Consider the following 57,671-nt stretch of genomic DNA (forward strand, 5'->3'; position numbering starts at 1 on the left):
AACAGTCGGGGATTACAAAGTTAATTACACCACATACGTTTAGACACTCGTTCGCGACTCATCTTTTGCAATCAGGAGCAGACATTCGCAAAGTACGCGGCTGCCTTTTTTAAGAATTCATTTTCCTCTTTCAGGTCGTGCAGCTCACGCTTAAGACGGCGTAACTCCTCGCTTTCATGTTTCGAGTAATCGACGCCTTGAACGGTATTAAATTGCTTGTCGGAAAGACGGTTGAATTGCCTGCGCCAGTTATAGATTTGCTGGGCGCTGATCCCCAGTTCTTCGGCGACTGATTTATTGGTATTACCCGGTAATTCCGCACGACGTACTGCTTCGCGACGGAATTCTTCGGTATAGGCCTGGGTTCTTTTCTTTTTAGTCATGAGACACCTCTTTTTCTAACTATAGAAGGTGTCTACTTTTTTTGGGTAAGTCCTACACATAACGCCCGCCACAAACGCGAGCAACTTGTTGTGAATCGAGCCGCGAAGCGGCGTTTTGATGGCGATTGTTATGTGCCACGCATATCGTTACCACAGTTATGACAGATATACTCAGACCATTCGATAAATAATGTTTTTTTAATATGCCCAATTTTTGGCGCGTACTGCCATGGTTTATTACAAGCTGGGCAAATAATTTCTGAAAGTTTGACCTCAATTATTGTTAGAGCAATGAAACCGAAGAAGAAACCAAATGCAATCAAATAAATGTTGTTCATCAGATTTAAAAACAGCAATAAACAGATTATCAATCTCATGTATAAAAGTCTGTCAAATTTACTCACGGTCTCTCCTTAGCACATTACAGTATCAAGTGATTAGTGTTGACACCGAGGGAGTCTACATAAGCCTATTAGTGCGAATTCCCGGTTAAGGAAGTTATCCACAACCTCACCATTGCCCACCAATAAACTTTTTTATTCAATAATAGCAATAAGTTATCAGGTGTTTTTCTTACGAGCAATTAAGAGATGGCTCATAAAATACGTGCCTTCACTTATTCTGGCCCTACTTGGCTCGCGATATAATTTATTTTCTCATTAAATATCATCAGATTATCTATTATCACCACATAACCGAGCCGGTTTTTTGTGTTACATAGTGTGCCAAACAACTCTAATTACAGGCATAAAAAGAGCAGCCGTCGGCTGCTCTTTTTATATTGCTAAGCTTAATTTTGCTGGAAGGGATACACTGAGCCAATAGAGAGTATCTGAGTCAGCTCATCAAGCGCCGTTTGGCTTTCAGTCATCAGGCTGGGGTCGGCCAAGTCCTTGTCTGAGACTCTGTCACGGTAGTGTTTTTTCACCCAGTCGGATAAAACGGCGTAAAGCCTGTCATCCAATAGACAGGAAGGGTTAACCGCCGCCAGCTCCTGCTGTGACAGTGCAACACGCAAACGCAGGCAAGCCGGTCCGCCGCCATTTTGCATGCTTTGCTTCAAGTCCAAATAGATCACCTCATTAATCGGGTTACTGGCCTTGCATAACAGTGACAGATAGCGCTCCACCCTGCCTATGGTCTGACACTCGCTTGGCGCAATAATGGCCATGCCCCCGCTTGGCAGGCTTACTAATTGGCTGTTAAATATATAGCTTTTAATCGCATCTTCCAGGGTCACGTCTGTTGTTTTCACTTCTATCAGGTGCAGAGGACGTGAACCTGAATATCCGTTGCGGATCTGCGCTATCACCGCCTGCTGCTGATAAAACGCCTGCTCGTGGAACAGAAACACATTTTCGTTGCCAATGGCTATGACATCGTTGTGAAACACTCCCTGATCGATAACGTCGGGGTTTTGCTGAATAAACAAGGTGCGCGCTGGGTCCAGCTGATGACTGCGTGCTATCGCTTCACTCGCCTGGCGGGTTTGTCTGGCGGGAAAGGCGGAGGGCCTAACATTGGAATTCATGTCTTCGCCATAGACAAACAAGGCAAGCCCACTGTGGCCGTAACTGTCGACCAGCCTGGTGTAGTTTGCCGCCCCCTCATCACCAAAGAGTGAGTGCTGGGGCAAGGGCGGATGATGCACAAAATGCGTATCATCATTAAAGGTGGCACGCAAAATTTGCCCCGTGGTTTTCGCCTCTATCGCCCGGTGCAGCTTATTATTAAGGTTGGCTGGCGTAAAGTGCACCTTGGCGTCTTGCGTATCACACCCGGGCGAGACGGTCGCAGCGTTGGCTGCCCACATGGATGATGCCGAATAGCAGGCCTTCAACAACATGGGCTCGGTTTTCGCTGCCTTGTCGATCACCGCCGCATCCGAGCCGCTGAAGCCCAAGGCTCTTAGCGTCGCTAAGTCAGGGCGGGCATTGGGCGCCAGCACTCCTTGGTACAGCCCCAGTTGTACTAAAGACCACATTTTTTCCAGACCCTGCAGCGCCGCTTGCCTGGGATTAGCGACCTTATTGGCATTGGATTTAGATGCAATATTACCGTACGACAAGCCTGCATAATTGTGGGTAGGCCCTACCAGGCCATCAAAATTAACCTCGTAATAACTCACTGCTGCCCCCTTTTGGTGCGTGATGCACTATCTTGGTTTTGATTGTTCCCGCGTTGTCGCCCGCTGTTTACCAGCCCATCCCCCCTACTCTCTTACACTAAGCGAGCAAAGCGAATCAGGTGTAAAACGTATCGGCGCGATAAAGAGTAGGCAATCAAGTCCTGTGCCAAGGTGCGCAAAAAGAACTAGGTTGGTTAGTTAGGCAGCTCTCCCCCAGGTTACCAAGTTCAACACCAGCTAACGGACTTTACCGGCAATCTGTTCAATGTCCTGCTTCAGTCCCCGGTATAGGCCGAACATAAACAACAGCTCCACCACCACAAACAACGGGCCTATGATTAAACCGATAAGGTCGTCGACGAACGCAGGTTTCTTGCCTTCAAAATAGTGACCGATAAATTGAAATAACCAGCCGAGCAGGAAGAGCCCAACACCCCAGCCCGGCCAGTGTGGCCAGGGTAAGGCGGCCAAAGGTGCCGCGCCCACCAGAGCAGCGGCCATCAGTACCGTCATGATTAACCCAAGGGACAGGGATAGAAACAAATAATAAACACAGCTAATGGCAACGGCTATGGTGGCGGGAGTAAGTGTGAGTTCGGGAGTGAGCGTAAAGCTTGGTCGCGATAACAACACCGCCAAGGCATACACTATCATCGGGATACCGATAAAATGAGTGTAAATATTGCGCTTATCCCTGTGATAGTGGGCGTAGTTAGCCAGTTGGCTGACAAGTGATTTCATCGTCTCTAACCTGCTTTACGTATATTTCTATAGGTAAAAACCAGCTTAGAGTAAAAAATCTAATCTGCCTACGCCTTTTCCGCCTGACCGCTACCCACCTGATCTTTATAGATAAAATAGCTTCTTATCAGCATAAAGATAAGTGTTGCGCCAATAAAGGCCGCCATCATATGATGTAAAACCAGGTGGCTGGCAATAAACATGGGCACATCTTCCCATGACTCAAGCGTGAAGAGTTTTATCAGCAACATGGCATAGGCTAAAAGATGCAGCCCAAGCGCGAGCTTGAGTATTTTCGCGGCGCGGCGGCGTAACCAGGGTTCCGGCTTGCCCAAACCTAAGCGCAGCAATAATAACCCCAACAGTGCCAGCACTATGGAAAGGCCACCCAACCCCAATAGTGACGTTTTTACCAATATCAGGGCGAGAATAATGTAAGGCCACATCAGTGATTTGCTCCTTGCAGTCGCTGATAAAGCCCGGAGGCACGACTAATGGGCTGATTAATGGCATGGAACAAGGTGCGCATATCGCAGATAAGCTCAATGTGCTGCTTAGCCCGGGTAATGCCGGTATACACCAGTTGGCGGTTAAGACGCTGTCCGCCGCGGCCCAAGGGCGGTAATACCATGGCGGTATGAGCAAATTCCGAGCCCTGCGACTTATGTATGGTCATGGCAAAGACCTTATCAAACCCGGGCAGGCGCCCCGGCTCTATGGCGCGGAGTGTACCGTCACTGCCGATGAACATGGCCTTCAGGGCACCGTCCTCGTCCGGTAAAACTATCCCTATATCGCCATTAAAGAGGCGTAACTGATAGTCGTTTTGGCTGATCATCAAGGGCATACCTAGATAAAAACGTTGCCTCAAATCGATTAACCCCTGCTGCGCAAGGCGCTGTTCGATACGTTGATTAAGCTGTTGCACGCCAAAGGGACCTTCGCGCAGCGCCGCCAGCAATTGATACTGAGCAAAAGCCTGATGCACGGCCTTGGCATTCATCCCCTCACCAGCCAAGTTTAAATAGGTACTGTATTGGGTTGCTGCGCGGTCGATAAGCTGGGAATAGAATCCCTCCTGCAAATCAAAATAGCTGATATCCTCGGCATCGCTTTGCAGCAGCTGCCTGGCGGTATTTTGTTCGGCGCGATTGACCGCATAGGCCAGACGGCCAATGCCACTGCCCTGGGCAAAGCGGTAACTGTGCTGCAAAAAGGCAATATTGTCGCGCAGCAGATAAGGGGTTTGCTGCTGGCTGTGGTACTGGTGCTCCCCACACAGGCCAGCCAATTGCTGCGCCCAAGGCGCGCTGTAATTGGGTAAGTGGCCAAGCTGACACTGGCAACAGAGATCCGCCATGATATTGCCACTGTCCACCGAGCTCAACTGGTCCTTATCGCCGAGCAAAATCAACCGGGTATGCGGCGCCAGGGCATCCACCAGCTTGGCCATCAAGCTGATGTCTATCATGGAGGCCTCGTCGACTACCACCAGATCAGCATGCACCGGGTTGGCGGGGTTATGACGAAACTGATTGGAGTATGGCAAGGTACCGAGCAAACGATGCAGGGTTTGCGCCTGCTCGGGAATAAGCGCCGCCACCTCCTGAGCTGCTTGCGGTAAGTCCAGCTTGGCTCCTTGTATGGACTCGCTTAAACGTGCCGCCGCCTTGCCTGTAGGTGCCACCAGCTCGATATGCAGCGGTGCCTCACGATACAGGGATTGCAAAATGGCCAATAGCCGGGTCACTGTAGTGGTTTTACCTGTACCCGGACCGCCGCTGATCACACAGAATTTGCGCGTGGCCGCAGTGGCACAGGCAACCTTTTGCCAGTTCGGGCTTTGCGCATCCTCGGCGCCAAAATACAACTGGATCAATTCCGCCAGACGGGCATTGTCCAAGGTGATGGGCGCTGTGGCCAACGCGCTAAAACGCTCGGCCAATATCGCCTCATACTCATCATACCGAGCCAGATACAGGGCGTTATCGCGAAGGCGCAGCGGCATCTGCTCACCAATGCAAGGCAACTGAGATAGCCCTAGCTCAATATCAAGCCCAAGTTCCAGCCCTGGCTCAAGACTGCGCAGGTCAAGGGCAAAGGGGTTACTGATATCAAGTGTGGTTAAATCCAGACAGCTATGCTGCTCATTCATGGCCTTAAGCAGCAATAAGAGCAGGTAGAAGCCCATTTCATTGCCGCCGTGCAGGGGCTCACCCAGCAGCAGCTTGGCCAGCTCAATATCCACGGTGCGCACCTTGTCGTGCGCTTGTAGTAACTCAATCACCGCGCTCTCCTTGGGCGAATAAGGCATCCAGTTGATTAATTTCATTGATGCTAAAGGCTTTGCTGTAGACCCCTTGCTGCTGCGGCATGGCGCGCATAAAGGTGTAGATCATGCCGCCCAAATGACGCTCGGGATCGTAATCCGGCAAGCGTTTTTGCAACAAGCGATGCAGCGCCACCATATAAATAGCGCCTTGCACATGGTAGCTGTGCGCATTCATGGCATGAGTGAGGGCATTTTGATCATAGTCCAAGGCGTTATCACCCAGGTAATTTGATTTATAATCAAGCACATAATAACGACCCTGATAACAGAAAATAAGGTCGATAAAGCCCTTTAAGACGCCCTTAACCCGCTCAAAGTCAAAATCGAAGTCATAGCCGAACAAGCTCAGCATAGCGTGGTTAAAGGCTTTTGGTTCGAGCTCAAGCAGAGGCAGATGAAACTCCATTTCCACCAGGCACTGCTTATCTTCCAGCGCCCCCAGACTTAAGCCTGTGTTATCGAGCGGACAGCGCACTATGTCCACCATCCAATGTTGCAATAATTCCAGCCAACTCTCGTCCAGAGCGTACTTGTGCAGGCTCTGCTCACATACCTGTTGCAGCTGGGCTAGCGCCGATTCCTCGCCCTTGGCGACCCCGGCGAAGGAAATTTGCTCTAGGATATCGTGCAAGCAACTGCCCGGCCCCGGGCCTTTGGGGAATTCATAGCTGCTAAGACTTGCTTCATCGGCGCTCCTGGACGGGTATAAATACTGCTCCATACGATGGTCTTCATCGTCGTCACCACCACCGGCGCCAAAACTTGGCGCTTCATGGCGTTTATAACTTAAGGCACTAAAGCTGGTCGCCCGCCAATGACGCTCTATACCCGCCGGTGGCGTAGCAAGGTGCAATTCAACGGCGTCACTGTGTGTCAGTGCTATATCAGACACGGGCACCTTATCTGTTAGCATCAGCGCCATATCCACATTCGTTGCAACCTTGTCGGCCAGTAAGGCATAGAAGTCCGACTGCGGCTCGGCCTCGCTAAATAGCAAATAGCCCAGGGCGCAGCTATGCATCTGCGAGCGCCCTCTCTGCCCTATGCCGTACATTCCTAAAGAACAGTGATAGATAGCGCGGGTTAGCGCTACATAAAGCAAGCGCAGGTCTTCGGCCAAACGCTCACGCTCGGCGGCCATCATGGCCTGATCGCTCTCAGTAAGATCCAAACGCAACTGGCCGTCGCTATGGTAATAAGCCAAGGCGGCGCTGCGATAACTCTGGGCAAAGGGCATAAAGACTATGGGGTATTGCAAACCTTTGGAGGCGTGCATAGTAACGATTTGCACCAACTGCGCATCGGTTTCCAGGCGCAATTGGGCGCTGTCGCCCTCACCATATTCGCTGCTCAGCTGCTGATGAAAATAGCTGAGCAAACGCGTGGTGCCATCAAGTTCAATTTGCTTATGTTGCAGGATTTCGCCGAGATGACGAAAATCCGTTAACGCCCGTTGTACATCCCAGCCCAGATCGTGCCAGCGCTGAGGAAGTTTATTTTGCCAAAGCAGCTGCTCCAGCATGGCCAAGGCACCATCGGCATACCAGCGGCGTCTTAGCTCGGCAAATTCATTTAAAAGCTCACCCCAACGCTGCTGATCATCGCCAAGGGCATAGATCTGTGCCGCCGAGAAATTATAAAAGGGGCCGCTCAACATACCGCGCAGCAAGCGCTCGTCGTAAGGCCCGTGCAGTACGCTTAACAAGCGATACAAATGCTGTGCCAATGGCTGCTTAAAGACGCTGTCACGAGCCAGATAAACACTGGCCACCCCGGCCTCAGCCAGAGCTTTTTTCATCAGCGCCGCTTCACGACGGTCACGCACTAAAATACAGAAATCGCCGGCACAGGGAGACGTCTCGCCCAGGGTTAAACGCCCCTGTTGTGCTTCACCCAGCAGATAATGGATGCGTTTGGCAAAACTCTCGGCCAATGCGCCCTGCCCCAGCTCCTTAGAGAGGATCTCAGTGCCACCGCCATGCCAGATAAACTCCATCGCCGCCAAGGGCTTGCCATCAAGGCATAACTGCTCTTTCTTGCCCTTGGCTTTGACATTGAAAAACGGTATTTGCTCGTTATAAATAAAGCTCTGCGGATGGCCGCTAAAGAGGTCGTTCACGCAGCCCACCAGTTGTGTGCTGGATCTGTGGTTGACCGCCAGGGTATACAGGCGCTGCTCATCAAGCTGTTGTTTGGCGTCTATATAGGTAAAGATATCGGCACCGCGAAAGCCATAAATGGCCTGTTTGGGGTCGCCTATCATGGTCAGACCGCTTATCGCCGAGCTTAAAGGGCGATACAGGGTATTAAAAATCCCGTATTGGACGGGGTCGGTGTCCTGAAACTCATCGATCATGGCCACCGGATATTGGCTGCGTATCTGCCGCGCCAACTCACCTTCGCTGTCATTACCTAGGGCCTGATAGAGGCCGCTCAGCAGGTCGTCCGGAGCCAAGAGTTGCTGGCGTTTTTTCGCCGTTTGCACATGGGTGCGCACATAATCCAGAGCGTAAACACACAATAGCTGGGCCAAAGACTGGCCAAAACCGGCGCTGAGCTCACTTAAGCGTTCAAACTCGCTCACCAGTTCATGGCTGAACTCCTTGCCATTTTTCTTATAAATGCTTGGGTCTTGCAGCGACTCGCTTGACCAAAGCGCAAACGACTTTTTGCCTTTATCCAGCTCAAGATCATCGCTGTGGGCAAAGGCCTGCAAAGCGGTAACATTGGCCTTGTGCTTAGGTTTAGCTGTCCCCTTGATATCGCTGGCGGCCAGGGCACTGAAGAAATCGCCGTTTCTAAGCGCCTGCTTAAACGGCTCCAGGGCCTCAAGGTATTGCGCTTGTTGCTGCCAAACCTGGGCTAATGCCTGCTGCGGGTCGTCAAAGCGCGGCTCTATGATCAGTTGCTCGCGATTGATCAGCGGGCTCAGGGTTTTTAGCAAGCTGTAAGGTGACTTATAATGGGCCAACACCGCCTGTACCTGCTGCGCCGATAAGGGGTAAACGAATTGCCGCCAAAAATCGAACACAGCCTGTTGCTGCAATTCACTTTCGTCCATAACGAAATGCAGGTTAAAGGCCATATTGGAGGCAAAGGCATGCTGTTTTAGCATGCGCTGGCAAAAGCCATGTATGGTGAAGATGGCACTGTCATCCAGAGACTTGGCCGCTGCATCCAGCAGGTTATAGGCCTGCTGTGGCTCTTTGACCTGAGCCAGCAATTGCTGCACCAGCTCATCGCTACTTGCTTTACCAAGCAGCACTTCCTTGGCCTCGGTGATGCGCGCCCGCACCCTGTCTTTAATTTCACTGGTGGCCGCCTCGGTAAAGGTCACCACCAGAATTTGCTCAACGCTTAAAGGCTCACCGTCACTGCCATCTGAGCGCTGGTACATGCCCAACAAGTAACGCAGGTATAAGCCGGTAATGGTGTAGGTTTTACCCGTACCGGCACTGGCCTCAATCAGTTGCTGGCCAATCAAGGGCAAGCTAAGGGGATCAAGAATCTGCATATTTTTGCTCCTCAGCCATCTCATCGATAGGGGCTAACAATTGCAGCGCCCAGTCGCAAAATTCCTGCTCGCATTGGTATAAATCTCGGTAGTCGGCACTGATATAAGGATCGGCACGCTCCGGCACGCCGATATAGGCGCCAACAAATTTTAAATTCGCCTTGCCGATTTCCCCCTGTTGCAACCATTCCCAGGCACTGATAGGGAAAAATGCCGGGCTGCGTGTTTGCGCCTCACGGTAAAGAGCCAACCAGGGTAACAAGAGTTGCTCGGCATGAGCCACAGTTAGCGGTTCAAAACGCACTTGCTCATCAAGGCCCATCACCAAAGTAGTAACTTCCTGGCCGCTTAATTGCGCCAGCAAATGATAAATAAAGCCCTTGATACGGTCCTTGGGTTTAATACTGGCGCTGCGATAAAACACCTGCTCATTGGCGTAAACATGACTTAGCCAGCCCTGAATTTGGTAGCCGCCGACGCTGACATCCACTTCCACCAGCTGTGGCTCTTGCCCACCGATGCGCATTTGCACCTGCTGCGCTAACGCAGTAATACGGGTTTTTAATTGCTCCAGGGTCACTTCAGCCATGATCCCTTGTGGTAACACGCCGCGTTGAATTAACTCGGCATCGTCTACCTCTTTATCATTGACGGCACACTCAAGCAGCTCATCGAGCAGCTGATAGCGAGCCAGAGGATCGACGGTAAAGTGCTCATTATCATCGCTGCCTTCATCTATGTCCTTGATGCGCACCGCCAGCACCTGCTGATAAAAAAACTGCTGGGCACGAGTGGCGCAGTGCAATAAGGCATCGAGCTCGATAATGGACTCAGGTGACGCTGCCAGTGGTTGTTGCTCGCCTTGCTCCGGCCCCTCTTCATAGGTCAAGGCCCAAACCGGATTAAAGCTCTGCCAGCGTCCTTGGCTTTGATAGTAGTCACTGTGAAATGGCTGCAAATGATGCACGGCGGTAAGGGCTGCACTCACGGCTTGGTCCTTATCCGGATAATAAAAACAGCGGTCGATATATTCGCATAGCTCGCTTAACAAGATAGAGGGCATGCGCTCACTGTTATCACGGCTGGAGCGGCCAATATAGCTAAGATATACGCTGTCACGGGCACTCAAGAGCGCCTCTAAAAACAGGTATCTGTCGTCCAGGCGACGCGAGCGGTCGCCCTTACGGCGTTTGCTAAAGGGCACCAGGTCAAAACCAATGGGCTGTACGTTACGGGGATAATCCGCATCATTTAAGCCAAGAATACAGACCTTTTTAAAGGGCACCGCCCGCATCGGCATCAGGGTACAGAAGTTCACCTGCCCCATTAAAAAGCGCTGACCCACGCCCTTGTCGTCTATACCCTGTTGCAGGAGGTTTACAAACACCCGCTGTGAGATGAGGCCAAGATAATCACCATTATGGTAATGCTTGTCGACGGCGTTAAAGAGCCTGTCCATGGTCGCTAAATCCACCGCACTGAGACTCGTACTGGCAAACATCTGCTCCAGCACCTGACGCATGGACGCCACTTTTTGCGCCAAGTCTGCATCCGGGCTAAGCAAGGCTTTGGCCGCCAAAAGCGCATTGATAAAGCTCAGCAACTTACTCAAGATATCGCTGTTCATCCCCTCAACCGCATCGGCGGGATACAAACCCAAATAGGGTTCGCTTCGGGTTGCCATACCGAGCAACAAACGCTGTAAGCCCAACTGCCAGGTGTTCAAAGCCAATGTCGGCAGGGCAAATTCACTTTTATGCTCACCGTCTATGCCCCACTTCACCCCGACCTGCTCAAGCCAGACATGGCATTGCTGCAATTCCGGCTCGGACAAGGCAAAACGCTCGCTGATGGCGCTAATTTGCAGCAGGTCCATTAATTCGCTGACGCCAAAGCGACTAAAAGGTAAATTTGCCAGCACTAAAATGGCATTGAGCAGCGGGCGCTCCTGGGCGATAGATAAGTCGGCGATGGCATAAGGAATATGGCGCGCGCCCTTGGCACCACCAAACACCGCCTCGATAAAGGGACTGTATTGGCCGACATCCGGCATCATGACAATAATGTCTTTGGGCGTTAGGCTTGGGTCTTTAGCGAATTCCCGCAGCAGGTAGTCGTGCAGGCATTCCACTTCCCGTAGCTGGGTATGGCAATTGGCCAGCTGCACCGAGGTGTCATCATCGCACACCGGCATCTTGCCTTCGTCGCTTACAAACCAGTGCGTATCTTCGGCCAGACTCTGACCCTTAAAGGCCAGTTCATAGACTTCTTGCTGAAGGCGGCCAAGCAAATGCGGCGCAAATTCATCGTCAAAGCCGTCCAGCCACTTGCCGTCGAGCTGTATTAGTTGCTCTAAATAATCCCGCCCCAGTTTGCCCCAGGACGCCAATAATGGATTACCGACAATATAATAATGCTCGCCCTTTTGCGCCGCATCCAATTCGGGTTTGACCTTATAGCGGCTGTTAACCTTGGCCAGGGTTTTCTCGTCAACCAGATCGCCCCAATAATGCTCGCTGGGGTTAAACAAGAAAACCAAGACCTGGGTATGGTGCGCCAGGGCGTTAAACACTTCTAACTGCGACTGAGCCAAGGCCGAGATGCCAAATAAACAGATGCGCGGTGGCAGTTGTACCTTATTGCTGGCGAGCGCCGCCAACAAGGCATCATGCATATTGGCGCGGTGATACGGGCTTTGCCCAAGCTCGGCCACCACAGCAACCAGGCTGCGCCATAAATCGGGCTGCCAGGGGGCATGGGAAATATCGACTTCATCCAGCTCATCCACGCCCTGCTCCCATATTTGCAGCCACTGGGGCCGGTACATCAAATAATGGTCAAAAACATCGGCGATTTTTTCGCACAGAGCAAAACGCTTGCTGCCATCGACATCATCTTCAAGATAGCTGGCCAGCGCCTGATACGGTTCCAGAGACAGCTTTTGCATTAATAACTCATAGAGCTTCCAGGCCATATTGGCCTTATTGAATGCGGACTCTTCAGGCACATCGGGCAGAACTTGCTGGTATAAGGACCAGATAAAGCTTGAAGGTAAGGGAAAGTCGACCTGAGCACAGACGCCCTGTTGCTTTGTCAGCTCAAGTTTGAGCCATTGAGACATACCCGGCGAGTGCACCAACACCAGCTCCCGAGCGAAAATATCATCGCTACTGGGGTTCGCTAACACCGCACATAACTGGGCGCTGAGAATCTCCATGCGATTAGACTGAATGATATGCAGCATGCGTAAAAGCTGTTAAATGATAAAGACCCAGTGTACGCAATTTTTCTTCTATACTCTAGGCTACTGTTACATAAGGTGAATTAGCCCATTGGTTTGCAAAAGCCGAGATTATGCAGTACCTTCAGACTTTCTCGGATGATATTTTCACAGGGTGTGAATATGCGTTTAATCGTCTCCAGTTTACTGTGTGCCGGTATCCTAGCCTGCGCAGTATTATTGTTTACCCAAGCCAACTCCAATCGCCCTCAACTGTCCCAATTACTGCTCCAAGCTCATACTCTCTCCCCGCAAATTCAAGGCCGTTTAGCCATAGGTGATACTGACCTGGCCAATATTAAAATTACCCGCACCTTATCCATAGGCCAGCAACACTTTGTCACTCAGGCGATCACAGACGAGCATGGCCAGTTCAGCTTTGCCGCCCATACTTCGGATGAGCCCCTGTTAGGGCGTTCACCCGACAGACTATGGCAGGATATCAGCGTGCAATATCAGGGCCAGCAATATGTGCTCTGGTACACCGCCATAGATCATGAAATGGATAATTTGATTGTTCAGGAAGCCCTGTCAAAGCTCGACTGCAACCTGCTTTGGGGAGAGGACGAATTCAGTATTCAGGACAGGCGTCGTATGGGCCTGCCGGTCAATGTCTATTCCATCTGCGATTTAGCACCGGAGCAGATACAAAAAAAGCCGCTCATATGAGCGGCTAAGTCAGGGTTGTCTAATCAGAATTCAAGCAACAAGCAGGTCATTACTTGCCGCCTAGAATAAGTAATTGATATTTCAGTTTAATGACAAAAGTCATAAAAATGTGACCTTAGTCATCACTGCATAAAACCAGTTACTTTACGTCGATTTGCCACACGCTTACCGAACCGGAAATTTCATTGCCTACCACCAAGAGCGGCATGCCGTTAGGGCTTTGCTCAGCACTGATAAAACGCATGCCTTCCGGTGCCAGGTCGCCGGTAATATCGGCGCCTTCGACCAGGCCGCGGTTGCTGGCATAGTTTTTAAATTTCACATCAAACGGATTGGTAATGTCATACACCATGATGCCACCCATACGCTCAAGGCCGACAAAGGCATAAGTGCGACCTTGCACCTGACCTAAAGCCAGAGCTTCAGGCTCGGCACCTTTGGCGTCGGAGCGGGTGTCCCCTTCGTTTTCATCTTCATTATTGTTAAAGGCACTGCCGTGAATCGCCGCGGTAATACGACCAACATCGTCACCAGAATCAAAGACCAGGCCGGTATTGGCATCCCAGATAGAGAAAGAGCGCGCACCATAGGCATACAGTTGCTCATAACGACCATCCTGATCCGCATCGCCACGTACCGTGCTCACAATAAGACGACCGATATCATCATCGTCGTTATTCACATAGGCAAAGTTATCCGCCAGGTCGAGGTCTTCTGCGCGCGACTCATCGATATAGGCCAAACAGCCATCATCTTCATCAAACTCTAAACCGCCTTCGGCCAAACAGCTGGCTTCATTGGCAGAGTCAAAGAAGTATTCACGACCATCGCCTTCGTTTGCCGAGACCACAAAATCCGCGCCCTGCCATTGGTAGGTGGCAATGGTATCCGGTTGATACATGCCGAATAGGCCTGGGTATTGTTGGAAGTTAATGCCGCCGTCTTTATCCGAGGCATCGATTAGCAAATTGCCCCAGTCCTTAAAACCCAGAGCACGTACTTCCAATGTCATATTTTCAAGGTCAACAACCGCAAGGGCGTTGTTTTCCTGCAATGACACATAAGCGGTTTTGCTGTCAGCGCTGATTGCCACATATTCCGGCTCAAGATCCATGGCTACTGTTGTATTGATCAACTGGCCCTTAATGGTACGGCCGGTTGGGTTGGCAAATACCACACCTTGGGCTGCAAGTTCCGCTTGTTGGTCATTGAATTGACTAAAACCTAGTAGGCTGGCCTCAATCGCGGGCTTACCCGATTCGATAGCAATAACGGCAATTGAACCTTCCGGATCAACACTGTAATCGCCCGCCGGCTCACCTTCATTGGCCACCACCACCTTGGTGCCATCCGGTGTAAAGGTCACCATATCCGGCAGGTAACCCACTTCAACATTGTGTAAGAACAGCGGCGCTTCACCGCTGATATCATAAAACGCTACCTGGCCTTTTACGCCTGTTTCAGCGGCCATGGCCACCGCCAGTAAGTCGTTGTTGGCGTCGATGGCGATACTGTTGGCATCGCCCGGTGTGTTAGCAGACACATCCAAGGTGGTTGTAATGTCAAGATTGGTGCTGCTGATCACCCCTTCGTTATCAGCCACTAAAGCAGCGGCATCGAAGTTATCGGCGGCAATAATTTCCACCGTGGCTTTATCGCCGGAGCTGTTAATAGCGTAAATTTGCTGGGTGCGGGCATGGAAAGCGACGATTTCCGCCGCCCCTTCCGGCGACTCGGCGTTAAGTACCGCGCGACCTACCAGTGTTAATTCCAGATCGCCACTGAGAGCCTGACCTGACTCGCCCTGCTCACCTTGAGGCCCTTGTGGTCCGGTTGCGCCCACGCTGCCGTCATCACCATCAAGTGAACAGCCCGCCAATACGCTGGCCAAAGTTAACGCTATTAATGTTTTTTTCATAACCCTGTCTCAATTGTTGTAAGAAATAGAAAGGGCTAAGTAAATAGTCGGAAGGTGACAATACAATGGCATGCTTATGAAAGGAGGATGACGATTTTATGGCAACGCCGGAATGCTCAGGCGTTGCCAGTGGGGATTAGACTAGCTCAGCGAGCATGTCTTCACTGTATGGGGTCAGCGCCTGCTGGCCCTTGACCTTGGCGATCAAATCCGGATTAGCGATAAAGGGGCGGCCTATGGCCAACAAGTCAAAGCGTTCATTGGCAATGGCCTCGGCCCCTTGCTCTGGGGTATAGCTACCAACGCCCACCAAGGTGCCTTTATAGCGTTTGCGTAAATACTCCGAAGCGCGACCACCGAGATAATCAAATTCCATAGCATCATCGAAAATACCCAGATGCAAAAACGCCAGCTCCCGTTGATTGAGCTCCTGCAACAAATAATCAAAGGTCTTGGTGTCTTCGCTGTCACCGGGCTCAAGCAGGAAGTAGGCACCCGGAGACAGACGTAAACCAACACGCTCACCGCCGATACGGGCGGTTATGGCATCAACCACCTCCAAGGCAAAGCGGGCACGATTTTCGGCGCTGCCGCCATAACGGTCGTCCCGCTGGTTAACGCTGTGATGCAAAAACTGGTCGATCAAATAGCCATTGGCACCATGGATCTCGACGCCGTCAAAGCCAGCGGCAATGGCATTTTCTGCCGCTTGAGCATAATCACCGATAATCTCAGCAATTTGCTCCTGGGTAGCGGCTTTCGGGGTCTGATAGCTAAGCTCACGCATTCTTGGTACCGTGCCTTCTATCCCGATGGCGCTGGCACTTAGCACCTCACCATCAAAAAAGTGAGGATGGGCAACGCGACCAACGTGCCATAACTGACAGAAAATTTTCCCGCCCTTGGCATGCACCTCATCGGTCACCTTACGCCACCCAGCGATTTGCGCCTCGCTAAAAATACCAGGTACATTGGGGTAGCCTTGGCCATCGGGGCGAATAATGGTGGCTTCGCTGATGATCAATCCCGCATCCGCTCGGCGTCCGTAATATTCGGCCATGGCCTGGGTGGGAATCAAGTCGTCATCGGCCATACAGCGCGTGAGCGGCGCCATCAAGACGCGATTGTTAAGCTTTAGTTCTGTGGATAAGGCATAGGGTTGTAACAATAAATCCGACATAATGACTCAATATTTATTTGAATGTTCAATCAAGATAAGGGCGCTTGAATGAACATTCAAGTATATCCAAAAAATAAATGATACTATCTTATGCATCTTAAAAATAAGGGACCTCTACGCCCATGCGCAGTGCCGAGTTCGACCGCTCCCATGTCTTAGAGCAAGCCATGCACACCTTTATGGAACATGGCTACGCCAAAGCGAGTATGCAGAAATTAACCCAGGCTACAGGTTTACACCCGGGCTCTATTTACTGCGCCTTTGGCAGTAAAAAGGGGCTGTTTATTGAGGCTGTCAGCTTTTATCATCAACAAAAATTGCAGGCCTTTGAGAGCCTGTTTAGCGAAGACCAGCCGGTACTTTCAAGCCTCAAAGAATTACTCGCCAATACGGTACAGGAGTGTGTACAGAACACCTGTGCCAAGGTCTGCTTGTTAACCCGCTCGCTCAATGAAATCGAAGGCCAGGATCCGGAGATCGCCCGACTAATCGCCACGAATTTACAACAAATTGAGCTCAGTCTTGGCGAGCAAATCGCCCGCGCCCAGCGCCAGGGTGAAGCCATCAGTGATGAGGAACCTTTAGCTTTAGCGCGCTTTATCACCATGGGGGTTTACGGTATGCGCACCTATGCCTTTACTAACGCCAATCAAAGCATTTTAGAGCAGATGGCCACGCAACTGCTCAGAGCCATTGAAAAACACTGACTTGATATCAGCGTGATGCGCCCTTATTGCTATACTAAGGGGTAAGCGCTTATCCAATAAGGCAAATTCTTGGTTAATTGCTTAATCACGCGCCGACCTTTATCGGCGCCCCACCCGATTTCTCTCTTAACGGTAATCGGAAGCCTCTTCACAGTGACGTTAATAACAACAGTAGAGGATGAAACGCATGATAAATTCTGCATTGGTTGCCGAAGGCGGTGGTCAAAAAGGTATTTTTACCGCCGGTGTGTTGGATGCATTTTTAGAGCAAAAGTTTACCCCCTTCGATTTAAAAGTTGGCGTTTCTGCCGGCGCCCAGAACCTTGCCGCCTATTGCGCCAGAGCCCAACAGTACGCCCACACGGCGATACAACTGACCACAGAGCAACAGTTTTTTCGCCCGGCACGGTTTTTTACCGGCGGCAATGTGATTGACCTGGATTGGTATTTTCATGAGGTGCAGCACAATGGCAAGGTGCGTTTTCCCACCACGCCCGCCAACCTGACGCCACAAAGCAACTTTTATGCGGTGGCCAGTCATTTTGACTCCTTCGCCCCCCATTATCTGCACACCTGGCACGATAATATGTTTTCGCACCTGAAGGCTTCTTGCGCCATCCCGTTTTTATATCGCCCCGGAGTTGAAGTTCAAGGGCAAGGGCTGATGGACGGCGGTGTCGCCGATCCCCTGCCTGTACGCTGGGCTCATGAACAAGGCGCGAAAACCATCTGGGTGATTCGAACGGTGGAAGCCCATAATGACGGTAAGATGCCCATACTGGAGCGTTTAAAGCCGATCATGAGCCGCATTAATCAGTCGCCGCGCATGTTTGCCATGTATCACCATTATCAACGCCGTTATGCGGAAGCGGTGGATTTTATGAATGCGCCGCCAGAGGGCGTTAACATAGTACAAATAGCGCCGACCCGGCCCTTGCACTCCATGGTGTTGGGCTCAGATCCGGCAACCTTGCAGGACGACTACCGTCTCGGTTTTGAACTGGGAATGGATGCGGTGCAGAAATGGCAAGATGCCAGTGCTTATGTGGTGTGAAATTTAAAACGGGCTCTCCACCCCACCCTAAGGCTGATCCTGATACAGGCTTTTGCCAAAGCGCTGCGACTTGGGCAAGTAGTGGTCGTTATAATCCAGTGAGTAGGCAATATGATGCGCCTTGCCCTTAAGCTCAGTGCGCGGCACTAAGCCATAATAACGGGAATCGGCACTGTTACGGCGGTTGTCCCCCATCATCAGGTAATGATCGGCGGGAATTTGCACGGGAGCAAAATGGCCGCTGGCGCCAGGACGGGTCTTATCTATACGGATAGCATGCACCACATCACCTAATTCCTCGGTAGCCAGCAGTTCGTCGGCGTTATCCATTGTGATGGCATAAGTTAGCGCCTCACCGTTGATCGTCAGCACCTCATTTTTCATGGCCAGAGTATCGCCAGGTAGACCCACCACCCGCTTGATCAAGAGCTCATCAGCGGCGGCTGATTGAAACACCACAATATCACCGCGCTCGGGCTCGCCTGTGCGCATCAGTGAATAGCTGGTGAAGGGAATACGTAAATCATAAGCCATCTTATTAACCGTGATTTGATCGCCAATTTCTATGGTTGGTAACATGGAGCCGCTGGGGACCCGATACCAGTCGGCAAAGGAGCTGCGCATGGTAAATAAACAGGCGAGAAAAAGGATCAGGCCCCAGTTATTTTTGAGGCTCTTATGCAATATCAAGGAAAGAGAAGAAATGGCTAGCGATGATTTATTGTTGGCTGCTTTTTTTAACATCAGACGCTCCGGGCGAATTGTGCTTTCATCCTTAGAGCGCCTTGTGTTGGAAAAGTTTAGCTGCAAATGTAACAACTTATATGGTCGCTACATTAGCCTTGGGATTGTTCCCCAGAAGATAAGTGCCGCGACACCCACCAGGTCGCCAGTTGCAGCATCAGGGCACAGGCCAAACAAGCCAGCAAACCGCTGACCTGATACAACCAACCGGACAGCAAGGTGCCAATTAAGCGACCGCTGGCATTGGCCATATAATAAAAGCCCACATCCAAGGATACGGCATCGCGGTCAGCCAGCTTCACAACCAGATAACTGTGCAGCGACGAGTTAATGGCAAACACGGCACCAAACAGCAATAAACCCAGCACTAAAACCCAGGTTTGAGCGTTGCTGCTATTGCCGATAAAGACCAAGGCCAGAAGCAAGAGCAAGGTCACCAGAGCCAGCAAACCACTGTAACGCTGCGCTTGCTTAAACACCGAATGACTGTTACTGCGGGTAAACCTGGGCGCCATGCTTTGCACCACACCATAGGCAATGATCCACAGCGCCATAAAGCCGCCCACCTGCTGATGCTGCCAGCCCAGTTGGCTGATAAAAAACACCGGCAAGGCCACCACAAACCACACATCCCGTGAGGCAAACAAAAACAAGCGCGCCAAAGACAAGCGGTTTAAGGCAGCGCTTTTAGAAAACACATCCTTAAACTTGGGTTTAAACTTGCTGCGTCCCAAGTCTTCACCCAGTAATACTGAGCTAAGCACAAAGCCCAAGGCTACCAGGGCGATTAACGCCCATACCGCGCCTTGAAACGACAGCAGGGATAACAATAAACCACCGAGAAAGTACCCTAAACCCTTAAGGGCATTTTTCGAGCCGGTAAGCAGTGCCACCCACTGGTATAAGCGGCCCTGCTGTTGCTCCTTAACCACCAGCTTGATGGCGCTTTTAGCACTCATTTTATTGAGATCCTTGGCGATGCCACTGAGCGCTTGCGCCGCCATCACCCAGGGCACGGTTAACAGGCTTTTATCCACCAAGAGCATGGCCAGGGCGCCGATTTGCAGCGCCATGCCCAGTTGCATGGTGCGATTAAGCCCGATGCGGGCGCCAAGCCAGCCGCCCACCAAGTTAGTGACGACACCAAAAAACTCATAAAACAAAAACAGCATGGCTATCGCCAAGGGCGTATAGCCAAGCTGATAAAAGTACAGCACCACCAACATACGTAGGGCGCCATCGCTTAGGGTAAAAGCCCAGTAATTGGCGGTGATCACCCCATACTGCTGCAGTGGCGTTGACTTCATCATGATGTGCCCTAATTAAAGATCCGCGGCTACTTTTGCGACCAGCTCGGCGCTACGATTGGCATAGCCCCACTCATTGTCATACCACAAGTACAATTTGGCCTGAGTGCCGTTCACCACCATGGTTGAAAGCGCATCGACTATGCTCGAGCGCGGGTCGGTGCGGTAGTCGATCGACACCAGCGGCTTTTCCTCATAACCCAAAATGCCTTTTAGCTCGCCCTCGGCGGCGGCCTTAAACCAGGCGTTGAGCTCCTGCTCCGTGGTTTCACGCTCCAGCTCGAACACGCAGTCCGTGATTGAGGCATTGGCAAGAGGCACACGAATGGCGTGACCATTAAGCTTGCCCTTAAGCTCGGGGAAGATATGAGTGATGGCGGTGGCCGAACCCGTGGTGGTCGGAATAAGGCTCATGCCACAGGCCCGGGCACGGCGCAGATCCTTATGCGGCGCATCCAAGATGGTTTGCGTATTGGTGATATCGTGCACCGTGGTCATGGAGCCGTGCTTAATGCCGATATTGTCTTGCAGCACCTTGACCACAGGCGCTAAACAGTTGGTAGTGCACGAAGCAGCCGTCACAAGATCATGCTCATCGCTCTTATAGAGATGATCGTTCACCCCCATGACGATATTGAGCACACCCTCTTCTTTAACCGGCGCAGTTACCACTACTTTTTTAACCCCTTGATCCAGGTATTGCTGCAACAGCGCACGGGTTTTCATTTTGCCTGAGGCCTCAATCACAATATCGCACCCTGACCAGTCAATCTCGGCAATCGTCTTTTGCTGTGAGCAACTTAGGGTTTGGCCGTTAACCAGCATGTGTCCCGCGCTGGCGGTTGGGGCGTGATGCCAACGACCGTGCACGGAATCAAATTCTAATAAGTGCGCCAAGGTGGCGGCATCGCCGCCTGGGTCGTTGATCTGTACAAACTCAAGCTCGGGCCAGTCGAAGGCGGCGCGCATGATCAGCCGCCCCATGCGACCAAAACCATTGATCCCTACTTTGATTGTCATCTGTATCTCCTTTGGGTGAAATTCACCCTAGTTGCAGCATGAAGCCTGGCGCTCGGGCCTGGCTCCCATATTGTCTAAACCGGTTAAGGCCGCAGCCAGAAGGTGCGGGTTCTCTGTTAATGTGGTTTCTAATACCTGACGCTGCCAGCTCGGCAACTGCTCGCTAATTCGGTAGTAGACCCATTGTTTATGCTTGCGCGTACACAAGAGTTGCGCCTCTTTCAATAGCGCTAAATGCCGGGATATTTTCGGCTGACTCAGTCCTAATGCACTGACCAGCTCGCACACACACAACTCCCCCTGATGTAAAATCAGCAGGCAAATAAGTAACCGAGTGTCATCGCTTAGTGCTTTAAAAAAGTTAACGGCCATCGTGTATATATGAAATTTCGTATATGGCGAATACTAGCCCAGCTTTTATATATACGCAATATCGTATATAGCTAATCTTTCCTAACGCCAAGGCATAAAAAAAGCCGCTCAAGGCGGCTTTGACATAACAACAATGGAATTATAAAAACTTGGCGAGGTTTTGCACTTGATCCAACATGCGGTTAGAAAAACCCCACTCGTTATCGTACCAGGCCATCACCTTAACCAGTTTGCCATCGACCCGGGTTTGCGTGGCATCGAATACCGATGAAGCCGGGTTATGGTTGAAATCGATAGACACCAGCGGCAGATCGTTATAGGCCAGCACCTCGGCCATGGCACCTTGGGAAGCGGCCTTCACCGCGGCATTAACTTCCTCGATACTGGTTTCGCGCTTGGCGATAAAGGTCAAATCAACCAAGGACACATTAATGGTCGGCACCCGCACCGCCATGCCATCGAGCTTACCGGCCAATTCCGGCAGCACTAACCCCACCGCCTTGGCAGCCCCGGTTTTGGTCGGGATCATCGACTGCGTCGCACTGCGCGCCCGATAGAGATCCGGGTGATAAACGTCTGACAAGTTTTGGTCATTGGTATAGGAGTGAATGGTGGTCATGCTGCCCTGCTCTATACCTATGGCATCGTTTAGGGCTTTAGCAACGGGAGCCAAACAGTTGGTGGTACAAGAGGCATTGGAAATAATGTTGCACTGAGCATTAAGCACCTCGTCGTTAACACCATGCACTACCGTGGCATCCATATCTGTGCCTGGCGCAGAGAGGATCACCTTCTTGGCCCCCGCTTCAATATGCTTGGCCGCCGCTTCGCGGGAAGTAAACAGGCCAGTACACTCTAAAACGATGTCAACGCCGAGCTGCGCCCAAGGCAGATTTGCCGGGTCGCGTTCCTGCAGCAGCTTGATCTCATCATGACCGACGATCATTACATCATCTTGCAGGCTGACTTTTTGCGAAAACTGCCCGTGTACCGAGTCAAATTGGGTCAAATGAGCGTTAACATTAGCCGGTGCCAAATCATTAATGGCAAGGATACTGATGTCTTTATTACGACCTGATTCATACAGTGCTCTAAGGGTGTTACGACCGATGCGACCATAACCATTGATAGCTACCTTAATCATCTTCACTCTCCCCGTTATTATTTAAGTTGGCTGGCTTGGCGCGCAAGTTCTTCTATCGCTTGCCAGTCCTTGTTTTCGATTAATTTTTTATCCAGCATCCAGGTACCGCCGACACAGACTACGTTATCCAAGGCCAGGTACTCAGGTGCGCTTTGTAGGCTGATACCGCCGGTGGGGCAAAATTTAATACCGGGTAAAGGGCCACCGATGGATTTCAGCATGGCCGGACCACCCGCGGCCGCCGCCGGGAAAAACTTTAAAAAGGAGAAGCCACGCTCGGCGAGCCTCATTACTTCGCTTGGTGTGGCCGCTCCGGGCAAGAAGGGAATATCGCTTTGGCTGGCCAAGGCCAGTAATTCATCGTTCACGCCCGGGCTGACCATAAAGTCGGCACCGGCGTTTACTGAGGCTGCAAAAGTGGCCTTATCGATCACTGTCCCCGTGCCCACATAAGCGTCGGGAACGGTTTCTTTCATAATTTTCACTGCCTCTGCCGCCACCGGGGTGCGCAGGGTAATTTCCAAGGCGCGCAAGCCGCCCTTGTACAGAGCCTGAGCCAAGGGAGCGGCGTCCTCAAGGCGCTCAATCACCACCACGGGAACCACGGGTGCCGATGCTAATATCTGTTCTATTGCCATGTTAAATCCTCATTCCCAGTGACATTATTCTTGTTCGTAGGCCGGTGCGAAGGCACTGGCTCCTAAATCAGCGCTGCTGACAATATTTCTAAATCCGGCAAACAATTCCCGGCCGGTGCCGTAGGTGGCGCCGCTGTGCACCAGTTCGATGTCACGGGCGGCCAACTCTTCATCGCTGACATGCAGTTTTAGTACGCCGTTTGGCGCGTCTAATGTCAGCAAGTCGCCGTCTTTGATTTTGGCTATCATGCCGCCTTCAACCGCTTCAGGAGCCAAATGAATGGCCGCGGGTACCTTACCCGAGGCGCCGGACATGCGCCCGTCGGTAACTATGGCCACTTTAAAGCCTTGATCTTGCAAGCTGGCCATAACCGGGGTCAGCTTATGCAGCTCCGGCATGCCTTTGGCTTTTGGCCCCTGCTCCTTGATCACGGCAATAAAATCCTGGTTGAGTTCGCCGCGAGCAAAGGCGCTTTGCAGCGAGGCCTGATCGGCAAACACCTTGGCCGGAGCACTCACTACCTGATGTTGCTCCTGCACTGCGGAGACCTTGATCACCGCCTTGCCAAGATTGCCGGTCAGCAGTTGCAGACCGCCGCTGCGGTTAAATGGATTATCCGCCGGACGTAACACCTCCTGATCATGGGATTGCTCGGCGCACGGCACCCATTTCACCTTGGTCGGGCCATTGTTATCGGAGACGATTAAATTCACATCTTTATCCAGGCGCGGCTCTGTGGTGTAGGCTTCAAGCCCCTCACCCAAGATGGTTTTGACATCATTGTGCAGCAGGCCTTTGGCAAGCAATTGCTTCATCAAATAGCCCATGCCGCCAGCGGCCTGGAAATGGTTTACATCGGCAGAGCCGTTGGGGTAGATACGGGTTAACAGAGGCACGACTTCGGATAAGTCCGCCATGTCTTTCCAGGTCAGTTCAACACCTGCGGCCTTGGCCATGGCCACCAAGTGGATGGCATGGTTGGTCGAACCGCCGGTGGCCAAAAGGCCAACCAGACCATTGATAATGGTTTTTTCACTCATCACCTCGGCCATGGGCACCGCATCCTTACTTGTGACTAGCTGTTTAAGCATGGTCTCTACCGCGTGTGCGGTCAAACCATCGCGCAGCTCGGTATAAGGGTTCACAAATGAGCTGCCCGGCAGGTGCAGGCCCATGATCTCCATCAGCATTTGATTTGAGTTCGCAGTACCGTAGAAGGTGCAGGTACCGGCGCTATGATAAGACTCGCTTTCGGCCTTTAACAGCTCTTCACGGCTGACAAGGCCCTGGGCAAATTTTTGTCTTACGCGGGCTTTTTCTTTGTTGGGAATGCCTGAAGGCATGGGCCCTGCTGGCAGGAAAAATACCGGTAAATGGCCAAATGATAAGGCGCCAATAACCAGTCCAGGGACGATTTTGTCACACACGCCCAAACAGAATACGCCATCGAAAACATCGTGTGATAAGGCGATGGCCGTCGACATGGCAATCACATCGCGGGAAAACAGCGACAGGTCCATGCCATCACGCCCCTGGGTCACGCCATCGCACATGGCCGGCACGCCGCCGGCAACCTGAGCAGTGGCATCGAATTTGGTAGCGATTTGCTTAATTAAATCCGGGTATTCCTTATACGGCACATGGGCCGACAACATGTCGTTGTAAGAATTGATAATGGCTAAATTTGGCTTTTCATCACCGCTTAGACGCGCCTTGTCATCGCTTGTACAAGCCGCCATAACATGGGCAAGGTTGCCACATCCGATACCAGCACGTACGCGCGTTTGTGATTTAGCCGCTTGCATACGGGCCAAATAGGCGGCACGGCTCGCTTTACTGCGTTCGATTACCCGTTCGGTGACTTCTTTAATACGCGGATGCAACATAGTTCTGCTCTTTCTTGCCAGTAAGTCGATAAAAGGCTCAGCACATCAGTACAGACTCCCCGCACTGAGGTACTGAGCAGCTTGGATTACCCGTTCAAAGGTACGTTGCCAACTCGTCTCTCACAACCGAGCTGACACCGGTGTCAGGACATTAACTCACAACCCTGACACCGGTGTCAACCCTCCATGTAAATTTAGTCTAAAAAATCTATGTTGCGAGTTTTTGACCTTTTATTGCCATTTTTCACACCAGCTGAGGGCACTTGACAAAGATTGAAGAAAGAGCGCCGAAAACAAAAAACCAACACCTGGGCAAACCCGGATGTTGGTTTTTAATTTCCGTGCAATTGGGATTTAAAACGTTAGGACTTTGGCGCTGCGGTGGACTCGCGACAAATAAGTTTGGCTTCCAAGGTGATTTGCAGCGGCTCTTTTTGCTGCTCTTCATCGCCATTATCGCCCTGGTTGATTTGCTCGATTAAATGCTCAACCGCCAGGCGTGTCATCTCCTCCACCGGCTGGGCTATGGTGGTGAGCCCGGGCCAGATATGGCGCGCAATGGGAGCATTATCAAAACCGGCAATGGCAATATCGTCGGGGACCTTTAAATCCATTTGGGTGGCCGCTTTGAGTACTGCCGCCGCCATATAATCATTTGAGGCAAACACGGCGGTGGGTCTGGGGTCTAAATGCAATATGGTTTCGGCGCTGTCGGCACCTGAGTGATAGGAGAAATTCCCCTCTTCCACCAGATGCTCCTGATAGGCAATGCCATGTTCGGCAAGCGCCCGGCGATAGCCGTTAAAACGCTGCTCGGTGGCACTGTGATCCGGATGGCCCTTAATAAAGGCAATGTCTTTGTGACCGAGCTCGATAAGCAGCTCGGTAATTTCAAAGGCACCCTGCTCGTCATTGCTGCGCACCGAAATCGACTCATCATCGAGTTTCACCGAAGCCACCCGGGCAAAGGGCACTTTTTTCTGACGCAAAAAGGCCACCAGCTCACCGTGGTCGGAAAACGGTGGCGTTAATACCAGGCCATCGATACGTGAGGTTTGTAACAGTTGCTCAATATTGTCGAGCAGCGCCTGACCGCGCAGCTCACACGGATGGATCAAGAGATTAAAACCATGTTGATGGCAGGCCGCCAAAGCACCGCTTTGCAGACGGGTAATATAACTTTTCGAAGGATTATCGTATAAGCAGGCGATAATAAAGCTGCGATTACGGGCCAATCCCCGGGCAATAGGGTTAGGTGTATAGTCGAGCTCTTTAAAGGCCTTAAGCACCTTTTCCCGGGTCACGTCGCTGACGTTGGGCTCATTATTAAGCACCCGGGAGACGGTCTTTTTCGATACACCAGCATAGCTAGCAACACTGTTTATAGTTATCTTTTTCATCGTTGACTAGTATCTTCCTTAATCGCCTTGCCTTGTCGAACGGCCCGTTGAGCTCGCCGTTGGGCTCGCCGTATGAATACAGGCCGCGGCACCAATAAAGGGAATATGTTCTTGGCACACCAAGGTCACAGGTATTTGACTGTTATACTGCGACATCACCCCTTTAGCAATAAATCGTTCATTAAATCTACTGGTTAGCAGCCGCTGTTGCATACGCGGCAAAATACCGCCACCGATAAATACGCCGCCTAAAGCACCAAAGCTCAGGGCTATATCACCGGCAACGCTGCCAAGCCAATCGCAAAAATGGTTCAGGGTACGCTCGGCAATCATACATTCTTTATTTTCTGCCAGAGCCGCTATTTGCGCCGCATCTATGTCTTCTACCGTTTGCCCATGAACCTTGGCCATGGCGCGATACAAACGGGCGATGCCGGGGCCGGCAAAGACATTTTCCACCGACACATGTTGCAGGTCTTCGCGCAGCACATTATGCAATTGACGGTCTAACTCTGTCACCGGGGCCAAACTAATATGCCCCGCTTCACAGCTCATTACCGCCTGTTGACCCTGCGAGCGCACCAGACAAGCGGCGCCAAAGCCGGTGCCCGGTCCGAATACGGCGATATTGGCATGCTCCTGGGCAATGCCTTGCTTAACGCAGATATTATCGCGCTCATTCAAATAAGGAGCGGCATAGGCAAAGGCGGCAAAATCGTTGATCACTTGTAAATTGTCAAACCCGAAACGCCGCTTCAGTTGCTGGGTATTGAATTGCCACCCCAAATTGGTGAGCATCACTTCTGCCCCCTTAACCGGACCGGCTACTGCCAGACAGGCTCGGGTAATGCTGATGGCATTAATCTGAGATAAATAGGCATCGACCGCGTCTTCAAAAGATTTAAAGTCGCAGCTTGGAAAGGTGTGCTGATGTTCAATGGCGAAAGATTTGCTGCTATTGCAGTAGTCGGTAATTAACGCAAAACGGGCGTTAGTGCCGCCAATGTCGGCGACTAAAATAGGTGCAAAAGCCACCTTGTTACCTGCCTGTGGACCTGATGAACTCATTGTCGTTTCTCTTTTTTAATTTATACCAAGTTTTTGGGATTTCCAGGTTTTCCCCAGAGCATTACTTAATCCCAACATTGACTTACCTGGCATAAACTTATTAAGTTTATGTTAGCAGTTCTTTTTTCGCGCTACTGAAAAAAGTGCTGCCCGGGCAGCGGGCAGCCAAACCGTTTTGTGACAACAAAATGATAAAACGCCGACATTATGACACCGGTGTCAGACGGGGATCAATAAAAATTTTCAGTTCCCGCTAAAAATATTGCAAAATGCGCCCCCTATTCGGCCTAATGGCCAAGTGCAAATGCGCACCTAGAATTTCAGCCGGGTTTGTATTAACCCATGAGGACATACATGAAAGGTAAAGCCACCTCCTTCGATATCGCGCACTATGCCGGGGTATCGCAATCAACGGTGTCACGGGCACTGCGCGGCAGCCCCTTGGTCAATGAAGAAACCCGCCGTCGGGTGGTCGAGGTAGCGCGTAAGCTCAATTACAAGGTCGATAAAAATGCCAGTAACCTGAGGGCACAGCAAAGCTCGACTCTGGCGGTACTGCTGTTTGAAGACCCAACCTCGGATGAGTCTCAGATCAACCCCTTTTTCTTGTCCATGCTCGGCTCAATTACCCGAGCCTGTGCCAAGGCCGGCTATGATCTGTTGGTGTCCTTTCAATCCAGCAGCAACGACTGGCACGCCGATTATGCCGAAAGCCACCGCGCCGATGGTATTATCCTGCTCGGCTATGGCGACTATATGGACTATCAAAGCAAGTTTGAGCGCCTGCTAGAGAGCGATACCAAGTTTGTGTGCTGGGGTGCCAATGTTGAAGGACGCCCGGAGTTAACCGTCAGCTGTGACAACAGTCGCGGCGGCGCCCTGGTGGCCGAGCACTTAATTGAATTAGGGCGCACCGACTGTGCCTTTATCGGCGATACATCACACCATAGCCCGGAGTTCAGCGCCCGCTTTAATGGCTTTGCCGAGCGCCTTAAAACTCATGGTGCTCATGTGAGCGAACGCAAAATAGCCACCGCAATTTCCACCGAGGAGTCCGGCTATCAGGCGACCAAGTCCTTATTGGCCAATAACATTAAATTTAATGCCCTGTTTGGCGCCAGCGACCTCATTGCCATAGGCGCCATTCGCGCATTGCAGGAGGCAGGCTTAAGGGTGCCCCATGATGTGTCCGTGGTTGGCTTTGATGACCTGGCTGTGGCGCGTTTTTGCACCCCACCACTGTCGACTGTGCAGCAAAACACCACACTCGCCGGGCAAATGCTGGTCGCTAATTTATTGAATTTGATAGCAAAGCAGGAAGTGGATGTTGCCAGCAGCGTCTTACCACCACAATTGATTGTTAGACAATCAAGTAAATAGGTAATGCAGTTTTATCTAATAGAAAGGCAGTGTTAGGAAATAATAACCTTTTCTTTTAGCCCTTGTGGCAAGGGTAAACCGAGTTTACTCTTGCCTCTTATCTCCCATATTTCATCCACTTCGGCGGCATCGACCTCTAATATAAAGCCGTCTGACAGGCTGATAAATCCAAGTCTCGATGCAAGCTGTTCATCATGGGTTATTAAACCAAATGCTTTGGAACGAGAACTATATCCGCAAATAATAAACTCCAGCCCCTTGTAACGCCCTCTTGTTGCTACTTCATAAGCATTGTTCATATCGGCAATCTTGATGCTTTTACAATAGCGGCCTTCGTTGTCATCTAATTTAAACCCCTTGATATAACCCAACTTTTTTGCATAGGAGATTTCTCTCATATGATCTATATCTGGGTCTGATATGCCATGCCCGTAATACTCCCTGACCAGCATATGGGTATTATTATACAGGGTGTAGGTTCCATTTCTTATTTCCACACTATTACCTCGAGTAAAGCTGGTTTCTCTCGTTTATATCTACGCCAACTTACATCAGGTAAATTCATTACGCCTAGTTTAACGATCACTTCTTAACAGCGTCTAGATAAAACGACCTAGAATACTCACAGGAGTATAACGCACACTTTGACACACATGTTAATTAACTCCTTGTTTTATTTACAATAATAAATCAAGGGCTATTATGAAAATGCCCCCCTAGTCAATAACAATAAAAGAAGGAACTTGTCCTATGTATCGCAGCTTTTTCCTAAGTGCATTAAGTATTGCCGTATTAGCCGGTTGTGGTGGCTCTGGCGGCTCTGATTCAACAACGCCCCCTGAACCCAGCGGTAAAACGTTAACCATTACCGCTGTGTATAGGGACGCGTGTGGCAACGAAACCCCGGACGGGGATGCAGCCCTGATCATACATAATGCCGATTATTCCAACAAAGCCACGGTGTATGCCGATGACAATGGCGTCATTAGCTACCCAACAACGAAGGATCACGAAACATTTTCTTTAGTCAGGCTAGTCCAAGAGAAAATCGATGGTATTACGCCCGTAGATTTGCTCACCTTCGTTGACCACCCTGTGATCGATTTAGGAAAAAACGCTTTGCAAACGGATGATACCAGTGCATGTGAATGTAGGACCAGCAATGTACAAGTAGCCATCCCCGCACGCGTTAACAGCTATGTAGAAAGTAGCATGTTATATGGTGCAATGTTCCACACCTATCAAAAAGGCGTTGGTTCAGTCACGTACCAAGCAGTTGTTCAGTGTAAACAAAGTGGTTCCGAGCAATGGCCGCAGCTTTCTGTGATTAACCAGTTTAGCTCGCCTGAGCAAGCGTATGGCGCTTTATTCGCCGACCTCAATGACGGCGGCACAACTGAGGTTGCAGCGGAGCTTGTCGGTACCCCTGTTGTCATTAATTCTGATATGTTTTACAAGCAAGTCTCTGCTATCGTTGATAGTAATAGTCACTTGTACAATTATGGAGTTAACGGCTCCAAAGATGTCTTCGCTTTCACCCATCAAAGCATAGAGAACCACAGCATTACTGCATACGAACATGAAAATTTAGACAATCCATCCGGTGATGGGTACGTCATCACCTCATCAACTGTCAGAACCAAAGAGATTAATCAAACATTTGATTTACCACCCATGGCTCTGAGTTTAGATGACCTGGCCTCTGTACTGACTCTTGACGGTCAATATTATGATATAGCCCAGAGCGGAGTAGACTACGCTTTCATTTTCATTGGCATGGAAGCCTCCTACAATACTCGGCCACTTCTTGCTTGGAGTATTTTTGCGCCGCCAAGCGGCACAAGTGTAAATATCGAAAATTTAAACCTTGCTGAGTTTATAGATGAGTCAGTACTTGAGTCTAAGGTGAATTCACTAAGTATGTCTGTAACAGCTAGAGACTATGGCGGCATAGCCGGCTACGAAGACTATATGAAGCGACGTCCGACTAGACAACCCAGTACCTTTAATGACCCTGAATATGCGCAAGCTAAAACCAAGACAGTTCAATTGACAGTAAATGATCTTAATTACTCACAATCAGCCTTGTCTAACCTAATATCGACACAGTTTTAAACGACTCCACACTAAAATGCCGCCTATAAATATAGGCGGCATTTTTTGTCTAATTGGTCGCAGCCCAATTAATCTTGCTTAAGTTTTTGCTCTACCACAGGATAGTGATCCCACACCCGTTTATCGCTTAGTGAGCGCAGCAGTTTCACGTATTCGGCGTGAGTCCATGCCAGAGGTGTGGCCGAGTTGGTGCCCTGCCCCATCTCATAACCGAAGGGGTTAACGCCAACGCCATCCCATACCTGCTCGGGTAGCATCATGCCCTTATTGGCAAAGCCTTCCATACCGCGTACATAGGTTTGCTGGATATCCGCATACTTCTGCGCCGCAGCGTCGCCTGTTAGCGATTGCGCCACGGCAATTTCATAGTGACCGCGCTCACCGGTAAAGAAGGGCCATACGCGACCGCGTTGACCATCGCTATTCACTCCACCCTCGGCGTAGTTGGTACCACGTTTTTCATCTTCACCATAGCCATCGTTACCGTAACGGCGCCAGCCCGGGAAGGCCTCGCCTTCGGCATCGGTGAAGCTGTATTTAACGCGCAGGTTTTCCGCTAGGGTTTGGTCATCGTACTCCGGCAGTGATTCGAGTACCGAGTCACTGCTTGCTGCACGTACGCCATAACGCACCAGCTCCAGGAAACCGCCATCGAGGATCTGCTTCTTATCCATGCCCTGACGGCCATTGTTGGCGGCCAACTTGGTATCGGCATTGGCATTCAGGTCCTGAGCGATACGCACAAAATAACGGCCATTGGCATTGTCGCCCTTGAGCGTACCCTTGGTAGTAAACATCAGGGCTTCAACGTCCTGGTTATATTGTTTGGCCGTTGCTAGGTAACGTGCAGCATTTTTATCATCGCCGCTGAGCTTGGCGATTTCCGCGGCACTGATAAGGCCCGCAATGACCGCGGCCGTGGTTGAGGGCGAATAACCGGCCTGCTCTTCCCAACGCTCTTGTTGGGTTAACGGCGGGGTGATCTGCACATCATTCCAAAGAATTTTCGCCAGGCCACCGTCAACGAGAAAGTCGGCGGCAGGTTTAAGCATATCTGCATACCAGTTGCTTAGCTCTTCCTTGGTGAGTACCTCACCCTGGTAAAGTTTCCACGCCAGCATAATAGGCATGGCGGTTTGATCCAGCTGAACACCCACCCATTCCAACTCACCATCAACATGGGTCTTTTGTAAGAACCAGCCACTGTCGCCCTGATTGCCGGGCGTGTTTTCACGCACCTGAACCTTAGGCAGGTAGTTGAATGCAGCCTTGGCGGTGTCACTGTCGCCCATGGCCAAAAACGCCATGGCCACCTGATAGAAATCACGCACCCAAACCGCCTTATAGCCTGTGTGCCCCTGCTCGGCTTTGACCGTATCACCCCAAGGGTTCGACAAGGACGCAATAAGCGCGCCAGCATGGGTTTTATCTTCCTGCGCTTTAAGCACAAGAGCACTGGTGTTAAGCAGCTTGCCGCCGTCTTTGGTCGCAGCATATAAATCTGTTACAGACAGGCTTTGCAAATAGTCCTGCCAGCCAATAAAGTCGCCTTCGCCATTGTAATGCGCCAATACTGTGTCATAGCCTCGACTCAGGGTCTTTTGCCCCTCGGCCAGAGCGTTTTGCTCCGTGTTGCCATAGCTCAGTACCAAATCAAATTCGGTACCTTCTTTAATCTCACCCAGGGTCGCACTCATGGTGACGTTCCCGGTTTGCTCGCCGGTGCTGGTGTAGCGGGCAAAGCTATTACCTTTATTGAGCTGGGTTAAACGGTCGCTTGACCGAAAAAGCCTACCGAAGCATCTTTTAGGCCCTGTTTGCTTTGCAGGCTTAAGAAGTGTTTGCCTTGGCTGTAGGCAAGCAATGCATCGCCGGCCACCTTGGCGCTGTCATTTAAGCCATCATTATTTACATAGGGGTTAACCTGCACATGGGCGCTTAGGCCAGGCTGGTTTGCTTCAAAGCGCACACGCACCATCAGTGACTGAGCATCCGGATCGGTAAAGATATCCTTGATAATACGAAAACGCCCCTGCTCATCTTCACTGGTTACCCGGTAGGCCAAAGAAAGCGGACGGCCTTGCTCGTCGGTATCCAGGTACTCAACCGTGTTTTTTAAGCCATCTTGCTCGCTGACCACAAAGTCATCGCCGGTGACAATAAACTGCATATCGCGAATTTGCGCCTGGTGGATAAGGCCAAACATGGTTTCGGTGATCATGCCTTTCGCCAGGGAGAACCACACCTTAGACACGGCGCCTGTACTGGCTTGGTCGCTGTATTGACCATTGTCATAGGCCTCAAATGAGGTGCCTATGCCGGTTTTGCCCGAATAGGCCCAATAAGGGGTGTCACCAGGAGCACCCGGCGCTACCGCCTGTACCTGAGTTGTTTGCTGCTCGGCGCTGTTACAGCCCGTCAGCCCTGCGACCAGCATGGCCGCCATAATTGAATTTAAAACTTTCACTGAGTGTCCCCTTATTATTTTACTAATTTGACTCGACTAACCGCGATGGCACCTAGGACAAAGGAAATGCCGCCAATCACTAAGGCATAAATAGGCTGGTTGGCGAACCCATGCTTGAGAATAAGACCCAGGATGCTGGCCGCGAGCAACTGTGGAATAACGATAAAGAAGTTAAAAATACCCATGTAGACCCCCATTTTTGCGCTCGGCAAAGTGGTCGATAGCATGGCGTAAGGTAAAGAGAGAATCGACGCCCAGGCAAAACCTATGCCTACCATGGGCAACATCAACCAGCTTGGATCTGCAATAAACATAAAGCTGATTAGCGCCGCCGCGCCTAAGATAAGATTCAGCGCATGGGTCAAACGTATGCCCATGCGCTTAACCATGATAGGAATAATCAAGGCAGCCAAAGCGGCAAAACCATTGTAGGCGGCAAACAGTACCCCCACCCAGTCGGCACCGTCGTTATAGGCCTTGGAAGTCACATCTAAGGTATCGTAGTGGTAACTGGTTACCGCCGCCGTGGTATAAATCCACATGGCAAACAGTGAGAACCAGCTGAAAAACTGCACCCAGGCCAGCTGGCGCATGGCCGTTGGCATGGTGAAAACATCGTAAACCACGGCGAAAAAGCCGTTTTCTGTGTATTCCTTCGCTCGCTGCCACAGGGCAATGCCTTGCAACAAGGCAAAGGCCACTAGTCCGGCGCCCAGCAGATACAGCTCTTTTTCCAGATCTAGGGCCGTCACCAAGGCGATAATAGACACGCCAATCACACCACTGATGCTCATGGTGCGGCCAAAATTAATCTCTTGCTTTTGCGTGTCGCTCTCAAGATGCGCTTCGCTCTTTTCAAACGCCGCCAACTGCTCTGGACTGTATTCCTTGGTGGTAAACACTGTCCACATCACGCTCACCAATAAGAAGGCACCGCCAATATAGAAGGCATATTGCACCGACTCAGGGATCACCCCGGCAGCGGCAGTATTGCTGACATCAAACCAGTTACTCAGAATCCAAGGCAGACTTGAGGCCACCACGGCGCCTATGCCGATAAAGAAGCTTTGCAGCGAATAACCCAGGGCCCGCTGTTTATTCGGCAGATTATCGCCCACTAAGGCACGAAACGGCTCCATGGTAACGTTAATGGACGCGTCCATAATCCACAGCATACCGGCGGCAACCCACAGAGTTGGCGAGTTCGGCATTACCAGAAGTGCTGCCGTGGTCACTATGGCACCATAGAAAAAGTAAGGACGACGACGGCCTAAGCGTCCCCAGGTTTTATCGCTCATATAGCCGATGATCGGCTGTACGATCAAACCGGTTAAAGGCGCTGCGACCCAAAGAATGGGAATATCATCGATATCGGCACCCAGGGTTTGGAAAATACGACTGACATTGGCATTTTGCAGGGCAAAGCCGAATTGTATGCCCATAAAGCCCAAACACATGTTCCAAATTTGCCAGAAGCTCAGGCTAGGCCTTTCAATATTCATCTACTTGGATCCCCATCTGAAACACGGTAACGCCCTGATATGGCAACTTGATTGGAATTTCCTTATCTAAATACAGAGGATCCGTACCCAGGAGGGTTTTCCCGACCATGGCTTCCTCTGGCTCAATATCCACAAACACCGGATGCTTGCCAAAGTTAGCAACCACGACAATACGCTGATCGCCTAGCCTGCGCTCAAAACTGATCACTGCATGGGGCGCCGAGTTTGGCACTGGGATCAGCTCACCGGCGACAATTGCAGGAAGAGAATTAAGCGCCATCAAATCTATATAAAACTGGCGCAGCGCACGCTGCTCATCGTTAAGCGCGCCGCCGTCGAACTTGCCGCCATTCATCCACTGCTGATGCGCGGGCACGCCGATATAATCAAAAATACTGGTGCGCGTTGGGTCGCCGAATCCCGGCTCTTCAGAGCCGTCTTCGCCCACGGTTTGGCCGAAATACAGCATGCTAGGTGAGCGCCCAATCAGGGTTGAGACCGTCATCGCCGGCTTGCCCCAGCGCATATCGCCAGCAAAATCCGGGCTCGCCAGGCGCTGCTCATCGTGGTTTTCCAAAAAGTGCAGCATATGCTGTTCAATATCTGCCACCTCTTGGTGCGTTGCCAGCAGCTCGCTGGCCTCTGCTTTACCTTGAATAATGGCCTTAAGGCTGTCGTAGAAACCGACCTTGTCGTACAGGTAATCCATCTTGCCTAAATGAATATAAGGGCGGTACAGCTCGGGGTTATAAACCTCGGCCAGCAAGAAGGCATCCGGGTTGCTCATCTTGATGGAGGAGTTTAAAAAGCTCCAAAATTCCACCGGCACCATTTCCGCCATATCGTAGCGGAAGCCATCGACGCCCTTTTCGAGCCAGTATTGGGTGATATCGCGGAACTTATACCAGCTATCGGGCAGCTCCTGCTCCTGCCAAAAGGCATAATGGGCACGATAATCCAGCTCGGCGTAGTTATCCGGCAAACGGGGGAAGTCATAGCTGCCATCCGGCTTGACGCCATAGTTGATCTTTACCGTTTCATACCAGTCGTTAATATCCGGCTGGGCCTTGCGAGCACCATTACCTGTCCATTTCGCCGGGCTTTCGGCAAATTTACCGTCCGCAAGCGGGTGGCTTTGGCCGCCCAGCACCTGATAGTTGGTGTCTTGGGGAACAATAAAGTCCTCACCGGCCACATAATAGAAGTTGTTGTCGCGCTTATAAGCGACACTGGTATCGTCATTGGCACCGAAATCTGCAGTGCCCTGAGGCTTGCTGACGGAATGATAATCGCGGGCGACATGATTGGGCACTATGTCGATGATCACCTTCATGCCATGCTTATGGGTGCGTGCGATCAGCTCTTCAAATTCACGCAGGCGGTCGGCGGGTTTGGATGCCAAGTCCGGATTCACATTGTAGTAATCCTTAATGGCATAGGGCGAGCCGGCGCGGCCTTTAACCACGTCTGGATCATCGCTTGGCAGGCCAAAATCGCTGTAGTCGGTCACCATGGCATGGTGCAAAACACCGGTATACCAGATATGAGTCACACCTAATTCTTTAATGCCTATAAGCGCCGCATCATTGAAATCCGCAAATTTACCGACGCCGTTTTGCTCCAGCGTGCCCCAGGGTTCATTGGTGCTCTTGGTATTACCAAATAAACGGGTAAATACCTGATAGACCACGGGCTTTTGCATCTGCTGCATGCCCTGCTCTGCGGTGCTTTCAGTGCTTGTGTCTTGTTGTTGTGGCGGCTGGCCACAGGCGACAAGCACGGCGCTGAGCGACAGTGCCAATAACGGCGTTTTCAACTTGCTATTTATCATTCGCTTACTTTATTTATCTTTTGTTATGACAAAAATATTACGTGCTCTGGACCCGCTTGGGTATGGCGTGCATACGTATTCAAACCAGTCCGGTGCCATATTATCCGCGGATTCAGGCGAGTATCAGCGCCCTTGTTTGGCGCCTTTTACTAAGGTACCGAGATAATCCTGGTGGCTCGGCATTTGTGCCACTGTGCGCTCAATTAAGGTGCGCAAACTGGCCAACAATTCGCCGCGCTGCTCGGCGCTAAATTGCTCTGCCAAGGGATGATGTTGCTGCGGCCAGCAATTTTGTCCAAGCAACACCTGCTGCCAGGCAACCTCGGCGAACAGCTCATCCTGATAGCGAAATACCGTACCCGTTTTTTTAAACAGTTCCAGCTTTTGCGTTAAAGACTCCGGCAATTCCATGCTTTGGCAGTGGCGCCAAAAGGCGCTGTCTTGGCGTTGGTTCAAGGCATAGTGGAGAATGATAAAATCGCGAATTTGCGCCATTTCCGTACTAAATTGCCGATTATAGGAATCCCGCGCCTCAGTGCTAATCTCCCTCTGGGGGAAATGTTTAACCAGTCGAATAATCGCCGTTTGAATAAGGTGAATACTGGTGGACTCCAAGGGCTCCAAGAAGCCACTGCTGAGGCCAATGGCCACCACATTGTTTTGCCACTGTTTGCGTCGCTGCCCGGTGCGAAATTTAATAACCCTGGGCTCGGTAATGGGCTTACCCGGCAGGTTTTCAAGCAACTGGGTCATTGCCTGCTGCTCATCCATATACCGGGAGCAATACACCAAACCGTTACCCATGCGATGTTGTAGCGGGATTTGCCACTGCCAGCCACACTCGCGGGCGATGGCCCGGGTATAAGGTTTAGGGCTGTGCCCTTCGGGCAATTCGCATTGCACCGCAATGGCACGGTCGCACGGCAACCAGTGGCCCCAGTCTTCAAAGCCCACTCCCAGGGTTTGCTCGATAAGCAAAGCACGCAGGCCGCTGCAATCGATAAACAAGTCGGCTTCAATCTCGCTGCCGTTGTCGAGCGTCAGGGCGCGAATATCGCCGTTGTTATGCTGACTCACCTGCATCACCTTGGCATCTATGCGCGTCACACCCATGGCCTCGGCACGCTCACGTAACAATTGGGCATAAAGTGAAGCATCGAAATGATAGGCATGTTGGGTGCCGGGCAATTGTGTACCGGGTATCTGTGCCAAGGGTGTAAAACGCTCGGCTTTGGCAGCCTGATAATTTAATGAGTAATCCCACAGCGAGCCGCTGTAACCCTGCTCTTTTGCGGCATGAAAAATATGGTGGAAGTCACAAAAGGGAAACGCCTTACCGAGTGAGCCAAAGGCATGCATATAGCGCTCGCCCACCTGCCCCCAGTTTTCGAACTCAATACCCAGTTTAATGGTGGCGCTGGTGCACTCTACCAGGGTTTGCTCGTCTATGCCAAGGGCCTGATTAAAAGCGACTATCGGGGGAATGGTGGCTTCGCCTACCCCTACTGTGCCAATTTGCGTCGACTCCACCAGGGTAATATCCAGACGCTCGCCCATCAGTTTTGCCAATAAGGCCGCACTAAGCCAACCAGCGGTACCACCACCGAGGATCAATACCTTTTTCACTTCCGCCATTATCCTGCTCCTGTGAAAAAGCCCTTGAAAATTCAAGGGCTTTTTTTAACTTCAGTTAAGAGTTATAGCTCATACTTGAAGCCCAGCAAGTAAGTACGACCATAATCCTGGTAGTCACGTACTTGCAGCGAGTTATCACCTTGCAGTGATACAAACGGCTCTTCGGTGATGTTTTGTACCTGGAAGGTCATTTCCAGACCTTCTAGGCCGGCAATACCCGACTCACCGAAGTCATAACCGATTTGCGCATCCCAAATGGTCTCGCCTTGGATAGCAACCTGATCGGTTGAGAAACCAGGGCCATAGATATCGCCTTTAAAGTCGCTACGCTTACGCATGCTGGTACGGGCACTGAAACCATAACGCTCATAGTAAAGAGTAAAGCTTTGAATACTATCAGACAGACCCGGCAGTTCATATTCATCACCGTTAGGGGTTTCCACATCCTGCTCTACGCCTGTGTGGCTGGCCAGTAAACCAAAACCTTCAAGCTCATCGGCAAAAAGATTGAACGGCAGCGCAAGTGATAGTTCGTAACCCCATAGGTCGCCGCCACCGCCATTGATTTTACCCGAGCCGGTCGCCGTGCTGTGCTCCGGCACTAGACCAGTGGCCGGATCGGCAGTGCCGCTCATATCCGCTTCATAAATACCGTCGAAAATCCACTCGTTCAGGTCCTTGTAGAACACGGCAACGGAGAAGTAGCCTTCATCACTGAAGTAGTTTTCATAGCTTAAGTCAAAACCTGTTGCTTCTTTTGGCTCCAGCGATGGGTTACCACCGGATACAGACCAGTGATTACCGTTTTCATCAGGTCGATCCGGATTGTATGAGGCATCGATAGAGGCATTCATTTCATCCAGACGAGCACGAGAAATAGTCTTAGCTGCACCAAAACGTACGGTTTGATCTTCTGTAATGGCAAAGTTCAGGTTGATGCTAGGTAACAAGTGTGAGTAATCGTGACTGATATCGGTTGGCTCTGCCACTACTAGGCCATCGGCGTCAACGCTAAAGGCATAACCTTGTGACGATTGCTCGGTGCGTACATAACGCAGACCAACATTACCTGTCACTGGCACATCGCCCAAAGCGGCATCGATATTGGCTTGCACAAAGGCGGCCGTCACTTCTTCTTGCACTGTCCAAGAACGCGTTAAGTGCTTAGAATCGGTCAGGCTCTCGGCCATTAGATTATAATAACCGTCGTCAACAAGGGCGCGGGTATCGTAAGCGATCATCTCGCCCATGCCGATAAAGCTAAGATCGGCTGTACCTAAACGGTATTGCTCTGGTACCACTAGCATGCCTGGGTTGCTCAATGAGAAATCCGCAAGCGTCATAAAGTAACCTTCAGACAGCTTGGTCTTTTCACGGTCACGGTACGAGATACCAAAATCTATGCTATTGATATATTCGTTGTCGAGCAGCTTTTTGGCCGCTAGTTTTAACGTCGTCAGTTCATCTTCAACTTCCGGCGCATTAATAAAGCCATCTTGAGCGGTATTTTGATACTCAGTGCCAGTCAGGCCGTAGTGATTATTTAATGCGGCGCTGTGACCCCAGGATAGCGGGCCACCTAGTTGGATCAGGTTAAAGTCACTGTAATCCAGACCATGAGTAAACTGGGCGCCTGTGTTGCCACTGTTGAAGGTGTAGCCCAAATCATCGGCTACGCCATTGTTGTCGCCGCGACCAGTACCCGAATAACTTTCGATACTCCATACCTGACGGTCTACTTCAGAGCGGCTGGCGTCGAATTCAACCGACCATTCATCACTTACTTGATACTCAAGATTAAAACCAAACTGAGTAAGCTCGGCCTTACGCTCTTCAAAGTCGTTACGTACGACAACGCGCTGACCTTGGGTAATTGCACTGGTAACAAATCCCGTTTCATCATCAACGACCAGTGGTGTTCTGGTACCCTGACCCCAGGCAAAAGGTACCTCGATACCACGGAGGATCTTCTCATCAGAGAAATCCACATACAGGGCGTCAAAGGTCATGTTCAGGTCGCTGGTCGGCGCATATTCAAGCACCAACATGGCCGAGTCGCGCTCTAGTGTAGAAGAGCGAACGAAAGGTTTGGCGCCGCCCAGGATAGAATAGGTGTTGCCATCGGGCGTTTCAACATCAGGGTAACCCCATGAGTTCCAACGCTTTTCCTGGTTAGGCGAGCTCATGGTGGTGTACGCAAAGGCCACACCCAAGGTATCATCGGCAAATTGATCGATATAAGAGATGGTGCCACGGAAACCTTTATCGTCGCCATCCGGGTTTAACTTATCGAAACTGGTTTGCTCAAATTGACCATTGAATTGGATAACCTGCTCGCCCTTGCTTAAAGGACGTACGGTTTGCATGTCGATCACACCGGCGATGCCTTCGGCTTCAATCGAGGCACTCGGTGTTTTATATACGGTTACGCCGCTCATGATCTCAGAAGGATACAGGTCGAACTCAACACCACGGTTATCGCTGATTGAAACCTGCTCGCGACCATTAAAGGTAGTGGCGCTTTCGTTTTCGCTAAAACCACGTACGCTAACGCGTGATGCACGGCCATCTAGGCGCTGGGCAGTTAGACCCGGTAGACGCGCGATTGACTCGGCAATAGATGAATCCGGTAGCTTACCAATGTCTTCGGCAGAAATAGACTCTACCACTTCGTTGGCGAAACGCTTGGTGTTGATTGACTCGGCGACGCTGCGGCGGAAACCGCGCACTTCGATCACTTCAACCTTTTGTTGCTCTTCGATGTTCGCGGCGTCATTTTCTTGCGCCAACGCAACATTGCTACTGGCAACCCCGGCGCTGATCAGCGCAAGAGTTAGCATACTTGGTTTGAACATAGACATACTGTTTTACCCCAATTAACCATAATGTGTGGCCGAACGAGGTGGAAGTTAGCGCTGCACCAAGTTGGCTCATGTTGTTGTCACAAAAAATACTAACTCCCGTGCTAAATTAATAACAAATTTATGCATACGTATTCAGGCCCCGCAACAGGTATTTTATTAACATTAAGGTTACAACAACTGTTACATCATTATAGCCATAACGCCCACTGACGCACCCTGCAGCGAGGACGCATTTGTAAACGTCTTGGGTGGCAAATAAGAAGCCATTACAACAGGGTAAATGTTAATAAAAGCCCGACCTCTGTCACCACTTGGTTTGCTCAAGCCCAAGCCTTGATTTATACGCTCGACACAGTGTTAATTGGTCAGACCAAAATAAAATTACACCATGCTGGTGCAAAACCCTGCCGCAACGCCCAAATTCAGTGCATTCTCATTATTGCATTTATGACAACCAAGTAATTTATTTTCCCCATTGGTAAACTTGGTTTGAGTTACTTCCAGCCCCTTTTGCAGCCCAATAGGAGGCTTTTGCTTCTTTTTCTGCATACGTATCCACAATGCATACGTATGCAGTTCTTTTACAAGCCTTTGTAGCATGCCGTATTCTTTTCTCAGTTTGACTAATTAGGTTTTCATCTGGAGTGTGATATGGCAAACCCACAATGGTGGAAAGGTGCGGTTATTTACCAAATTTATCCCCGCAGTTTTCAAGACACCAATGGCGATGGCATTGGCGATCTTCGCGGTATTATCAACCGCTTAGACTATATTAACGATCTCGGCGTGGATGCCGTGTGGATCTCGCCGTTTTTTAAGTCTCCGATGAAAGACTTTGGCTATGATATTAGCGACTACCGCGATATCGACCCCCTGTTTGGCGACCTTGCTGACTTCGATGAGCTGATAGCCGAAGCCCATAAACGTGACATCAAGATTATTATCGATCAGGTATTAAGTCATACCTCAGATCAGCACCCTTGGTTCTTAGCAAGCCGCGAAAGCAAAGACAATGACTTATCCGACTGGTATGTGTGGGCCGATGCCAACGAAGACGGCACTCAGCCGAACAACTGGTTGTCTATTTTCGGCGGTCCGGCATGGCAATGGGAGCCCCGTCGCGGTCAGTATTATTTGCATAACTTCTTAACCGAGCAACCGGATCTTAACTTCCATAACCCGGACGTACGTAAAGCGGTACTCGATAATGTTGAGTTCTGGTTGGAAAAAGGCGTTGATGGTTTCCGTTTGGATGCCATTAATTTCTGCTATCACGATGCCCAGCTCCGTGACAATCCGGCCAAGCCGAAGGAAAAACGTCAGGGTCGTGGCTTTAGCGAAGATAACCCTTACGCCTTCCAATACCACTATTACAATAATACACAGCCAGAAAACCTAGAGTTTATGCGCGATATCCGGGCCCTGCTCGACAAGTACCCAGGCACAGTAGCGCTGGGTGAGATCTCTTCGGAAGACTCCTTAGCGACCATGGCCGAGTACACCTCAGGTGGCGACAAACTGCACATGGGTTACAGCTTTGAGTTGCTAACCAATGACTACAGCAGTGCATACATTCGCACCACGGTGGAAACCTTAGAAGCGCGTATGCTTGAAGGCTGGCCGTGCTGGGCCTTTAGCAACCATGATGTGGAGCGCGTTGCCAGCCGCTGGTCACCAAGCGGCGAAATACAGCAACAGCAGGTGAAAATGTTGACCGCACTCCTAGCGTCACTGCGCGGCAGTGTGTGCATGTATCAAGGTGAAGAACTGGGTCTGGGCGAAGCCAGCGTGGCGTTTGAAGATCTACAAGACCCTTATGGCATCACCTTCTGGCCAAACTTTAAAGGCCGTGACGGTTGTCGTACGCCCATGCCTTGGCAAGACACTGAACAAGGCGGCTTTAGCAGTGCCAAGCCCTGGCTGCCACTGAGCCCTGCCCACCTGGTAAACAATGTGGCCTCACAACAGCAAGAGCAGGACTCTATCCTTAAGGCCTATCAAGAGTTTATGCATTGGCGTCGCAGTCAGAGCGTATTGCTTGAAGGCGATATCGCCTTTATTGACAGCGATGAGCCAATCTTAGCGTTTCGTCGTCAGCATCAGGGCAAAACCCTGCTGTGTTACTTCAACCTGGCAGCGCAGAGCGCACAGATAGACCTAGAGGCACAGCCTGTGCAGCAGTTTAACCAGCTTAGCCATCACACCGGCACGCTTGAGGGCAACACCCTGACTCTGCCTGGCTTTGGTTGCTGGTTCGCGCAGCTTTAAGCACGCTTTAAGCACGCTTTAAGCAAGCTTAAAACCGGTCAACAAGATTCACAGTGACTAGCGCACACCCACAAGAGCACCCTAAGGTGCTCTTTTTTTATCGGCAAATCTTACCTTGCATAACGGCGATTTTCTTTATCCTAACGATAAAAATAACTCACTTTTCTAAGTACCAACACTGAGCTAAAAATACAGCCATGTTGAATGGTTTTGCCCTTGGCAACCATGGCAACGATATTAATTCCTAGAGGATAAGAATATGAAATGCCAAGTTTTAAGTGTGTTATTTGCTATTAGCTTAAGCAATGCTTACGCCAGTGATGATTTACCAGTCGCCCCCGCGGAGACGATCAAGGAGTACACGCAGATGTGCCTAGACTGGGCCAGGGAAGATGACATCGACGAGCAAGGCTTGTACAAGTATGTTTTGGACTGCGTCAATGAGGAGTTGACCTCAGCGGGCTATCAAACTGTAGAAAAAGTAGATATCAAATAACCACTTAGCTTATTCATAGCAAGCGCTTTCAAACGCTTGCTATAAGCCTAGGGGAAAATAAAAGCCGCCTGGAATCCAGAGCGGCTTTTTTTATAGCGAGTTAGATGGACTTACTGCGAGCCCTATTTGGCCTTTTTAGCAGCGGCTTTTTGCTTTTCTTCCACCACCCATTTGCCATGCTCATAGGTTGCCTTCCAACCCGTGGCCTTACCATCTACCTCTGTCATCACATACTGAGACTTGGTTTTGCGGCTAAAGCGGACTATCGCCGGGTTACCATCCGAGTCCTCACTAGGCGCGTCGGCAAGGTAATAGAATTTCGGTGAAATTCGGTCACGGAAGCGTCGCAGCTCTTCCACTTTAGGCGCTCGTGTTTCCCTTGATTTCGGGAAGGTCGAAGCGGCAAGGAAAATACCTGCAGCGCCGTCACGTAACACAAAGTAGGCGTCCGATTTCTCACACTCTAGTTCCGGCAGGTGCACAGGATCTTCTTTTGGTGGCGCCGGCTCACCATTTTTCAACAGCTTGCGAGTGTTTTTACATTCTTCATTGGTACAGCCGAAGTATTTACCGAAGCGGCCGTTTTTCAGCTCCATATCGCTGCCACATTTATCGCACTCGATAATGGGACCATCATAACCCTTAAGCTTAAACTGACCCTGTTCAATAAGATAGCCGCTACAACCCGGGTTATTACCACAGACATGCAGTTTACGGTTTTCATCGATAAGGTAAGAGTCCATCGCCGTTTCGCACTTAGGACAGCGCTTCATCTGCATCAGGGTCGAGGTTTCTACGTCTTCCACCTCATCGGCGTTCACCGCTTCCTCACCTGGGGTAAGATTCATGGTGGTGGTACAACGCTCCTTCGGCGGCAGGTTATAGCCGGTACAACCCAAGAACACGCCGGTTGATGCGGTACGAATACCCATTTTACGACCACAGGTCGGACAATCGATATCGGTTTCCACCATCTGATTTTGGCGCATGCCGCCTTCGGCTTCATCGCCACCGGCAATGCTCAGCTGGCTGCTAAAGTCGGCGTAGAAGTTATCCAGTACCTGAGTCCACTGACGCTCGCCCTCGGCGATATCATCCAGACGTTCTTCCATTTTGGCGGTAAAGTCATAGTTCATCAACTCGGTGAAATTCTCAAGCAGACGATCGGTGACGATTTCACCCATTTTCTCGGCAAAGAAGCGACGGTTTTCAACACGCACATAGCCGCGATCCTGAATGGTACTGATAATGGCCGCATAGGTAGAAGGACGACCAATGCCACGCTTTTCAAGCTCTTTAACCAGACTCGCTTCGCTAAAACGCGCCGGCGGCTTGGTAAAGTGCTGCTGCGGGTCAAGCTCAACCAAGGACAGTTCATCACCGACTTTTAATGCCGGTAGCGCCTGCTCTTCTTCGTTTTTCTTACGTACCGCTGGCTGCACTCGCGTCCAACCGTCAAAACGCATCACTCGGCCCTTGGCTTTAAGCTCAAAGTCACCGGCTTCTACGCGAATGGTGGTTAAATCGTATTGCGCCGGTACCATCTGACAGGCCACAAACTGGCGCCAGATCAGTTCATACAGCTTCTTGGCATCGGCGTCGACGCCTTCTACATGACCTGAAAGTATATTGACATCGGAAGGACGAATAGCTTCGTGCGCTTCCTGGGCATTGCCCTTAGCGCTGTAAATATTGGCGGTTTCCGGCAGATAATTAGCACCAAACTTGTCGTTAACATAGTCGCGACACATGTTTATCGCGTCTTGCGACAGGTTGGTCGAGTCGGTACGCATATAGGTGATATAACCGGCTTCGTACAGACGCTGCGCCAACATCATGGTTTTCTTTACGCCATAGCCCAGGCGCGTACTGGCTGCCTGTTGCATGGTCGAGGTAATAAAGGGGGCACTCGGACGGCTCTTGCTCGGCTTTTCTTCTACTTCGCTGACCACATAACGGGCATCTTGTAAAAGTGCCGTTGCGGCGTCGGCCTGTTCTTTATTTACAGGTTTGAATGCTTCACCTTGTTGTTTGCTCACCAACAGGCGCAGGGCTTCTTTCTTGGCGCTAACATCGGCGTGAATATCCCAGAATTCCTGAGGAATAAAGGCCTTGATCTCGCGCTCGCGTTCAACCAACAAACGCACGGCAACAGACTGAACGCGACCGGCAGACAAACCGCGGGCAACTTTTTGCCACAACAGCGGCGACACCATAAAGCCCACTACACGGTCGAGAAAGCGGCGGGCTTGCTGCGCCTGCACCATATCGGTGTTGAGTTCGCCAGGAGCTGAGAAGGCTTGTTGAATGGCATTTTTGGTGATTTCGTTAAACACCACGCGCTTATACTTATCTTTATCGCCACCGATAATCTCTTCGAGGTGCCAAGCAATGGCTTCCCCTTCTCTATCCAAATCGGTTGCGAGATAGATTTCATCGGCATCTTGGGCTAGCTTTTTCAGCTCCTGAACAACCTTCTCTTTACCAGGAAGGATTTCATAATGGGGCTGCCAGCCTTTTTCCGGGTCTATGCCCATGCGCGCAACTAGGTTTTGGTAGTCTCGCTTCTTTTTATAGGCCGCCTTTTCCTCCGGCGCCATTTTACGTACTTCTGCCGGAGACTTGCCTGCAGGTGCTTTGGCTTTACCCGAGCCAGACGTAGGTAAGTCACGGACATGACCAACGCTGGACTTAACGATGAAGTCCTTACCCAGGTATTTATTGATTGTTTTTGCTTTTGCAGGAGACTCTACAATGACTAGCGATTTGCCCATAATAGTCTAAGTTGACCCATCTCTTATATATAATGACTGCCCTTGTCCTGGGCACGAATAAATATAGGTATATCTACTATCACCCATTGTTACAAGCTTTAACACTAAACTTTTATCCAATCAGTGATTTTTTAACCAGCGCTTGCTGCGCTTTTAACCAGAGGCGAATTATGTAAAATAGCGGCCACTGACGAAATCCGGGCAAATATATAGGAATAAAAACAAAATTGCCAACCGCGCACCCTGCATTTACCTCCTAAAGCATAAAAACTGATTGTTTATCCCGTGTTCAGAGCCACAAAATCAGGGTTATCGGCCTGCTTATTTAGTGCGCAGATTGATAAAAAGTTATCGTTTTTCGCTGCATTAAAGCCGGTTCGCTGATAGGCTATAGCAAAATTATTATAATGAAGTTGATCGTTACTTATGTCTTCACAAGGTTCATTAAGTCTCACCACACGCATTATGCTGGGTATGGGACTGGGAGTATTTGTTGGCTTCCTGTTCAAATTTATCCTCGGCGGTGAACAAGAATTACTGTTGAACTTAGGGCTTTTTTCCCTGCCAATTAAAGCATTTTTCGTTGATGGCCTGTTCCATATCGGCGGACAAATCTTTATCGCCAGCTTAAAAATGTTAGTGGTGCCCTTGGTGTTTGTGTCCCTGGTTTGCGGTACCTGTAACTTAAGCGATCCGAAAACTTTGGGGCGTTTGGGCGGCAAGTCCATCGTTTTGTACCTTGCCACCACGGCCATTGCCATTACCGTTGCCATCACCCTGGCGCTGCTGTTTAACCCAGGTGAAGGCATCGCCCTGCCTCATGATGCCAGCTTTGATGCCAAACAGGCCCCCACCCTGGCGCAGGTGATCATCAGCATGTTCCCGACCAACCCCATTGATGCCATGGCCAATGGCAACATGCTGCAAGTAATCGTCTTTTCTTTACTCTTTGGTGTCGCCATGGCCCTTAGCGGCGAAGCGGGACAGCGCTTAAGCGCAATTTTCGAAGACCTAAACAATGTGATTCTTAAGCTGGTGACCCTACTTATGAACATCGCCCCATACGGGGTATTTTGTTTGATGGCAAAACTCTTTACCACCATAGAAATCGCACTGATCTGGAGCCTGGCCAAATACTTTGGCGTGGTGCTTTTGGCTCTGGCCATCCATGGTTTAATAAACTACTCGGTTATCTTCAAAGTCTTTACCGGCCTAAGTCCATTTAGATTCCTGGCGCAGATGAAAGACACCTGCTTGTTTGCCTTTAGTACCTCAAGCTCCAGCGCCACCATGCCGGTTACCCTTGAGACGGCAACCAAGAAGCTGGGCGCCAGCAACTCTGTGGCTTCTTTTACCGTGCCTCTGGGCGCCACCATTAATATGGATGGCACCGCCATTATGCAGGGTGTGGCCACCGTATTTATCGCCCAGGTCTTTATGGTTGATTTGACACTATCCGATTACCTTATGGTTATTCTTACTGCAACTCTGGCCTCGGTAGGCACAGCTGGCGTACCCGGTGTTGGTCTGATCATGCTGGCCATGGTGCTTAACCAGGTTGGCCTGCCGGTAGAAGGTATCGCCCTGATCATAGGTGTTGACCGCCTGCTGGATATGACCCGCACCGCGGTTAATGTGACCGGCGACTGTATGGTGACTTGTGTGGTAGCCAAGTCCGAAGGTCAGCTCGATGAAGCCGTGTTTAACGACTTAGAATCGGCCAAGGAACTTGAAGAATACAACCCCAAGGCTAAGAGCTAATGGCTCAGGCCTACGGGCTGTGATCTGAAATAAAAAAGCCTCGCAACACGCGAGGCTTTTTTATCACACTATAAAATTAAGGCCTAAGACTTTTGCTCTTACTCCAAAGGCGCATCCCAAGCTGCTCAATGGTGATGGCAAAATTCTTTGCTACCTTCTCCGCCAGGCCTTTTTTCTGCTTATAGGTCACCTTGTAGGTTTGGTAGTCCTTCACCAGGTTTAATAGCTCATCGTCACTGGTGCTTATTCTATCCACCAGACCCTTGTTATGGGCATCCAAGGCAAACCAATGCTCCCCGGTGGCCACTTGCTCGATATCCAGCGCGGGACGATGCTCGGCAACAAACTGCTTAAATAAAGTATGAGTTTGCTCTATTTCTTCACGGAACTTTTCCCGTCCGGCATCGGTATTTTCGCCAAACAGAGTCAGGGTGCGCTTATATTGACCCGCGGTGATCTGCTCATAGTCAATATCGTGCTTTTTGAGCACCTTATTAAAGTTAGGGATTTGCGCAATCACACCGATAGAGCCGACGATGGCAAAGGGCGCGGCGATTATTTCATCGGCCACACAGGCCATCATATAGCCACCGCTAGCGGCAACCTTGTCTATGGCCACGGTCAGCTTAATCTCAGCATCTTTAAGACGTTGTAATTGCGATGCACCAAGGCCATAGCCGTGTACTACCCCGCCGCCGCTCTCTAAACGCACCAGCACCTGGTCTTTATCCTTATCCGCCAAGCTGATAATGGCGCTCACTTCCTGGCGCAAGGACTCAACTTCATGAGCATCCATAGAGCCTTTAAAGTCGATAACATAAAGCCGCCCCTTGGGCTCTTTGTCCGCCTCTTCCTTAGCCGCCTGCTTGCGCTCTTTATTAAGTACCTTTAACGCTTTTTTATCCAACGTATTGTCTAGGAAGTCATCCTTTATCTGCTTCATCTGCTCGGATAAATCATCTACTTCCAAAGTGCCGGGTTTAGTTTTTGGCTTGGCCGCGGCGCCAACAATAAGAGCAATAACCACACCTATGGCCACCACTATGGTCAGGGCTTTAGCCAAAAACAGGCCATATTCAAACAAGTATTCCACTGAAATTCCTCTTAAATTTACTATGCAGGCAATGTAACACAGCGTACCGACATAAAAAAAGCCGCACCCTAAGGGTACGGCTTCAATCTCTAAGTTATACGCTTACTTGGCGATAACAGACGCATCTGAAATCGGCAATACCGTACCTTTAGTTGCCAGGTATGTAGCAAACTGGCGCTGCATCTCCGCATTAGCCGCGGCGCTGCTTTGCGCATCTTCCTCAGCGGAAGAGCTCAGGCTAGCCGATGGATCTGGAGCTGGGGTTAATAGCGAACCATGGTGACCCTTAGCATAGCGTACCAGGTAACTGGCCGGCTCTGGAGTCATTTTCATCTCGGTAGCAACCGTTGCGCCCATCAAGAGCGACAAAGGAATGGTACCGGCAATCGGGTTGGTTGCCACTTGTACCGGAACCACGGTATCGGGTTTTGTTGTTGTACCATCACCCACTACAGCGGTTGTCAGCACAGGTGTACCCTGAGCATTGACACGCATGGCGTAGTTGGTCGGATCGCCGGCATCAATAATGGTCTGCGCCGCAAATGAGAACTCACTGACCAGGCCTTGAATGTTCGCCAAACTGGCACTGTCGCCCGTAGCTTGCAGTGAAGCCAGGAAGGCCTGATAACTACAAGTTACATAAGCTTCTTGGTTTTCTACATACTGAGCACAGCTGGCCAAGGCATCGCCTTGCATAAAGGCGCTAAAGGCGGCCGATTCTGCGCTACCTGCGCCTAACAATACCGACCCCTGGATAAAGGGACCGAAGGTATCGGAATTAAGTAGGATGCTGGCGGCACCGCCACCACCACTGCTCAGCGCTGCGGTATGTACCTTGAATAATGGGTCTACCTGAGGTGCCAGCGGCGTATTGGTTGTGGCCAAGAACGACGGCGACACGATAGAGCCCATGGAAATGGCACCCAGGCTCACGTCTTGGGCGTTTAGTTCAGGGTCGCCACTGAAGTTTAAGGCCAAACGCAGACCCAATAGATCCGCCGTCGATTGACGTACATTATCACGGCCTACCAACAGGGATTGCAGGTTCATATAGGCCAGGATAGAGCCGGTGGTGGCATTGAAATCGTCTTTACCATCATGGTCAACGTCTATACCGCGCTCACCGTGCGCCGGTAAATCTATGGCCACGGTTGCCAAGCCTTGCAGGCTAAGCGCACCAGTTAATGCCAGCATGTCTTCTTTTTGACGGGTAATACCGTGTTGTAAGATAACCACGGGCCAACCGCCTTCAGGCATGCTCATCGCTGGCAAGCCTAACTGACCACGAATGGCGTTTAGGGTGGCCAAATCGCTCGGCTTGGTGATCTGCACCGGCACATTGGCGTAGCTTTGTACTTTCGGGATCTTATTGTACTTGGTGAGATGACGCTTATCATCTAGACCCAGATCGCGCAGTAACCCACCACTTAGAGCATGACATAAGGCATCCTCGGTCGTTTGTGGTTGTTCAGGGAAAGCTTCACCGACATTGGCTCTATGGGCCATCACCGCAACGGCATTATCGCAGGCACCCTGCCAGTAAATGTCGTTTAAATCGCTAAGCTCGGTGCCTTCAGGAGTCTTTAGATAGTTAGGAAGCAGCACGCTGCCTTTTTCATAACTGACCGCGTTAAACATCACAGGCACATCTTGCATGCCTTGCATGGCGAAGACCTGACCCACGGTAATAAGGGGCTGCTCTGGAATTTGCACCGCAGGCGTCGGCAGGCTTGGCTCTTGTATTGAGGCCGCCAGGATACTCTTAATGGTATTCAAGATTTCGCCGGCCGATTGCATGGTCATGGCCGCCGAATAAATAATATCGTCCTTGCTTAAATCTGTGCTGCCAACAATGACATTTTCATAGCTGTTGAGCACCGCCTGCAGTGATTTTTGCTCTGGCGTCACCAAAGGCTCTTCACCGCTGGCCAAGGCGTAAGTTGACGAAGACGCGATGGCGCGACCTTCACTGTCTTTGAGACCGGTTGTTAATACCGTGATGTAAGAGCGGCCTTGCGTGAAAGGTTTCAACGGCACTACGGCCACTGCGTCACCACTACCCTGGGTGATAAAATCTACGCCGAAGCCTAATTCTTTAACGAACTCACAAGCGATACCAGCGGGCACCGCAGCACAGCTTTGCGAGCTTTGATCTGCGCCCATCACCACTTCAAAAATACGCACGCTACCCGGGGTGGCTGCCGAGGTTGCATCTAAGCTTACGCCGGATGCAAATTTTAAGTCGATTTTAAATGGCGTTTGCGTCGACCAGCCGTCCAAGGCACCAAGGGCCAACTGGGGGCTACTGTAATCATCGCCTTCGCCGGGAATAGCTAAAGTACCGTCTTGAGTGCCGCTAAATAGCAGGTCGTTGGGAACCGACACAGCGCCGTTACTTGGGTCAAAAACCACGGTAGATAGTGGAATGACTGTTGGGGTTTCTGTTTTGATTTCTTCGAGCGTGTCTTCGCTGCCACAGCCAGCGAGAGCAGAAGCTACAGCGAGAGAAAGTAGCATTTTTTTCATTGTGTTGGCTCCAAACCTGTTCTTATTGTTCTGCGCAAATAATGTTAATCAAAATGATAGAAAATCGTTAATGACACATTAGACCAGTTTAACTTATCGTAAACAGGTACGTTTCGCTACTTAAATTTGTAATAAATCACTTACTTGTTTATTGACTGTGGTAAAATCCAGCAAAAATCATGCGCTAGGTGCTACTGATGCAAAACTACAATGCAAGTGCGAATGCACTAGACCAAAAAACTATACTTGTTACCGGAGCCGGCGACGGCATCGGCCGTGTTGCCGCCCTGACTTACGCCAAGCACGGTGCGACAGTGATCTTGCTGGGTAAAACCACCAAAAAACTTGAGGCCGTGTACGATGAAATCGTTGCCGCCGGTTACCCACAGCCTGCGATTGTACCTTTGGATTTAAAAGGTGCAACCAAGCAAAACTATCGCGACTTAGCCGCCACCATAGAGCAGCAATTCGGCAAGCTTGATGGCCTGTTGAACAATGCCAGTATCCTCGGCTCTCTAGGCCCCCTTGAGCACTTCTGCTCATCGACCTTTGAAAGCATTATGAAGGTTAACGTCACCGCCCAAGCGCTGTTAACCAAGGCCATGTTCCCTGTGCTACGCAAGGCGCCGCATGCATCTATTATCTTTACCTCATCGGGTGTAGGCCGCGAGGGTCGTGAATTTTGGGGTGCCTACTCTATCTCTAAATTCGCCACCGAAGGCATGATGCAAACCTGGTCAAAAGAAGTGGGTAAAACCAACATCCGCATCAACTGTATTAACCCAGGTGCCACCCGCACCAGCATGCGTGCCAGCGCCTTCCCCGGTGAAGACAGAGATAAACTGGCGACGCCAGAAGATTTGATGCCGACCTACCTGTACCTGATGAGCGATGACTCAATCGAGGTAAATGGTCAGTCGCTGGATGCGCAAACAAAAAAGTAGGCCAACAATTTAATTTGGCTTAGACATAAAAAAACGCCGTATTACACGGCGTTTTTTATTGGCTGTTTCGCAGTGACTATCTGCGTTTCTTTTGCTGCTGCACACGTTGGTTGTGCTTTTTCACTGCCTTACGAATACGGTTCACCTGAGCGCGCTTATCCTTACGCTTAGGCTGCAGCTGCTCTACGGTCAACTTGGTTTGCTTTTCCGGGCGCAGGCCAACACTCTTACGTAGGTAGTTGACGCGACCCAGCTCCAGCTCTTCCCAGCCACCCTGAGGCAAACGTTTATTCAGATCCAGCTCACCGTAGCGTACACGAATAAGACGGGATACTTCCACGCCCTGTGATTGCCACATACGGCGTACCTCACGGTTACGGCCTTCACTCAGGGTCACATTAAACCACTTGTTGATCCCTTCACCACCCATGGGCTTGATGGTATGAAAGCGTGCCGGGCCGTCATCGAGCTCGACGCCCTTGGTCAGGGTTTTCAAGGTGTCATTGGTGACTTCGCCGAAGACACGTACCGAGTATTCACGCTCGATTTCATAGCTGGGGTGCATCAGGCGGTTAGCCAGTTCCCCGTCATTGGTAAACAACAACAGGCCCGAGGTATTGATATCCAAACGACCGATGGCAATCCAGCGATCGCCGTCGATACGCGGCAGGCGGTCAAATACGGTGCGGCGGCCTTCAGGATCTTTACGGGTACACAACTCGCCTTCCGGCTTATGGTACATGATCACTCGACAAATACGCTCCGCCGGCTGCTCAATCTTGACGATATGGCCGTCAACACGGATCACCTGGTTTACTTCAACTCGGTCGCCCAAACGCGCCACCTTGCCGTCAACACTGACACGGTTCCCTTCGATGTACTTCTCCATCTCACGACGGGAGCCAACACCGGCACGGGCTAACACTTTTTGTAACTTTTCACTCATTAAGATGGTTCTCTCACAGAAGGATCATGTAATAGTTTTTCTATCTGGCTGTGTTGCTGCGCCGGTAAGGGCGGTAACTGCTCAAGGCCAGATAAAGAAAAATAGTCTAAAAATTCATTGGTGGTGGCATACAAGGCCGGTCTTCCCGGTACCTCTTTATGACCTACCACCTTTACCCAGCCCCGCTCCTGCAGGGTTTTGATAATATTACTGGCCACGGTCACGCCGCGTACCTGCTCAATCTCACCCCGGGTAATGGGCTGGCGATAGGCGATAAGTGACAAGGTCTCCATCAGCGCCCGCGAATACTTGGGGGCACGCTCCACAAACAGCTGACTTAGCCAGGGGCTGAGACTGCTACAGGCCTGAAAACGATAGCCCGAGCCCACCTTGACCAGACGAATGCCGCGGGTTTGATAATGCTCTTCTATGCTTTCCAGTGCCTGGTTCAGGCGCTTGGGCGCCACGCTGATATCACTGAGTAGGGTTTCTTTTAGTTGTTTTTTTGTCAGTGGTTGTGGTGATACAAAAATAGCCGCTTCAATAAGCTCGACCAGTTGCTCATCACTAATACGTCTGCTGCTCATGACTGCACCTCCGTCGCAGCGGCTATTATGGCAGAGCCGGGCCCGAAGGCAAAGCGCTTCATGCCTCTTGTGGTTTTAGGCGCACATGGATCAAAGACTCGCTCGTGGCCTGCTGACACAAGATCAGCCCTTCTTTGGTCAGCTCTAAAATGGCAATAAAGGTGACGACAACACCGGCACGGCCCTCGGATATGGTAAATAAGGCATGAAAGTCGAGGTAACCCGGCGCCTGTTGCAGCCGCGTGAGAATATCACTCATGCGCTGGCGGGTAGATAAGTGCTCCGGACTAATGTGGTGATGCTCAAAGGTTTTTGCCCGCGCCATCACATCACTCAGGGCCAGCATCAAATCCTGCATGGAGACATCGGGGAACAGCGGCTCGGGCTTGGCCTGCTCGTCAACCAGGGCATGAGCGGTAAAGATATCCCGCTCTAGGCGCGGAATTTCGTCGAGACGCTCTGCCGCCTTTTTAAATTGCTCGTATTCCTGCAGACGGCGCACCAGCTCGGCTCTGGGGTCTTCTTCGTCTTCCCCCAACTCCTGATGTACCGGTAACAACAATCGCGACTTAATTTGCGCCAACAGCGCCGCCATCACCAGGTATTCCCCCGCCAGTTCAAGCTGAAACTCGCGCATCATCTCCACATACTTCATATATTGTTCTGTGATGCTAAACACAGAAAGCTCCAGCACATCGAGCTTATGCTTTTTGATCAGATATAAAAGTAAGTCGAGGGGACCTTCAAAGGTTTCCAGTACCACCTCTAAGGCATCGGGAGGAATATACAAGTCCTCCGGCTTTTCTATCACGGCTTCGCCGCGGATAAAGGCCAGAGGCAACTTTTGTTGCTGGGGTACGACTTGCTCTGTCATTGAAATGGACTTGGGTCACCACAGCCTATGCGCAGCACCTCGATATCGTCTTCGGACATATCGATCACAGTCGTGGCCTGCTCGCTTAAATAGCCGCCGTGAATAATCACGTCCACCTGTTTTTCCAAACGCAGGCGGATTTCATCCGGATCTGACTCGGTAAACTGCTCACCTGGTAAAATTAGCGAGCAACTCATCAAGGGCGCATCCAGCTCTTCCAATAAAGCCTGGCTGATAGGATGGTCGCTGACGCGAATGCCTATGGTTTTCTTTTTCTCATTGAGGACCCGGCGCGGTACTTCTTTGGTACCTTTTAAAATAAAGGTATAGGGCCCCGGGGTATTGTTTTTAATCAGGCGGAACATCTGGTTATCGACCCGGGCATAGGTGGCAAGCTCAGATAAATCACGACATATCAGGGTGAAATTATGGTGCTTTTCGATGCCGCGAATGCGGGTGATGCGCTCCTGGGCTTGCTTTTCACCCAGTTGGCAGCCGATGGCATAGCCCGAGTCGGTTGGGTAGACCACCACCCCACCTTGGCGAATAATGTCCACCGCCTGCTGAATGAGGCGACGCTGCGGGTTTTGCGGATGGATATGGAAAAACTGACTCATGGCTGTCCTTGGTATTGTTTTATGACTGTGACTGCCAGCGTTGCCAGACGCCATCACAGTCTTTTGGTAAGTATAGGTTCTTTCCTAATTCTATGTAAGGTAAAGGGAAATGGAAATCTGAACCCTGTGAACCTAGCAGTCCATTTTCACGCGCCAGCTGGCCTAAAAACTGCCGCTCACACGGAGCCTGCTGGGTTTGTGCCACTTCCATGGCATCGCCGCCTAGGCCACTAAACTCGCCAATGAGCTTGCGCAGCCATTTATTCGACATCTTGTAACGCCCAGGGTGCGCCAACACCGCCTGACCACCGGCGCTGTGAATGGCGTCGATAGCCGTGCCCATATCACACCAGGTGCTTGGCACATAGCCGGTGTTACCTCGGCTGAGGTACTTTTTAAACACGCCTTGCATGGTTTTGGCAGCGCCCTGGGCCACCAGCACACGGGCAAAATGGGCGCGGGTTACCTGGGCTTTTTCAGCGAGCGCCAAGGCCTGCTCATGGGTGTTTTCAAAACCGGCTTTATCCAGACGTTCACCAATTTTAAGCGCACGTTCTCTGCGTTTTTGCTGCTGTTGACCGAGCAATTCGTTGAGCTCTTCGTTTTCAGTATCGACCTGCAGACCAACAATATGAATTTCAAAACTATGCCAGCGGGTGGATATTTCAACCCCAGGCACTAAGGTCAGCGGCAGGTTCAACTCGCTGATCGCGGCCTGCGCCGGTGCAATGCCCGCCAAAGTGTCATGATCGGTCAGGGCCAATACATCCACGCCCTTATCTGCGGCGCGCTGCACAAGGTCAGCAACGCTTAACTTGCCATCGGAAAATTGACTGTGGCTGTGGAGATCATACTTCAACGCGGTTATCCCATTGTGGTCTTTTGTTAAATCCCTGCCAGTGTACCATTTTATCCGGCGCCTAGGGGCAACTTATGTCATTGCCAAGGCCAGCAAAGTTTTCTTTGCACTTTTATGCCCCTTGGGGTTGACTCTGATGCCGAGGTAAGTTTTACTAATTGGCATAATTTTTCGGTTCAAAAAGAAATAAATATGCGCTCAGCAAAACTAATTCATATCACTTGGTGGTGGCACTCGAACTAGCGGGTGGGATTAGTCGTGGCTGTAGCCAGCACAGAACTGATAACAAACCCGCCCATGTCGCGGGTTTTTTTGTAACTAAATTTGGTAACTAACAATGATTTTTACTCAGTCTAAACACATGATGATTTGGTGGTGGCACTCGAACTAGCGGGTGGGCCTGATCATGGCTGAGCAATTTTCAAACCCGCTGCTTATCCTTAAGTCAGCGGGTTTTTTATTATGTAGCGTTTAAAACCGAACAAATCGGTTAAAACAAAAGGGAATGAGGACCTTTTTTATGATATTTAGTCACATCTCGACGACCGCCGGGCAAGTGACCAGCATTAGTTTGCGACGGGATTATATTCCGTCGGCGCTAAGCCTGTTTGCCAAGCTGGACAAGAGCAATGCCTTATTGCTGGAA

The 57,671-nt window shown here is 50.7% G+C and carries 43 protein-coding genes and 2 pseudogenes (1 of these 45 running past the window's edge); 11 read left to right on the forward strand and 34 right to left on the reverse strand.

All coding sequences use genetic code 11. The annotated features are described in order from the left end of the window. Positions 1-107 (forward strand): annotated as a pseudogene (locus C2M35_RS07625) (tyrosine-type recombinase/integrase); the annotation flags it as partial. Here the strand turns inward: C2M35_RS07625 and C2M35_RS07630 are convergent. The 8 genes from C2M35_RS07630 to recC all read right to left on the reverse strand — a co-directional run bounded on the left by C2M35_RS07630 (position 72) and on the right by recC (position 12,342). After that, positions 72-383, reverse strand: coding sequence for a transposase (locus tag C2M35_RS07630; protein WP_199774400.1), 312 nt, complete (start codon positions 381-383; stop codon positions 72-74). The pseudogene C2M35_RS07625 and the gene C2M35_RS07630 overlap by 36 nt on opposite strands. A gap of 128 nt (positions 384-511) precedes the next feature. Next, the gene (locus C2M35_RS07635) at positions 512-787 is read right to left on the reverse strand and encodes a hypothetical protein (protein ID WP_158677937.1); all 276 of its coding nucleotides are present in this window, start codon (positions 785-787) and stop codon (positions 512-514) included. 386 nt (positions 788-1,173) lie between these two features. After that, positions 1,174-2,511 (reverse strand): N-succinylarginine dihydrolase, encoded by a 1,338-nt coding sequence (gene astB / locus C2M35_RS07640; RefSeq protein WP_105265001.1) that lies wholly within the window; start codon positions 2,509-2,511, stop codon positions 1,174-1,176. 237 nt (positions 2,512-2,748) lie between these two features. Then, positions 2,749-3,252: an Mpo1 family 2-hydroxy fatty acid dioxygenase gene (locus C2M35_RS07645; protein ID WP_105265002.1), complete on the reverse strand. Its 504-nt coding sequence runs from the start codon at positions 3,250-3,252 to the stop codon at positions 2,749-2,751. 68 nt (positions 3,253-3,320) lie between these two features. After that, positions 3,321-3,698 (reverse strand): hypothetical protein, encoded by a 378-nt coding sequence (locus C2M35_RS07650; RefSeq protein ID WP_105265003.1) that lies wholly within the window; start codon positions 3,696-3,698, stop codon positions 3,321-3,323. Next, positions 3,698-5,539: an exodeoxyribonuclease V subunit alpha gene (gene recD / locus C2M35_RS07655; RefSeq protein ID WP_105265004.1), complete on the reverse strand. Its 1,842-nt coding sequence runs from the start codon at positions 5,537-5,539 to the stop codon at positions 3,698-3,700. Before recD ends, C2M35_RS07650 begins: the two co-directional genes overlap by 1 nt. Next, a complete protein-coding gene (recB, locus tag C2M35_RS07660) occupies positions 5,532-9,098 on the reverse strand; it encodes an exodeoxyribonuclease V subunit beta (protein WP_105265005.1) in 3,567 nt (1,188 codons plus the stop codon). Before recB ends, recD begins: the two co-directional genes overlap by 8 nt. Beyond that, on the reverse strand, positions 9,085-12,342 hold the full coding sequence (gene recC / locus C2M35_RS07665) for an exodeoxyribonuclease V subunit gamma (RefSeq protein WP_105199239.1): 3,258 nt from the start codon (positions 12,340-12,342) through the stop codon (positions 9,085-9,087). The genes recB and recC overlap by 14 nt, the downstream gene beginning before the upstream one ends. A gap of 159 nt (positions 12,343-12,501) precedes the next feature. Between recC and C2M35_RS07670 the strand changes: the two genes are divergently transcribed. After that, entirely contained in the window at positions 12,502-13,047 is a 546-nt protein-coding gene (locus tag C2M35_RS07670; RefSeq protein WP_158677938.1) for a DUF6795 domain-containing protein, read from the forward strand. Between the two features lie 139 nt (positions 13,048-13,186). On the opposite strand, the gene C2M35_RS07675 is transcribed toward C2M35_RS07670, so the two are convergent. Both C2M35_RS07675 and C2M35_RS07680 read right to left on the reverse strand, forming a co-directional pair. Beyond that, complete coding sequence (locus C2M35_RS07675) at positions 13,187-14,965, reverse strand: choice-of-anchor I family protein (protein WP_105265007.1); 1,779 nt, start codon at positions 14,963-14,965, stop codon at positions 13,187-13,189. Between the two features lie 136 nt (positions 14,966-15,101). Next, positions 15,102-16,145 carry an alkene reductase gene (locus C2M35_RS07680; protein ID WP_105265008.1) on the reverse strand — a complete coding sequence of 348 codons (1,044 nt, stop codon included), beginning with the start codon at positions 16,143-16,145 and terminating at the stop codon, positions 15,102-15,104. A gap of 122 nt (positions 16,146-16,267) precedes the next feature. Between C2M35_RS07680 and C2M35_RS07685 the strand changes: the two genes are divergently transcribed. Both C2M35_RS07685 and C2M35_RS07690 read left to right on the forward strand, forming a co-directional pair. Next, positions 16,268-16,852, forward strand: a complete 585-nt coding sequence (locus tag C2M35_RS07685) for a TetR/AcrR family transcriptional regulator (protein WP_105265009.1) — start codon at positions 16,268-16,270, stop codon at positions 16,850-16,852. A 187-nt stretch (positions 16,853-17,039) separates the two neighbouring features. Further along, positions 17,040-17,906: a patatin-like phospholipase family protein gene (locus tag C2M35_RS07690; protein ID WP_233999468.1), complete on the forward strand. Its 867-nt coding sequence runs from the start codon at positions 17,040-17,042 to the stop codon at positions 17,904-17,906. A 27-nt stretch (positions 17,907-17,933) separates the two neighbouring features. Here the strand turns inward: C2M35_RS07690 and lepB are convergent, their stop codons facing one another. The 9 genes from lepB to glk all read right to left on the reverse strand — a co-directional run bounded on the left by lepB (position 17,934) and on the right by glk (position 27,486). Beyond that, positions 17,934-18,650, reverse strand: a complete 717-nt coding sequence (gene lepB, locus C2M35_RS07695) for a signal peptidase I (protein WP_105265010.1) — start codon at positions 18,648-18,650, stop codon at positions 17,934-17,936. 92 nt (positions 18,651-18,742) lie between these two features. Further along, entirely contained in the window at positions 18,743-19,960 is a 1,218-nt protein-coding gene (arsJ, locus tag C2M35_RS07700; protein ID WP_105265011.1) for an organoarsenical effux MFS transporter ArsJ, read from the reverse strand. 12 nt (positions 19,961-19,972) lie between these two features. Beyond that, the gene (locus tag C2M35_RS07705; RefSeq protein ID WP_105265012.1) at positions 19,973-20,977 is read right to left on the reverse strand and encodes an ArsJ-associated glyceraldehyde-3-phosphate dehydrogenase; all 1,005 of its coding nucleotides are present in this window, start codon (positions 20,975-20,977) and stop codon (positions 19,973-19,975) included. Between the two features lie 27 nt (positions 20,978-21,004). Then, entirely contained in the window at positions 21,005-21,349 is a 345-nt protein-coding gene (locus tag C2M35_RS07710; RefSeq protein ID WP_105265013.1) for a metalloregulator ArsR/SmtB family transcription factor, read from the reverse strand. Between the two features lie 139 nt (positions 21,350-21,488). Then, complete coding sequence (gene gap / locus C2M35_RS07715; protein ID WP_105265014.1) at positions 21,489-22,493, reverse strand: type I glyceraldehyde-3-phosphate dehydrogenase; 1,005 nt, start codon at positions 22,491-22,493, stop codon at positions 21,489-21,491. Between the two features lie 17 nt (positions 22,494-22,510). Further along, positions 22,511-23,131: a bifunctional 4-hydroxy-2-oxoglutarate aldolase/2-dehydro-3-deoxy-phosphogluconate aldolase gene (gene eda, locus C2M35_RS07720; protein ID WP_105265015.1), complete on the reverse strand. Its 621-nt coding sequence runs from the start codon at positions 23,129-23,131 to the stop codon at positions 22,511-22,513. A 24-nt stretch (positions 23,132-23,155) separates the two neighbouring features. Continuing rightward, positions 23,156-25,018 carry a phosphogluconate dehydratase gene (gene edd / locus C2M35_RS07725; RefSeq protein ID WP_105265016.1) on the reverse strand — a complete coding sequence of 621 codons (1,863 nt, stop codon included), beginning with the start codon at positions 25,016-25,018 and terminating at the stop codon, positions 23,156-23,158. Between the two features lie 362 nt (positions 25,019-25,380). Then, positions 25,381-26,418, reverse strand: coding sequence for a LacI family DNA-binding transcriptional regulator (locus C2M35_RS07730; RefSeq protein WP_105199227.1), 1,038 nt, complete (start codon positions 26,416-26,418; stop codon positions 25,381-25,383). A gap of 18 nt (positions 26,419-26,436) precedes the next feature. After that, positions 26,437-27,486 (reverse strand): glucokinase, encoded by a 1,050-nt coding sequence (glk, locus tag C2M35_RS07735; RefSeq protein ID WP_105265017.1) that lies wholly within the window; start codon positions 27,484-27,486, stop codon positions 26,437-26,439. 354 nt (positions 27,487-27,840) lie between these two features. Between glk and C2M35_RS07740 the strand changes: the two genes are divergently transcribed. Continuing rightward, positions 27,841-28,866, forward strand: a complete 1,026-nt coding sequence (locus C2M35_RS07740) for a LacI family DNA-binding transcriptional regulator (protein ID WP_105199225.1) — start codon at positions 27,841-27,843, stop codon at positions 28,864-28,866. 32 nt (positions 28,867-28,898) lie between these two features. Here the strand turns inward: C2M35_RS07740 and C2M35_RS07745 are convergent, their stop codons facing one another. Then, a complete protein-coding gene (locus C2M35_RS07745; protein ID WP_158677939.1) occupies positions 28,899-29,363 on the reverse strand; it encodes a hypothetical protein in 465 nt (154 codons plus the stop codon). Positions 29,364-29,616: 253 nt separating this feature from the next. Here C2M35_RS07745 and C2M35_RS07750 point away from each other — a divergent pair, with 253 nt between their 5' ends. Further along, positions 29,617-30,981, forward strand: coding sequence for a hypothetical protein (locus C2M35_RS07750; protein WP_105265018.1), 1,365 nt, complete (start codon positions 29,617-29,619; stop codon positions 30,979-30,981). 68 nt (positions 30,982-31,049) lie between these two features. On the opposite strand, the pseudogene C2M35_RS07755 reads toward C2M35_RS07750, so the two are convergent. The 6 genes and pseudogenes from C2M35_RS07755 to C2M35_RS07780 form a co-directional block, all read right to left on the reverse strand. Further along, positions 31,050-33,448, reverse strand: a pseudogene (locus tag C2M35_RS07755) (glucan 1,4-alpha-glucosidase). Positions 33,449-33,462: 14 nt separating this feature from the next. Next, entirely contained in the window at positions 33,463-34,950 is a 1,488-nt protein-coding gene (locus tag C2M35_RS07760; RefSeq protein WP_105265019.1) for an MFS transporter, read from the reverse strand. Then, a complete protein-coding gene (locus C2M35_RS07765; protein ID WP_105265020.1) occupies positions 34,940-36,781 on the reverse strand; it encodes an alpha-amylase family glycosyl hydrolase in 1,842 nt (613 codons plus the stop codon). The genes C2M35_RS07760 and C2M35_RS07765 overlap by 11 nt, the downstream gene beginning before the upstream one ends. A gap of 123 nt (positions 36,782-36,904) precedes the next feature. Continuing rightward, complete coding sequence (locus C2M35_RS07770; protein ID WP_105265021.1) at positions 36,905-38,416, reverse strand: tryptophan halogenase family protein; 1,512 nt, start codon at positions 38,414-38,416, stop codon at positions 36,905-36,907. Between the two features lie 62 nt (positions 38,417-38,478). Then, positions 38,479-41,277, reverse strand: a complete 2,799-nt coding sequence (locus C2M35_RS07775) for a TonB-dependent receptor (RefSeq protein ID WP_105265022.1) — start codon at positions 41,275-41,277, stop codon at positions 38,479-38,481. Positions 41,278-41,661: 384 nt separating this feature from the next. Then, positions 41,662-41,829, reverse strand: coding sequence for a hypothetical protein (locus tag C2M35_RS07780; RefSeq protein ID WP_158677940.1), 168 nt, complete (start codon positions 41,827-41,829; stop codon positions 41,662-41,664). A gap of 102 nt (positions 41,830-41,931) precedes the next feature. On the opposite strand from C2M35_RS07780, the gene C2M35_RS07785 reads away from it, so the two are divergent. After that, on the forward strand, positions 41,932-43,548 hold the full coding sequence (locus C2M35_RS07785) for an alpha-glucosidase family protein (RefSeq protein ID WP_105265023.1): 1,617 nt from the start codon (positions 41,932-41,934) through the stop codon (positions 43,546-43,548). Between the two features lie 259 nt (positions 43,549-43,807). Then, positions 43,808-44,044 (forward strand): hypothetical protein, encoded by a 237-nt coding sequence (locus C2M35_RS07790; protein WP_105199215.1) that lies wholly within the window; start codon positions 43,808-43,810, stop codon positions 44,042-44,044. A 122-nt stretch (positions 44,045-44,166) separates the two neighbouring features. Here the strand turns inward: C2M35_RS07790 and topA are convergent, their stop codons facing one another. Continuing rightward, positions 44,167-46,818 (reverse strand): type I DNA topoisomerase, encoded by a 2,652-nt coding sequence (gene topA / locus C2M35_RS07795; RefSeq protein ID WP_105199214.1) that lies wholly within the window; start codon positions 46,816-46,818, stop codon positions 44,167-44,169. A gap of 426 nt (positions 46,819-47,244) precedes the next feature. Between topA and C2M35_RS07800 the strand changes: the two genes are divergently transcribed. Continuing rightward, positions 47,245-48,579, forward strand: a complete 1,335-nt coding sequence (locus C2M35_RS07800) for a dicarboxylate/amino acid:cation symporter (protein WP_105199213.1) — start codon at positions 47,245-47,247, stop codon at positions 48,577-48,579. A 76-nt stretch (positions 48,580-48,655) separates the two neighbouring features. On the opposite strand, the gene sohB is transcribed toward C2M35_RS07800, so the two are convergent. Then, positions 48,656-49,672: a protease SohB gene (gene sohB, locus C2M35_RS07805; protein ID WP_105199212.1), complete on the reverse strand. Its 1,017-nt coding sequence runs from the start codon at positions 49,670-49,672 to the stop codon at positions 48,656-48,658. Between the two features lie 102 nt (positions 49,673-49,774). Further along, positions 49,775-52,198 carry a VolA/Pla-1 family phospholipase gene (locus tag C2M35_RS07810; RefSeq protein ID WP_105265024.1) on the reverse strand — a complete coding sequence of 808 codons (2,424 nt, stop codon included), beginning with the start codon at positions 52,196-52,198 and terminating at the stop codon, positions 49,775-49,777. A gap of 197 nt (positions 52,199-52,395) precedes the next feature. Between C2M35_RS07810 and C2M35_RS07815 the strand changes: the two genes are divergently transcribed. Beyond that, a complete protein-coding gene (locus C2M35_RS07815; RefSeq protein ID WP_105199210.1) occupies positions 52,396-53,142 on the forward strand; it encodes a YciK family oxidoreductase in 747 nt (248 codons plus the stop codon). 76 nt (positions 53,143-53,218) lie between these two features. On the opposite strand, the gene rluB is transcribed toward C2M35_RS07815, so the two are convergent. From rluB to rnm, 5 genes are read right to left on the reverse strand one after another with little or no spacing between them, the layout of a single operon-like run. Continuing rightward, entirely contained in the window at positions 53,219-54,088 is an 870-nt protein-coding gene (gene rluB, locus C2M35_RS07820; protein WP_105199209.1) for a 23S rRNA pseudouridine(2605) synthase RluB, read from the reverse strand. Then, entirely contained in the window at positions 54,088-54,675 is a 588-nt protein-coding gene (gene scpB, locus C2M35_RS07825; RefSeq protein WP_105199208.1) for an SMC-Scp complex subunit ScpB, read from the reverse strand. Before scpB ends, rluB begins: the two co-directional genes overlap by 1 nt. A 58-nt stretch (positions 54,676-54,733) precedes the next feature. Further along, entirely contained in the window at positions 54,734-55,549 is an 816-nt protein-coding gene (locus C2M35_RS07830) for a segregation and condensation protein A (protein ID WP_105265025.1), read from the reverse strand. Further along, the gene (locus C2M35_RS07835) at positions 55,546-56,166 is read right to left on the reverse strand and encodes an L-threonylcarbamoyladenylate synthase (RefSeq protein ID WP_105199206.1); all 621 of its coding nucleotides are present in this window, start codon (positions 56,164-56,166) and stop codon (positions 55,546-55,548) included. The genes C2M35_RS07830 and C2M35_RS07835 overlap by 4 nt, the downstream gene beginning before the upstream one ends. A 19-nt stretch (positions 56,167-56,185) precedes the next feature. Continuing rightward, positions 56,186-57,025: an RNase RNM gene (rnm, locus tag C2M35_RS07840; RefSeq protein ID WP_105265026.1), complete on the reverse strand. Its 840-nt coding sequence runs from the start codon at positions 57,023-57,025 to the stop codon at positions 56,186-56,188. 520 nt (positions 57,026-57,545) lie between these two features. Here rnm and C2M35_RS07845 point away from each other — a divergent pair. After that, positions 57,546-57,671, forward strand: the 5' portion of a protein-coding gene (locus C2M35_RS07845) for an anthranilate synthase component 1 (protein ID WP_105265027.1). 1,470 nt of this gene lie beyond the right edge of the window; the window shows 126 of its 1,596 coding nt (coding positions 1-126); it begins with the start codon at positions 57,546-57,548; the stop codon falls past the right edge of the window.

Source organism: Pseudoalteromonas sp. T1lg76 (genome assembly GCF_002964725.1).
Taxonomy (GTDB): domain Bacteria; phylum Pseudomonadota; class Gammaproteobacteria; order Enterobacterales; family Alteromonadaceae; genus Pseudoalteromonas.

Excerpts from the sequence above, each read along its gene's own strand:
- C2M35_RS07630 (WP_199774400.1), bottom strand. The coding sequence starts at position 383 with ATGACTAAAAAGAAAAGAACCCAGGCCTATACCGAAGAATTCCGTCGC.
- C2M35_RS07645 (WP_105265002.1), bottom strand. The coding sequence starts at position 3,252 with ATGAAATCACTTGTCAGCCAACTGGCTAACTACGCCCACTATCACAGG.
- C2M35_RS07650 (WP_105265003.1), bottom strand. The coding sequence starts at position 3,698 with ATGTGGCCTTACATTATTCTCGCCCTGATATTGGTAAAAACGTCACTA.
- recB (WP_105265005.1), bottom strand. The coding sequence starts at position 9,098 with ATGCAGATTCTTGATCCCCTTAGCTTGCCCTTGATTGGCCAGCAACTG.
- recC (WP_105199239.1), bottom strand. The coding sequence starts at position 12,342 with ATGCTGCATATCATTCAGTCTAATCGCATGGAGATTCTCAGCGCCCAG.
- C2M35_RS07670 (WP_158677938.1), top strand. The coding sequence starts at position 12,502 with ATGCGTTTAATCGTCTCCAGTTTACTGTGTGCCGGTATCCTAGCCTGC.
- C2M35_RS07675 (WP_105265007.1), bottom strand. The coding sequence starts at position 14,965 with ATGAAAAAAACATTAATAGCGTTAACTTTGGCCAGCGTATTGGCGGGC.
- C2M35_RS07680 (WP_105265008.1), bottom strand. The coding sequence starts at position 16,145 with ATGTCGGATTTATTGTTACAACCCTATGCCTTATCCACAGAACTAAAG.
- C2M35_RS07685 (WP_105265009.1), top strand. The coding sequence starts at position 16,268 with ATGCGCAGTGCCGAGTTCGACCGCTCCCATGTCTTAGAGCAAGCCATG.
- C2M35_RS07690 (WP_233999468.1), top strand. The coding sequence starts at position 17,040 with ATGATAAATTCTGCATTGGTTGCCGAAGGCGGTGGTCAAAAAGGTATT.
- lepB (WP_105265010.1), bottom strand. The coding sequence starts at position 18,650 with ATGTTAAAAAAAGCAGCCAACAATAAATCATCGCTAGCCATTTCTTCT.
- arsJ (WP_105265011.1), bottom strand. The coding sequence starts at position 19,960 with ATGATGAAGTCAACGCCACTGCAGCAGTATGGGGTGATCACCGCCAAT.
- C2M35_RS07705 (WP_105265012.1), bottom strand. The coding sequence starts at position 20,977 with ATGACAATCAAAGTAGGGATCAATGGTTTTGGTCGCATGGGGCGGCTG.
- C2M35_RS07710 (WP_105265013.1), bottom strand. The coding sequence starts at position 21,349 with ATGGCCGTTAACTTTTTTAAAGCACTAAGCGATGACACTCGGTTACTT.
- gap (WP_105265014.1), bottom strand. The coding sequence starts at position 22,493 with ATGATTAAGGTAGCTATCAATGGTTATGGTCGCATCGGTCGTAACACC.
- eda (WP_105265015.1), bottom strand. The coding sequence starts at position 23,131 with ATGGCAATAGAACAGATATTAGCATCGGCACCCGTGGTTCCCGTGGTG.
- edd (WP_105265016.1), bottom strand. The coding sequence starts at position 25,018 with ATGTTGCATCCGCGTATTAAAGAAGTCACCGAACGGGTAATCGAACGC.
- C2M35_RS07730 (WP_105199227.1), bottom strand. The coding sequence starts at position 26,418 with ATGAAAAAGATAACTATAAACAGTGTTGCTAGCTATGCTGGTGTATCG.
- glk (WP_105265017.1), bottom strand. The coding sequence starts at position 27,486 with ATGAGTTCATCAGGTCCACAGGCAGGTAACAAGGTGGCTTTTGCACCT.
- C2M35_RS07740 (WP_105199225.1), top strand. The coding sequence starts at position 27,841 with ATGAAAGGTAAAGCCACCTCCTTCGATATCGCGCACTATGCCGGGGTA.
- C2M35_RS07750 (WP_105265018.1), top strand. The coding sequence starts at position 29,617 with ATGTATCGCAGCTTTTTCCTAAGTGCATTAAGTATTGCCGTATTAGCC.
- C2M35_RS07760 (WP_105265019.1), bottom strand. The coding sequence starts at position 34,950 with ATGAATATTGAAAGGCCTAGCCTGAGCTTCTGGCAAATTTGGAACATG.
- C2M35_RS07765 (WP_105265020.1), bottom strand. The coding sequence starts at position 36,781 with ATGATAAATAGCAAGTTGAAAACGCCGTTATTGGCACTGTCGCTCAGC.
- C2M35_RS07770 (WP_105265021.1), bottom strand. The coding sequence starts at position 38,416 with ATGGCGGAAGTGAAAAAGGTATTGATCCTCGGTGGTGGTACCGCTGGT.
- C2M35_RS07775 (WP_105265022.1), bottom strand. The coding sequence starts at position 41,277 with ATGTCTATGTTCAAACCAAGTATGCTAACTCTTGCGCTGATCAGCGCC.
- C2M35_RS07780 (WP_158677940.1), bottom strand. The coding sequence starts at position 41,829 with ATGCAGAAAAAGAAGCAAAAGCCTCCTATTGGGCTGCAAAAGGGGCTG.
- C2M35_RS07785 (WP_105265023.1), top strand. The coding sequence starts at position 41,932 with ATGGCAAACCCACAATGGTGGAAAGGTGCGGTTATTTACCAAATTTAT.
- C2M35_RS07790 (WP_105199215.1), top strand. The coding sequence starts at position 43,808 with ATGAAATGCCAAGTTTTAAGTGTGTTATTTGCTATTAGCTTAAGCAAT.
- topA (WP_105199214.1), bottom strand. The coding sequence starts at position 46,818 with ATGGGCAAATCGCTAGTCATTGTAGAGTCTCCTGCAAAAGCAAAAACA.
- C2M35_RS07800 (WP_105199213.1), top strand. The coding sequence starts at position 47,245 with ATGTCTTCACAAGGTTCATTAAGTCTCACCACACGCATTATGCTGGGT.
- C2M35_RS07810 (WP_105265024.1), bottom strand. The coding sequence starts at position 52,198 with ATGAAAAAAATGCTACTTTCTCTCGCTGTAGCTTCTGCTCTCGCTGGC.
- C2M35_RS07815 (WP_105199210.1), top strand. The coding sequence starts at position 52,396 with ATGCAAAACTACAATGCAAGTGCGAATGCACTAGACCAAAAAACTATA.
- rluB (WP_105199209.1), bottom strand. The coding sequence starts at position 54,088 with ATGAGTGAAAAGTTACAAAAAGTGTTAGCCCGTGCCGGTGTTGGCTCC.
- scpB (WP_105199208.1), bottom strand. The coding sequence starts at position 54,675 with ATGAGCAGCAGACGTATTAGTGATGAGCAACTGGTCGAGCTTATTGAA.
- C2M35_RS07830 (WP_105265025.1), bottom strand. The coding sequence starts at position 55,549 with ATGACAGAGCAAGTCGTACCCCAGCAACAAAAGTTGCCTCTGGCCTTT.
- C2M35_RS07835 (WP_105199206.1), bottom strand. The coding sequence starts at position 56,166 with ATGAGTCAGTTTTTCCATATCCATCCGCAAAACCCGCAGCGTCGCCTC.